The organism is Streptomyces sp. NPDC053665 (genome assembly GCF_055585285.1).
Map to the genome: position 1 here is coordinate 1,621,734 of NZ_JBVJKK010000001.1, position 57,671 is coordinate 1,679,404.

At 71.3% G+C, this 57,671-nt stretch carries 44 protein-coding genes and 1 riboswitch (2 of these 45 cut by a window edge); of the genes, 14 read left to right on the forward strand and 30 right to left on the reverse strand.

Annotation, left to right across the window (positions count from 1 at the left end):
- Window positions 1-110 carry the 5' portion of a bifunctional acetate--CoA ligase family protein/GNAT family N-acetyltransferase gene (locus ACZ6ZN_RS07095; RefSeq protein ID WP_469643731.1) on the reverse strand. 2,788 nt of this gene lie to the left of the window's left edge, so the window shows 110 of its 2,898 coding nt (coding positions 1-110); the start codon lies at window positions 108-110; the stop codon falls past the left edge of the window.
- 181 nt (window positions 111-291) lie between these two features.
- Here ACZ6ZN_RS07095 and ACZ6ZN_RS07100 point away from each other — a divergent pair, with 181 nt between their 5' ends.
- Window positions 292-573 carry an HPr family phosphocarrier protein gene (locus tag ACZ6ZN_RS07100; protein WP_029382363.1) on the forward strand — a complete coding sequence of 94 codons (282 nt, stop codon included), beginning with the start codon at window positions 292-294 and terminating at the stop codon, window positions 571-573.
- A gap of 197 nt (window positions 574-770) precedes the next feature.
- Here ACZ6ZN_RS07100 and ACZ6ZN_RS07105 read toward each other — a convergent pair whose 3' ends face one another.
- The 4 genes from ACZ6ZN_RS07105 to ACZ6ZN_RS07120 form a co-directional block, all read right to left on the reverse strand.
- Window positions 771-1,466 (reverse strand): GntR family transcriptional regulator, encoded by a 696-nt coding sequence (locus ACZ6ZN_RS07105; RefSeq protein ID WP_398109841.1) that lies wholly within the window; start codon window positions 1,464-1,466, stop codon window positions 771-773.
- A gap of 196 nt (window positions 1,467-1,662) precedes the next feature.
- A complete protein-coding gene (locus ACZ6ZN_RS07110; RefSeq protein WP_398109842.1) occupies window positions 1,663-2,451 on the reverse strand; it encodes a M23 family metallopeptidase in 789 nt (262 codons plus the stop codon).
- Window positions 2,452-2,464: 13 nt separating this feature from the next.
- A riboswitch (cyclic di-AMP (ydaO/yuaA leader) is annotated at window positions 2,465-2,629 on the reverse strand.
- A 191-nt stretch (window positions 2,630-2,820) separates the two neighbouring features.
- Window positions 2,821-4,209 carry a M16 family metallopeptidase gene (locus ACZ6ZN_RS07115; RefSeq protein ID WP_398109843.1) on the reverse strand — a complete coding sequence of 463 codons (1,389 nt, stop codon included), beginning with the start codon at window positions 4,207-4,209 and terminating at the stop codon, window positions 2,821-2,823.
- Entirely contained in the window at window positions 4,206-5,576 is a 1,371-nt protein-coding gene (locus tag ACZ6ZN_RS07120) for a M16 family metallopeptidase (RefSeq protein WP_451876933.1), read from the reverse strand. Before ACZ6ZN_RS07120 ends, ACZ6ZN_RS07115 begins: the two co-directional genes overlap by 4 nt.
- 218 nt (window positions 5,577-5,794) lie before the next feature.
- Here ACZ6ZN_RS07120 and ACZ6ZN_RS07125 point away from each other — a divergent pair, with 218 nt between their 5' ends.
- A complete protein-coding gene (locus ACZ6ZN_RS07125; protein ID WP_469643735.1) occupies window positions 5,795-8,251 on the forward strand; it encodes a DNA gyrase/topoisomerase IV subunit A in 2,457 nt (818 codons plus the stop codon).
- On the opposite strand, the gene ACZ6ZN_RS07130 is transcribed toward ACZ6ZN_RS07125, so the two are convergent.
- The gene (locus tag ACZ6ZN_RS07130; protein ID WP_469643737.1) at window positions 8,248-9,351 is read right to left on the reverse strand and encodes a CobW family GTP-binding protein; all 1,104 of its coding nucleotides are present in this window, start codon (window positions 9,349-9,351) and stop codon (window positions 8,248-8,250) included. The two genes, ACZ6ZN_RS07125 and ACZ6ZN_RS07130, sit on opposite strands and share 4 nt — an antisense overlap.
- Window positions 9,352-9,672: 321 nt before the next feature.
- Between ACZ6ZN_RS07130 and ACZ6ZN_RS07135 the strand changes: the two genes are divergently transcribed.
- Complete coding sequence (locus tag ACZ6ZN_RS07135; RefSeq protein ID WP_469643740.1) at window positions 9,673-10,227, forward strand: DUF6082 family protein; 555 nt, start codon at window positions 9,673-9,675, stop codon at window positions 10,225-10,227.
- A gap of 149 nt (window positions 10,228-10,376) precedes the next feature.
- Here the strand turns inward: ACZ6ZN_RS07135 and ACZ6ZN_RS07140 are convergent, their stop codons facing one another.
- Window positions 10,377-10,616, reverse strand: a complete 240-nt coding sequence (locus ACZ6ZN_RS07140) for a hypothetical protein (RefSeq protein WP_469643742.1) — start codon at window positions 10,614-10,616, stop codon at window positions 10,377-10,379.
- Between the two features lie 394 nt (window positions 10,617-11,010).
- Window positions 11,011-12,174 carry a citrate synthase gene (locus tag ACZ6ZN_RS07145; protein ID WP_469643745.1) on the reverse strand — a complete coding sequence of 388 codons (1,164 nt, stop codon included), beginning with the start codon at window positions 12,172-12,174 and terminating at the stop codon, window positions 11,011-11,013.
- A 110-nt stretch (window positions 12,175-12,284) separates the two neighbouring features.
- On the opposite strand from ACZ6ZN_RS07145, the gene ACZ6ZN_RS07150 reads away from it, so the two are divergent.
- From ACZ6ZN_RS07150 to ACZ6ZN_RS07165, 4 genes are all read left to right on the forward strand, one after another.
- Window positions 12,285-13,544, forward strand: coding sequence for a citrate/2-methylcitrate synthase (locus ACZ6ZN_RS07150; RefSeq protein WP_469643748.1), 1,260 nt, complete (start codon window positions 12,285-12,287; stop codon window positions 13,542-13,544).
- Window positions 13,545-13,597: 53 nt separating this feature from the next.
- Window positions 13,598-14,542 carry a sucrase ferredoxin gene (locus ACZ6ZN_RS07155; RefSeq protein ID WP_469643751.1) on the forward strand — a complete coding sequence of 315 codons (945 nt, stop codon included), beginning with the start codon at window positions 13,598-13,600 and terminating at the stop codon, window positions 14,540-14,542.
- A 131-nt stretch (window positions 14,543-14,673) separates the two neighbouring features.
- Entirely contained in the window at window positions 14,674-16,344 is a 1,671-nt protein-coding gene (locus ACZ6ZN_RS07160; RefSeq protein ID WP_469643754.1) for a sensor histidine kinase, read from the forward strand.
- Window positions 16,344-17,024 carry a response regulator gene (locus tag ACZ6ZN_RS07165; RefSeq protein WP_398109852.1) on the forward strand — a complete coding sequence of 227 codons (681 nt, stop codon included), beginning with the start codon at window positions 16,344-16,346 and terminating at the stop codon, window positions 17,022-17,024. Before ACZ6ZN_RS07160 ends, ACZ6ZN_RS07165 begins: the two co-directional genes overlap by 1 nt.
- A 133-nt stretch (window positions 17,025-17,157) precedes the next feature.
- Here ACZ6ZN_RS07165 and ACZ6ZN_RS07170 read toward each other — a convergent pair whose 3' ends face one another.
- The 3 genes from ACZ6ZN_RS07170 to ACZ6ZN_RS07180 form a co-directional block, all read right to left on the reverse strand.
- Entirely contained in the window at window positions 17,158-18,756 is a 1,599-nt protein-coding gene (locus ACZ6ZN_RS07170) for a solute symporter family protein (RefSeq protein ID WP_469643755.1), read from the reverse strand.
- Window positions 18,753-19,304, reverse strand: a complete 552-nt coding sequence (locus ACZ6ZN_RS07175) for a DUF485 domain-containing protein (protein ID WP_469644012.1) — start codon at window positions 19,302-19,304, stop codon at window positions 18,753-18,755. Before ACZ6ZN_RS07175 ends, ACZ6ZN_RS07170 begins: the two co-directional genes overlap by 4 nt.
- A 168-nt stretch (window positions 19,305-19,472) precedes the next feature.
- Window positions 19,473-21,596, reverse strand: a complete 2,124-nt coding sequence (locus tag ACZ6ZN_RS07180; protein ID WP_469643758.1) for a DNA gyrase/topoisomerase IV subunit B — start codon at window positions 21,594-21,596, stop codon at window positions 19,473-19,475.
- A 440-nt stretch (window positions 21,597-22,036) separates the two neighbouring features.
- On the opposite strand from ACZ6ZN_RS07180, the gene ACZ6ZN_RS07185 reads away from it, so the two are divergent.
- Window positions 22,037-22,267 carry a DUF7455 domain-containing protein gene (locus ACZ6ZN_RS07185; protein ID WP_398109856.1) on the forward strand — a complete coding sequence of 77 codons (231 nt, stop codon included), beginning with the start codon at window positions 22,037-22,039 and terminating at the stop codon, window positions 22,265-22,267.
- A 133-nt stretch (window positions 22,268-22,400) separates the two neighbouring features.
- Here the strand turns inward: ACZ6ZN_RS07185 and ACZ6ZN_RS07190 are convergent, their stop codons facing one another.
- From ACZ6ZN_RS07190 to ACZ6ZN_RS07220, 7 genes are all read right to left on the reverse strand, one after another.
- Entirely contained in the window at window positions 22,401-23,222 is an 822-nt protein-coding gene (locus ACZ6ZN_RS07190) for a S1 family peptidase (protein WP_469643762.1), read from the reverse strand.
- Between the two features lie 133 nt (window positions 23,223-23,355).
- Window positions 23,356-24,900 (reverse strand): RNA polymerase sigma factor, encoded by a 1,545-nt coding sequence (locus ACZ6ZN_RS07195; RefSeq protein WP_451876922.1) that lies wholly within the window; start codon window positions 24,898-24,900, stop codon window positions 23,356-23,358.
- 518 nt (window positions 24,901-25,418) lie between these two features.
- Complete coding sequence (locus ACZ6ZN_RS07200) at window positions 25,419-26,306, reverse strand: FadR/GntR family transcriptional regulator (protein WP_398109859.1); 888 nt, start codon at window positions 26,304-26,306, stop codon at window positions 25,419-25,421.
- A gap of 161 nt (window positions 26,307-26,467) precedes the next feature.
- A complete protein-coding gene (locus tag ACZ6ZN_RS07205; RefSeq protein ID WP_469643765.1) occupies window positions 26,468-28,462 on the reverse strand; it encodes an ABC transporter ATP-binding protein in 1,995 nt (664 codons plus the stop codon).
- Window positions 28,463-28,592: 130 nt separating this feature from the next.
- Window positions 28,593-29,351, reverse strand: a complete 759-nt coding sequence (locus ACZ6ZN_RS07210) for an NUDIX hydrolase (RefSeq protein ID WP_398109861.1) — start codon at window positions 29,349-29,351, stop codon at window positions 28,593-28,595.
- A 131-nt stretch (window positions 29,352-29,482) separates the two neighbouring features.
- Complete coding sequence (locus ACZ6ZN_RS07215) at window positions 29,483-31,402, reverse strand: amylo-alpha-1,6-glucosidase (RefSeq protein ID WP_469644015.1); 1,920 nt, start codon at window positions 31,400-31,402, stop codon at window positions 29,483-29,485.
- Between the two features lie 552 nt (window positions 31,403-31,954).
- Window positions 31,955-33,646 (reverse strand): DUF4192 domain-containing protein, encoded by a 1,692-nt coding sequence (locus ACZ6ZN_RS07220; protein WP_469643768.1) that lies wholly within the window; start codon window positions 33,644-33,646, stop codon window positions 31,955-31,957.
- A gap of 213 nt (window positions 33,647-33,859) precedes the next feature.
- Between ACZ6ZN_RS07220 and ACZ6ZN_RS07225 the strand changes: the two genes are divergently transcribed.
- Together ACZ6ZN_RS07225 and ACZ6ZN_RS07230 are read left to right on the forward strand one after the other, a co-directional pair.
- A complete protein-coding gene (locus ACZ6ZN_RS07225) occupies window positions 33,860-36,025 on the forward strand; it encodes a RecQ family ATP-dependent DNA helicase (RefSeq protein WP_469643771.1) in 2,166 nt (721 codons plus the stop codon).
- Between the two features lie 413 nt (window positions 36,026-36,438).
- Complete coding sequence (locus ACZ6ZN_RS07230) at window positions 36,439-37,044, forward strand: hypothetical protein (RefSeq protein WP_451876918.1); 606 nt, start codon at window positions 36,439-36,441, stop codon at window positions 37,042-37,044.
- Window positions 37,045-37,286: 242 nt separating this feature from the next.
- On the opposite strand, the gene ACZ6ZN_RS07235 is transcribed toward ACZ6ZN_RS07230, so the two are convergent.
- From ACZ6ZN_RS07235 to ACZ6ZN_RS07245, 3 genes are all read right to left on the reverse strand, one after another.
- Window positions 37,287-37,916 carry a hypothetical protein gene (locus ACZ6ZN_RS07235; RefSeq protein WP_469643774.1) on the reverse strand — a complete coding sequence of 210 codons (630 nt, stop codon included), beginning with the start codon at window positions 37,914-37,916 and terminating at the stop codon, window positions 37,287-37,289.
- A 68-nt stretch (window positions 37,917-37,984) separates the two neighbouring features.
- Complete coding sequence (locus ACZ6ZN_RS07240; RefSeq protein WP_398109866.1) at window positions 37,985-38,686, reverse strand: ribonuclease HII; 702 nt, start codon at window positions 38,684-38,686, stop codon at window positions 37,985-37,987.
- An 82-nt stretch (window positions 38,687-38,768) separates the two neighbouring features.
- Window positions 38,769-39,389 carry a TetR/AcrR family transcriptional regulator gene (locus ACZ6ZN_RS07245; RefSeq protein WP_469643777.1) on the reverse strand — a complete coding sequence of 207 codons (621 nt, stop codon included), beginning with the start codon at window positions 39,387-39,389 and terminating at the stop codon, window positions 38,769-38,771.
- Window positions 39,390-39,577: 188 nt separating this feature from the next.
- Between ACZ6ZN_RS07245 and ACZ6ZN_RS07250 the strand changes: the two genes are divergently transcribed.
- Entirely contained in the window at window positions 39,578-41,125 is a 1,548-nt protein-coding gene (locus ACZ6ZN_RS07250) for an MFS transporter (protein ID WP_469643780.1), read from the forward strand.
- A gap of 441 nt (window positions 41,126-41,566) precedes the next feature.
- On the opposite strand, the gene ACZ6ZN_RS07255 is transcribed toward ACZ6ZN_RS07250, so the two are convergent.
- The 3 genes from ACZ6ZN_RS07255 to ACZ6ZN_RS07265 form a co-directional block, all read right to left on the reverse strand.
- Entirely contained in the window at window positions 41,567-42,472 is a 906-nt protein-coding gene (locus ACZ6ZN_RS07255; protein ID WP_451876914.1) for an ADP-ribosylglycohydrolase family protein, read from the reverse strand.
- A gap of 12 nt (window positions 42,473-42,484) precedes the next feature.
- Entirely contained in the window at window positions 42,485-43,144 is a 660-nt protein-coding gene (locus ACZ6ZN_RS07260; RefSeq protein ID WP_469643782.1) for a histidine phosphatase family protein, read from the reverse strand.
- Window positions 43,145-43,317: 173 nt separating this feature from the next.
- The gene (locus tag ACZ6ZN_RS07265) at window positions 43,318-43,923 is read right to left on the reverse strand and encodes a YdbC family protein (RefSeq protein ID WP_398109871.1); all 606 of its coding nucleotides are present in this window, start codon (window positions 43,921-43,923) and stop codon (window positions 43,318-43,320) included.
- Between the two features lie 153 nt (window positions 43,924-44,076).
- On the opposite strand from ACZ6ZN_RS07265, the gene ACZ6ZN_RS07270 reads away from it, so the two are divergent.
- Window positions 44,077-44,610, forward strand: coding sequence for a TerD family protein (locus tag ACZ6ZN_RS07270; RefSeq protein ID WP_469643786.1), 534 nt, complete (start codon window positions 44,077-44,079; stop codon window positions 44,608-44,610).
- Window positions 44,611-44,780: 170 nt separating this feature from the next.
- Here ACZ6ZN_RS07270 and ACZ6ZN_RS07275 read toward each other — a convergent pair whose 3' ends face one another.
- Window positions 44,781-47,672 carry a vitamin B12-dependent ribonucleotide reductase gene (locus ACZ6ZN_RS07275; RefSeq protein ID WP_398109873.1) on the reverse strand — a complete coding sequence of 964 codons (2,892 nt, stop codon included), beginning with the start codon at window positions 47,670-47,672 and terminating at the stop codon, window positions 44,781-44,783.
- Window positions 47,673-47,836: 164 nt separating this feature from the next.
- Window positions 47,837-48,391 carry a transcriptional regulator NrdR gene (gene nrdR, locus ACZ6ZN_RS07280; protein ID WP_469643789.1) on the reverse strand — a complete coding sequence of 185 codons (555 nt, stop codon included), beginning with the start codon at window positions 48,389-48,391 and terminating at the stop codon, window positions 47,837-47,839.
- Window positions 48,392-49,011: 620 nt separating this feature from the next.
- Between nrdR and lexA the strand changes: the two genes are divergently transcribed.
- Window positions 49,012-49,791 (forward strand): transcriptional repressor LexA, encoded by a 780-nt coding sequence (gene lexA, locus ACZ6ZN_RS07285; RefSeq protein WP_333935681.1) that lies wholly within the window; start codon window positions 49,012-49,014, stop codon window positions 49,789-49,791.
- Between the two features lie 292 nt (window positions 49,792-50,083).
- Here lexA and ACZ6ZN_RS07290 read toward each other — a convergent pair whose 3' ends face one another.
- The 4 genes from ACZ6ZN_RS07290 to ACZ6ZN_RS07305 all read right to left on the reverse strand — a co-directional run bounded on the left by ACZ6ZN_RS07290 (window position 50,084) and on the right by ACZ6ZN_RS07305 (window position 57,253).
- Window positions 50,084-52,081: an ATP-dependent DNA helicase gene (locus tag ACZ6ZN_RS07290; protein ID WP_469643793.1), complete on the reverse strand. Its 1,998-nt coding sequence runs from the start codon at window positions 52,079-52,081 to the stop codon at window positions 50,084-50,086.
- A 341-nt stretch (window positions 52,082-52,422) separates the two neighbouring features.
- The gene (locus ACZ6ZN_RS07295; RefSeq protein WP_469643795.1) at window positions 52,423-53,367 is read right to left on the reverse strand and encodes a GNAT family N-acetyltransferase; all 945 of its coding nucleotides are present in this window, start codon (window positions 53,365-53,367) and stop codon (window positions 52,423-52,425) included.
- A 113-nt stretch (window positions 53,368-53,480) separates the two neighbouring features.
- On the reverse strand, window positions 53,481-55,526 hold the full coding sequence (locus ACZ6ZN_RS07300; protein ID WP_469644017.1) for an IucA/IucC family protein: 2,046 nt from the start codon (window positions 55,524-55,526) through the stop codon (window positions 53,481-53,483).
- A 287-nt stretch (window positions 55,527-55,813) separates the two neighbouring features.
- Window positions 55,814-57,253: an aminotransferase class III-fold pyridoxal phosphate-dependent enzyme gene (locus ACZ6ZN_RS07305; RefSeq protein ID WP_469644020.1), complete on the reverse strand. Its 1,440-nt coding sequence runs from the start codon at window positions 57,251-57,253 to the stop codon at window positions 55,814-55,816.
- A 345-nt stretch (window positions 57,254-57,598) separates the two neighbouring features.
- On the opposite strand from ACZ6ZN_RS07305, the gene ACZ6ZN_RS07310 reads away from it, so the two are divergent.
- Window positions 57,599-57,671: the 5' portion of a trypsin-like serine peptidase gene (locus ACZ6ZN_RS07310; RefSeq protein WP_469643798.1), read on the forward strand. It continues 1,151 nt past the right edge of the window; the window shows 73 of its 1,224 coding nt (coding positions 1-73); the start codon lies at window positions 57,599-57,601; its stop codon lies off the right edge, out of view.

Here is a 57,671-nt window from a genome sequence, read left to right on the forward strand (position 1 = left end):
TCGGCGTCATCGACGGTGATGGGCCGGATGCGTGCGGTGCCACCGTCGCGCAGCACCACGTCGGCCTCCCAGTGGGCGGGGTACTCGTGCCGGTCCGGCGAGGTCTGCATGGGCCCCAGAGTACGGCTCGCGTCCGACAGCGGCGCGGGGCAGTCTGTGGAGGGCGTCGGTCGGGTCGAGGCCGCGATCCGATCTCCGCCCCGGGGCGGTGGCACGACAGGGCCGCTCCCGGTGGGCTTCACGTGTGGGAAACTGGTCTAGACAACCCGGAACACCGAAGGGCAGCAACACATGGCTGAGCGCCGCGTCAACGTCGGCTGGGCCGAGGGCCTCCACGCCCGCCCCGCCTCCATCTTCGTCCGAGCCGCCACGGCCACAGGCGTCCCGGTGACGATCGCCAAGGCTGACGGCAACCCCGTCAACGCGGCCTCGATGCTGGCCGTCCTGGGTCTGGGCGCCCAGGGCGGCGAGGAGATCGTCCTCGCCTCCGACGCCGAGGGCGCGGACGCCGCCCTGGACCGGCTGGCCAAGCTGGTTGCCGAGGGTCTCGAGGAACTGCCCGAGACCGTCTGATGTGAGAGCGCCTCTCCGGCGCGTGCGGGGCCCATTCGGTGTCGACCGGATGGGCCCTTCGCATTTCGGGGCTGCATTTCCGTGCACGCACACGCACGGCCGCATGCGCGGGATGCCGCATTTTCAGGAACAGGGCAGCGGACATGCGGAATTCCGGCGCTCCGGAAATTCCCTGCTCTTTGTATACGGCTCTCGCGTTAAATCCGCGGGCTCGCCGTGTTGACGGGATGTTGCGAGTTCCTCACCCGCCCGGCGCGCTCCCCGGCCGAGCCGGACCGCAGGCGGTGGGCGGCGGTCGCGCGCTCGACGTGCAGGGCCGCGGCCGCCCGCGCGCGCTCGCCGTCGCCGCGCGCCACGGCGTCCACGATCGCGCCGTGCTCGTTCCACGACTCCACCGGGCCGGGCGGCGCCTCGACCGTGTACATCCAGGCGATCTTGTGCCGGAGCTGGGTGAGCACCGCGGTCAGCGCGGGGCTCCCGCAGGCCTGGGCCAGCGTCTCGTGGAACCAGCCGTCCAGGGAGCGCAGGTCGTCGCCGCCGCCCTGGCGCGCCCGCTCCCGGCCCAGCCGGACCAGGCCGCGCAGGACCTTGAGATGGGCCTCGGTGCGGCGCTGCGCGGCCCGGGCCGCACCGAGCGGCTCCAGCAGCAGCCGCATCTGCAGCAGGTCGGCGGCCTCCTGCTCGGTGGGTTCGGCGACGCAGGCGCCCGCGTGCCGTCTGGTCACCACGAAGCCCTCGGCCTCCAGGGTGCGCAGGGCCTCCCGCACGGGAACGCGGGAGACGCCGTAGCGGCGGGCCAGCAGCTCCTCGGTGAGCCGGGCCCCGCGCGCGTGGACGCCGGCGACGATGTCGTCCCGGATGGCGGTGCACACCGAGTGCGCGGGAATGCGCATGACCGACCTCCGTCTGATTCCCGGGGAAAACGCCGACGCGCGCTCCACGGCTCTTCATTGCGAGTGACTCTATGGCAATGTGCCGCACTTTCCGGCGGCGGACGGAAATCAGGGAGAAGTTTTTGGACGACGAGCCGTCCGGGACGCGAAAAGCCCCGGCCTGCGGGCCGGGGCTTTCACGGAACTCGGGGTGACGTCAGAGGTTGACGCCGTGCGAGCGGAGGTAGGCGACGGGGTCCATGTCGGAGCCGTACTCGGGGCTCGTGCGGGCCTCGAAGTGCAGGTGCGGGCCGGTGACGTTGCCGGTCGCGCCGGACAGGCCGATCTGCTGACCGGGGGTGACCTGCTGGCCGACCGAGACGCCGATGGACGACAGGTGGCCGTACTGGGTGTACGTGCCGTCGTTCATCTTGATCACGACCTGGTTGCCGTACGCGCCGCCCCAGCCGGCCTCGACGACCGTACCGGCGCCGACGGAGTGGACCGAGGTGCCGGTCGCGGCGTGGAAGTCGACGCCGGTGTGGCTGCCGGAGGACCACAGGCCACTGCTGGCCTGGTAGCTGGTCGACACGTACGAGCCGGAGATCGGGGACACGAAGGTGTTCAGGCGCTTGCGCTCGGCCTCGCGGGCGGCGCGCTCCTTGGCCTCGCGCGCCTTCTCGGCGGCTTCCTTGGCCTTCTTGGCCGCCTCGGCGGCCCGCTCGCGCGCGGCCTCCTCGGCCTTCTTCTTCGCGGCGGCCTCCTCGGCCGCCTGCTTCTGCGCGACGGCCTGGGCGTCGATCTGCTCGGCGACGGTGTCGCCCATGGTGACGACGGGGGTGAGACCGGTCTGCTCGGGAGCCGGCTCGGCGGCGAAGGCGGCCGGAGCGGCCACGGTGCCGATGACGCCGGTCGTGGCGAGAGCCGCGACGCCCGCCGCACGGGCCGTGCCGCGCTGGAGGCGGCTGGGGCGACGGTGCTTCCCGGTGGCGCGGGTGAACGCCATGAAGTGGCTGGTCCTTTCCTTCCTTCTCGCCTACCGGGTTAGCTGACGGGTTCGGAGCAGGAAGGTCTCCTACGGACCCCCTCGCGGCTCGCGCGGGCGTCCGATTCACCCCAGGGACTGCGGTTGGGTCCCCGGCTCCCCTGGCTCGCGCCGTACGGGGACTCGGCGATGACTGTCCGGTGCCGCGGGTGCGGCGCACTGCCTGACGAACAGCCCGGATGACGCTAAGCGGCGCCGCTTTCAATTCCCAAACGAAACCCGCCTTTTGTAGCGCATCCCACAGGGCAGACGGGCCTCCTCCGTACCAATTCGGGCATAAGGGAGCCCTGGTGCCTTCGATGACAACCAGGGCTCCCGCGCGCGTGTGCCCTACTCCGCGGTGACGACCGAGACTTCGCCGATGCCGAGGGCCTCGACGGGCGCCTTGATCTGCGTCGCGTCACCGACGAGCACGGTCACCAGACGGTCCACGGGGAAGGCGCTGACGACCGCCGCGGTGGCCTCCACGGTGCCGGTCGCGGCGAGCTGCCGGTACAGCGCCGCCTGGTAGTCGTCGGGCAGGTGCTGCTCGACCTGGTCGGCCAGCGTGGAGGCGACGGCCGCCGCCGTCTCGTACTTCAGCGGCGCGACGCCGACCAGGTTCTGCACGGCGACGTCCCGCTCGGCGTCGGTCAGCCCCTCGGCCGCCAGGGTGCGCAGCACGGTCCACAGGTCCTGCAGGGCGGGACCGGTGTTGGGCGTGTCCACCGAACCGCTGATGGCGAGCATCGAGGCGCCGGTGCCGTCCGGGGCGGACCGCAGGACCTGGGCGAACGCCCGCACCCCGTAGGTGTAGCCCTTCTCCTCGCGCAGCACGCGGTCCAGACGGGACGTCAGGGTGCCGCCGAGGCAGTACGTGCCGAGCACCTGGGCGGGCCAGACGCGGTCGTGCCGGTCCGGGCCGGTGCGGCCGATGAGCAGCTGCGTCTGGACGGCGCCCGGGCGGTGGACGATGACGACCCGGCCCCGGTCGTCGGCGGTGACCGGCGGCACCGGACGCGGCTCGGCACGGGAGCCGGTCCAGGCGCCCAGCGTGTCACCGAGCAGGGCGTCGAGGTCGATGCCGGTGAGGTCGCCGACGACGACGGCGGTGGCCGTGGCGGGCCGGACGTGCTTCTCGTAGAAGCCGCGTACGGCCGCGGAGTCGATCGCGGCGACGGTCTCCTCGCCGCCCTGCCGGGGCCGCGACATGCGCGAGTCCGCCGGGAACAGCTGCCGGGACAGCTCCTTGGCGGCCCGGCGCGAGGGATTGGCCAGCTCGTGCGGGATCTCGTCGAGGCGGTTGCGGACCAGCCGCTCGATCTCGCTGTCCGCGAACGCGGGCGCCCTCAGGGCGTCGGCCAGCAGACCGAGCCCCTTCTCGAGCCGGGAGGCCGGGACCTCCAGGCTGATCCGGACCCCGGGGTGGTCGGCGTGCGCGTCCAGGGTGGCGCCCGCGCGCTCCAGTTCGGCCGCGAACTCCTCGGCGGAGTGCTTGTCGGTGCCCTCGGAGAAGGCCCGCGCCATGATCGTGGCGACGCCGTCCAGGCCGGCCGGCTCGGCGTCCAGGGGCGCGTGCAGCAGCACCTCGACGGCGACGACCTGCTGGCCGGGGCGGTGGCAGCGCAGGACCGTCAGGCCGTTGCCGAGAGTGCCGCGCTCCGGGGCCGGGAAGGCCCAGGGCTTGGCCTCGCCCGCCTGCGGCCGGGGGTGGAAGTCCATCGTGGCGAGCTCGGTCACTTGGCCGCCTCCTCGTTCTCGTCGCCGGCCGCGGGTGCGGTGTCCCCGGCATCGTCGGTCTCGTCGGCGACGGGCTCGTAGACGAGCACCGCGCGGTTGTCGGGGCGCAGGCGGGCCTTGGCGACCTCCTGGACCTCCTCGGCCGTGACCTCCAGCACGCGCTGGACGGCGGTCAGGGCGAGCTGGGGGTCACCGAACAGCACGGCGTACCGGCACAGTTCGTCGGCGCGGCCCGCGACCGTGCCGAGGCGGTCCAGCCACTCGCGCTCCAACTGGGCCTGGGCGCGCTCCATCTCCTCGGCCGTGGGGCCCTCCTCGGCGAACCGGGCGAGCTCCTCGTCGATGGCGGCCTCGATCACCGGCACCTCCACGTCACCGGACGTCTTGACGTCCAGCCAGCCCAGCGAGGGCGCCCCGGCCAGCCGCAGCAGGCCGAACCCGGCCGCGACGGCCGTACGGTCGCGCCGCACCAGGCGGTTGTACAGCCGGGAGGACTCGCCGCCGCCGAGGACGGTCAGGGCCAGGTCGGCGGCGTCGCACGCGCGTGTGCCGTCGTGCGGCAGCCGGTAGGCGGCCATCAGGGCACGCGCCGGGACCTCCTCCTCGACGACCTCGCGCAGCTGCTCGCCGATGGTCTCCGGCAGGGAGCCGTCGCGCGGGGCGGGCTTGCCGTCGTGGCCGGGGATGGAGCCGAAGTACTTCTCGACCCAGGCCAGCGTCTGCTCGGGGTCGATGTCGCCGACCACGGAGAGCACGGCGTTGTTCGGCGCGTAGTAGGTGCGGAAGAACGCGCGTGCGTCCTCCAGGGTCGCCGCGTCCAGGTCGGCCATCGAGCCGATCGGGGTGTGGTGGTAGGGATGGCCCTCCGGGTAGGCGAGGGCGGTGAGCTTCTCGAAGGCGGTGCCGTAGGGGACGTTGTCGTAACGCTGGCGGCGCTCGTTCTTGACGACGTCGCGCTGGTTCTCCATCGACTCCTCGTCGAGGGCGGCCAGCAGGGAGCCCATGCGGTCGGCCTCCAGCCAGAGGGCGAGCTCCAGCTGGTGGGCGGGCATGGTCTCGAAGTAGTTGGTCCGCTCGAAGCTCGTGGTGCCGTTCAGCGAGCCGCCCGCGCCCTGGACCAGCTCGAAGTGGCCGTTGCCCTTGACCTGCGCGGACCCCTGGAACATCAAGTGCTCGAAAAGGTGAGCCAGGCCCGTACGCCCCTTGACTTCGTGGCGCGAGCCGACGTCGTACCAGAGGCACACCGCCGCGACGGGGGTCAGGTGGTCCTCGGAGAGCACCACGCGCAAGCCGTTGGCCAGGCGGTGCTCGGTCGCTGTCAGGCCTCCGGAGCCTGCCTGGGCTGTGGCCGTGTGACCCATGGGCATGTACGTCCCTTCGATCGCGGAGCGGTCTTCACAACCGCGGATTCGTGCCGGTCCTGCCACTGTATGCAAGCGCGCGAAGCCCTGGTGAAGTTCCCGGTGCCGGCCTCGTTCCGGGGGCGCGGGCGCCGCTTGCCCCGGGGCCTGGTCCCGCTTGTCAGTGCGGCGGTCCACAATGGTCCGCGTCAGATCTGGATCGCAGCAGCAAGGAGCCGGCAGCGATGGCCCGCCGCAGCACGAAGACCCCGCCGCCCGACGACTCGTACGAGGAGCGGATCCTCGACATCGACGTCGTCGACGAGATGCAGGGCTCCTTCCTCGAGTACGCGTACTCGGTCATCTACTCCCGGGCCCTGCCGGACGCCCGCGACGGTCTCAAGCCGGTGCACCGGCGCATCGTGTACCAGATGAGCGAGATGGGCCTGCGCCCCGAGCGGGGGTACGTCAAGTGCGCCCGTGTCGTCGGCGAGGTGATGGGCAAGCTGCACCCGCACGGCGACGCGTCGATCTACGACGCCCTGGTGCGCATGGCCCAGCCGTTCTCCATGCGCGTCCCCCTGGTGGACGGCCACGGCAACTTCGGCTCGCTGGGCAACGACGACCCGCCGGCCGCCATGCGGTACACCGAGTGCCGCATGGCCGAGGCGACGAGCCTGATGACGGAGTCGATCGACGAGGACACCGTCGACTTCAACCCCAACTACGACGGCCAGGAGCAGGAACCGGCCGCGCTGCCCGCCGCCTTCCCGAACCTGCTGGTCAACGGCGCCTCGGGCATCGCGGTCGGCATGGCGACGAACATGCCGCCGCACAACCTGCGCGAGGTCATCGCCGCGGCCCGCCACCTGATCAGGCACCCGAACGCGGACCTCGACGCCCTGATGAAGCACGTCCCCGGTCCGGACCTGCCCACCGGCGGCCGCATCGTCGGCCTGTCCGGCATCCGGGACGCCTACGAGAGCGGCCGGGGCACGTTCAAGATCCGCGCGACCGTGGCGGTGGAGCAGGTCACAGCCCGCCGCAAGGGCCTGATCGTCACCGAGCTGCCCTTCGCGGTCGGCCCCGAGAAGGTCATCGCCAAGATCAAGGACCTGGTCGGCTCGAAGAAGCTCCAGGGCATCGCCGACGTCAAGGACCTCACCGACCGCGAGCACGGGCTGCGCCTGGTCATCGAGATCAAGAACGGCTTCGTGCCGGAGGCGGTCCTGGAGCAGCTGTACAAGCTGACGCCGATGGAGGAGTCCTTCGGCATCAACAACGTCGCCCTGGTCGACGGCCAGCCGCTCACGCTGGGCCTGAAGGAGCTGCTGGAGGTCTACCTCGACCACCGCTTCACCGTGGTGCGGCGGCGCTCGGAGTTCCGCCGCGGCAAGAAGCGCGACCGGCTGCACCTGGTCGAGGGCCTGCTGACGGCCCTGCTGGACATCGACGAGGTCATCCGCCTGATCCGCTCCAGCGAGAACTCCGCCCAGGCCAAGCAGCGCCTGATGGAGCACTTCTCGCTGAGCGAGGTGCAGACGCAGTACATCCTCGACACGCCGCTGCGCCGGCTGACCCGGTACGACCGCATCGAGCTGGAGACGGAGAAGGACCGGCTCAACGCGGAGATCGAGGAGCTGACCCGGATCCTCGACTCGGACGCGGAGCTGCGCAAGCTGGTCTCCTCGGAACTGGCCGCGGTGGCCAAGAAGTTCGGCACCGACCGGCGCACGGTCCTGCTGGAGTCGGGCGGCGCTCCGGTCGCGGCCGTACCGCTACAGGTGGCGGACGACCCGTGCCGGGTGCTGCTGTCCTCGACGGGTCTGCTGGCCCGTACGGCCGACGCCGAGCCGTTCGCGGAGGACGCCGGCGCCAAGCGCGCCAAGCACGACGTGATCGTCTCGGCGGTACCGGCGACGGCCCGCGGCGAGATCGGCGTGGTGACCTCCTCGGGCCGGCTGCTGCGGCTGAACGTGGTCGACCTGCCGCAGCTCCCGCAGCCCCTGCCGACGCCCAACCTGGCGGGCGGCGCCCCGCTGGCGGAGTTCGTGTCGCTGGAGGGCGACGAGACGGTCGTCTGCCTGACCACCCTCGACGAGTCGTCCCCGGGCCTGGCGCTCGGCACGCAGCAGGGCGTCGTCAAGCGCGTCGTGCCGGACTACCCGTCCAACAAGGAGGAGCTGGAGGTGATCACCCTCAAGGAGGGTGACCGGATCGTCGGTGCCGTGGAGCTGCGCACCGGGGACGAGGACCTGGTGTTCATCACCGACGACGCCCAGCTGCTGCGCTTCCAGGCGTCCCAGGTCCGCCCGCAGGGACGTCCGGCCGGCGGTGTGGCCGGCATCAAGCTGGCCGAGGGGGTGAAGGTCATCTCCTTCACGGCGGTGGACCCGGCCGCGGACGCGGTCGTCTTCACGGTCGCGGGCTCGCGCGGGACGCTGGACGACTCGGTGCAGACGACGGCCAAGCTGACCCCGTTCGACCAGTACCCGCGCAAGGGCCGGGCGACCGGCGGTGTCCGCTGCCAGCGGTTCCTGAAGGGCGAGGACTGCCTGTCCCTGGCCTGGGCCGGGCCCGCCCCGGCCCGTGCCGCGCAGAAGAACGGCACCCCGGCCGCCCTGCCGGACATCGACCCCCGCCGCGACGGGTCGGGCGTGTCCCTGGCGAAGACGGTGGCCGTGGTGGCCGGACCGGTCTAGGCCGGCGGTTCCTCCGCGGGTTCCTCCCCGGCGGTGCGCACATAGCGCAGGACGCCCCACATGCCGTGCTCGTCGGCGTGTGGGGCGTCGTCCTTGCACGCCTCCAGTTCCTTGCCGAGGGCGGTGGTGTCGATGCCGGAGCCGATGAGGACGAGCTGGGTGAGGCGTTCGCCGCCGGCCGGCCAGGGCTCGGGGTAGAAGCGCAGGAACCGTCCCACGGCGTGCACGGCGTACCGGTTGCGCACGTCGTACGGCCCGAAGTCGACGTAGCCCTTGATCCGGTACAGCCCCGGGGGGCGGCTGTCGAGGAAGGCCATCAGCCGGCGGGGGTCGAGGGGCGCGGACGAGACGAACGAGACGCTGTCGTAGGCGGAGTGCAGATGCCCGGCGTGCCCGCCGGGCACGTCGTCCTCGGGGTGCTCGTCATGCTCGTGATGCTCGTCGTACTCGTGCAGGTCGTCGAAGGAGAGCTGTCCGATGCGCTCCTCGCTCGGCCGGCAGTCGAAGAGGAACTCGGGGTCGATGCGGCCGTAGGTGGCCGGAACGACGGCGGCTCCGTCGGTGAGCGACCTGACCAGCCCGAGGACGCGTTCGCCGTCGGCCGCGCGGTCGAGTTTGTTGACCACGACAAGGTCGGCCAGCGCGAGGTGCCGGTCGATGCCGGGGTGCCGGGAGCGGGTCGCGTCGAACTCGGCGGCGTCGACGACCTCGACCAGTCCGCCGTACACGATGCCGGGATGTTCGCTGGCGAGCAGCATCCGGACCAGCTCCTGCGGTTCTGCCAGGCCGCTGGCCTCGATGACGATGACGTCGATGCCGAGGGAGGGTGCCGCGAGCCGCTCCAGGTACGTGTCGAGTTCGCTCGCGTCGACCGCGCAGCACAGGCACCCGTTGCCCAGGGAGACCGTCGAGTCGCCGAGCGCCCCGGCCACGGCCATCGCGTCGATCTCCACGGCCCCGAAGTCGTTGACGATCGCGCCGATGCGGCTGCCGCCGCTGCGGTGCAGGAGGTGGTTGAGCAGAGTGGTCTTGCCCGAGCCGAGGAATCCGGCCAGGACCACGACCGGGATCTGCTGCGGTTGCGGGCTCGCCTGACGCACCGTGCGACCTCTTTCACGCCGACGCGCGCACCGGCTCACGGTGGCGACACACGCGGGGGGATGGGATACCGGTCCAGGATACGAGCCGCGCAAGTGGCGCCGAGGTGAACGATTGTTAGCAGCACGCGCTGGGCAGACGTTGGGCATGGCGCCGGTTTGTGCGACCCTCGCTTCCCTCCCTGCGCCTCCTCTCCGCCTCCCTGCCGATCAGAGCCGCTCGGCACCCTGGGAGACGGCAAGCGCCGCCCACCGCTCGCCGGTCCCCTCCCGTCGACCCGCACCCCGACGACCGGCGGACGGCCGCCTGAATCGGGGATTGACATGGCCACACAGAAATTCGGGTTCCGGGGGCTGAGGGCCACGGCCTGCGCGGGGATGGGCCTGGCGGCGGGCGCCGCTGCTGCCCTGGCCCTGCAATGGCCCGCCTTCCAGGCATTGCGCACCCGGGTCGAGCACCTGGAGCAGGCAGCGCAGTCGCAGCGCCGCACCAGCCTCGCGTACCAGCAGCGGCTGCACTGGGAGTTGCTGAGCAAGGCGATGGACGATCCGGAACTGGCCGAGGTGCTGGACGTCTACGACGGGACCGTATCGCCGCGCAGGCAGCGGCAGTTCCTGTTCGCCAACGCCCTGTACACCAACGCCCTGTGCTACTACCGCATGGGCAACATGACCCGGGAGGAGTTCTTCGGCTTCGCCCGCGGCATGCTGCAGAACCCGGTGTTCCGCGCGTACTGGTACGCCACCCGCCCGCACCGGGCGACCCTCGAGGACACGTCCGAGGAGGCCCGTCTGGGGCAGATGGTCGACGACCTCCTGACGCAACTGGAGGAGGCGGACATCGACGAGTGGTGGGTGGTCGGGGACCCACCGGACTGAAGCGCTGTCCGCACTGGGGAGAGCGCAGAAGGCCCGGCATCGTGCAATGCCGGGCCTGGGCCGGGCCATACGTGGGAGGGTTCCCTCGCCGTGATCGGGGAGCAGACGTCGTACCGGACCGACAGACGTCGAACGCGGCCCCTCTCCCGCTACGCGTCGGGGATGTCGGCCTTGGCGTGCACGAGCGTCTCGCGGGACACGACCACGATGCGCTCGTAGTCGGCCCTCGACGCGTCGGCGGGCAGCATGCCGTCGAGTTCTTCGGTGAGGTCGGTACCGATCACAGCGAACCTGCCGTCGGACAGCTCGAAGATGTCGGGGCAATTGGCGCCGGTCGTGCTTCCCCGGGCGCTGGGAGGGGTGCCGATCCGGCGGATGATGTGGCTCACTGTTCTGGCGTTTCCTTTGTGGTTCCGAGGCGTGGCGGGGCCCGTCACCCTTGATGCGTGCGGCCCTGTAGGGCCGCGGCCTCGGCAACCGGGCGACGGGAAGCGGCGGTTCGGCGGTGGTCGACCCGGTTCGCTGGACGCGCAGTAGTCAACCTTGTTGACACCTGGGGAAACGCGTCGATTTATGGGTTCGTTACCGCCCAGCCGTGTGATGCTGCGGTCGGGAAAGTGACGGCGGATGTGCGGCGCCTACCGCCGGGCGCCCTGCGAGTAGTCCCTACCGGTCCATGCCTGGCCGGCCGTACTCCGACGCCTCATGCCCGTGCGCCCCTCCTCAGCAGCCGAACCCCGGCCCTGCCCCGGTCGTTGCGGACCCCCGCCCCGGACACCCCGCTCAGGCCAGTGGCACCGGCTCCGGTGCCTCCGGGCCCACGTAGCGGGCCACCGGGCGGATGATCTTCGTGTCCTCCGCCTGCTCCAGGATGTTCGCGCTCCAGCCCACCGCCCGCGCGGCGGCGAACGTCGGGGTGAACATCTCGCGGGGCAGACCGCAGAGTTCCATCACGACACCCGCGTAGTACTCGACGTTGGTGTGCAGCTCCCGGCCGGGCTTCAGCTCCGCCAGGATCGCTTCGACGTGCCGCTCGACCTCGATCGCGAAGTCCACCCGCGGGCCGCCGAACGACCGGGCGACCTCCCGCAGCATCCGTGACCGCGGGTCCTCCGTGCGGTAGATCGCGTGCCCGAACCCCATGATGCGGTCCCCGGCCAGCACCCGCTCGCGCACCCAGGAGTCGATGCGGTCCGGGCTGCCGATCGCGTCCAGGGTGTCCAGCGCGCGGCTGGGCGCACCACCGTGCAGCGGTCCCGACAGCGCCGCGACCGCGCCCGCCAGACACGCCGCCACGTCCGCCCCGGTCGAGGCGATGACCCGGGCGGTGAACGTCGACGCGTTGAAACCGTGGTCGATGGTGGAGATCAGGTACTGCTCGATCGCCCGGGCGTGCCGTTCGTCCGGTGTTGATCCGGTCAACATGTAGAGGTAGTTGGCCGCGTAGGACAGGTCCGGCCGGGGTTCGATCGGCTCCTGCCCGTGGCCCAGCCGGTGCAGCGCGGTGAGCAGGGTGGGGACGGCCGCCGCCGCCTCCAGCGTGTTCTGCCGACGCTCCTCCTCGTCGATGTCGTACACGGGGCGGAAACCCTTCGCCGCACCCAGCAGCGACAGCGCCGTCCGCATCCCCGCGAGCGGGCCGGAACGTCCGCCCGCCGCAGCGATGGCGGGCAGCGCCGCCCGCACCTCGCCGGGCAGCGCCCGCAGAGCGGCGGTCTCGGCCGCGAAGGCCGCGCGCTGTACGGGGCCGGGCAGTTCGCCGTGGACGAGGAGGTGCCAGACGTCCTCGAATCCGCGGCTGCGGGCGAGATCGACCGCCGAGTACTGCCGGTAGTGGTAGAAACCTTCGCGCCCTCGGACGTCGCCGATGCGGGTGTCGGTGACGACGACACCGGCGAGCCCCCGGGGCGCTTCGAGAAGAGCACCTGCGGACCTGTTGACGGACATGTCTGCCTCCCTGAACTTGATCCGACTGTCCATGATTGACTGAATGCCTGTCAATATTGATTGAATCAATGTGACAGTCAATGGACCAGCGGACGGATACGGTGACCCCCATGCGCGATCAAGAGACCGCCTCACCGGGCACGGAACGGCGGCTGACCACCAAGGAGGCCGCCGAACTGCTCGGCGTGAAACCGGAGACCCTGTACGCGTACGTGAGTCGCGGGCAGCTCAGCAGCCGGCGAGCAGCCGGCGGCCGGGGCAGCACCTTCGACGCAGCGGAGGTCGAAGCGCTCGCCCGGCGCAACCGGCGGGAGAGCGCCACCGGTCCCGGATCCGGCGGAGAGCTGGGCGTACGCACCCGCATCACGCTGATCGAGGGCGACCGGTACTACTTCCGCGGCGTCGACGCGGTCGACCTGGCAGCCCGGCACACCTACGAAGAGGTCGCCGAATGGCTGTGGACCGGCCGGCTGCGCCCGGGCGTCACGTTCGACGCACCCGCGCCCGCCGTCGCCGTCGCCCGCCGCGCGGTCGAGGCCCTGCCCGAACACGCCTCCCCCGCCGACCGGTTGCGTGTCGCGACCATCGCCGCCGCCACCGCCGACCCGCTGCGCTTCGACCTGTCCGAGGACGCCGTGCTCGGCACCGCGCGCACGCTCATCCCCACCCTCGTCGCCGCCCTCCCCCCGGCCTGGCACGGACGACGGGACGACGGCCCTCTGGCCCACCGCCTGTGGACCCGGCTGTCGCACCGCGAGGACCCGGACGAGGCGTCCCTGCGGGCCCTCGACACCGCACTGGCCCTCCTCGTCGACCACGACCTGGCCGCCTCCACGCTCGCGGTGCGTGTCGCGGCCTCGGCCCGGGCCCACGCCTATGCGGCCGTCTCCGCCGGGCTCGGTGTGATCGAGGGCCCGTTGCACGGTGCGGCCAGCGGGCTGGCGCACCGGCTCCTGCACGACGTGCTCGACCGGGGCGACGCGGCACCGGTGATCGCGGACGAGCTCCGCGCCGGCCGCCGCATCCCCGGACTGGGCCACCGCCGGTATCAGGGCGAGGACCCACGCGCGCGTGCCCTGTTCGCCCTCCTGGAGCGCGTCCCGCGTGCGGAGCCCGCCCTGCTCGCCGCCCGCGACATCGTCGAGACGGCCGCCCGCCACACACCGCTGCACGCCAACGTCGACCTGGCGCTGGCCGTGCTCACCACCTCCTGCGGCATGCCCGCCAGCGCCGGCGAGACGATCTTCGCCGTGGCCCGGACGGCGGGCTGGGTCGCCCATGCGCTGGAGGAGTACGGCGAACGCCCCCTGCGCATGCGCCCGAGCGGTCTGTACGTCGGCACGAGGCCGCCGCAACCCCTGCCGGAGTAGCCAGGGGCGGGGCCGAAATGAGCTCCCGCCCAACTCAGGTTAGGCTCACCTCTGTGAGTACGTGCTCAAGCGTCTCCCGGGACTCCGACGAGCCCGTTGCGGGGACCGCGGCCATCGCGAGGACCTGGCTGTTGCTGGAACAGCCCGGCCCATGGGGTGCCAAGGCGCTCACTTCGAGCCACCTGGACCCCGTGGTGGGCCGTGCCCTGGAGGCGGCCGCCAAGGACACGGGCGTACGGATCGTGCTCATCCGCCGCCCCGGACGGCACGCGGACCGCAGGATGCCCGCCACGCGCCGGGTGTTCGCGGCCCACACCGTCCCGGGGAACGTCTGGCTGCACAGCGCCACGACCTCCGATCCGGCCCGGCTGCTCGACCTCGACCTCGCCGCCCTCGGCCGGGGCGAGCACTCCGGCTTCGACGCCGTACTCGGCGGCCGGGCCCACGAGGGCGACCCCCTCGCCCTCGTCTGCACCAACGGCAAGCGTGACCGCTGCTGCGCCCTCCTCGGCAGGCCGCTCGCCGCCGAACTGGCCTCCTCGGGGGTTCAGGGCGTCTGGGAGGTCACCCATCTGGGTGGTCACCGCTTCTCCCCGACGGCCCTGGTCCTGCCGTACGGCTACGCCTACGGCCGTGCCGAGGCCCACGCCCTCAAGGAAGTCCTGCACCGTGCTCAGGAGGGTCGCGTCGTCGTGACGGGCTGCCGGGGCAGGTCGGCCTGGGAGCGGCCCGGCCAGGCGGCCGAGCTGGCCGTGCGCCACGCAACGGGCGAGGACGCTGCGGAGGCCCTGCGCGTGGTGCGGACGGCGGGCGCGGCACCGCGCTGGGAGGTGACGGTCGCCCACGTCGACGGACGCCGCTGGCGGGTCGACGTGGCCCAGGGCGCCGCACTGCCGCCGCGTCCGGAGAGCTGCGGGGCGGCGGTCCTCGGCTCCCCCGCGCGGATGGACGTGGTGGCGGTGCGCGAGGACAGGCTGACGTCCGCCCTGGCGAGCTGACCGTCCGTGTGACCGATGCGTCCACCGTGCAGTGTGGATCCGCCGATCCGCCGAGCGTGTCCAGGTGTTGATCAAGAGATCCATGCCACACCCGTTACGGCTGGTGGACGGCCGCACGTACCGTCTTGGGTATGAGCCCCACTGCACCCGTTCGCCGCCTGCGCCTCGGCCTGCCCCGGCGGGTGTTCTCGCAGGTACTGCTGATGCAGGTGGCGATCGCCGCAGGAGTCGCGGTCCTCGCGACGGGACTGTTCCTCGCGCCGCTCGGCGACCAGCTCGACGACCAGGCGATGCGCCGCGCGCTGGCGATCGCGCAGACGACCGCGCAGCAGCCGGGGCTCGCCGAGGAGGTCCGGGACACACCGCCCACGGTGAACGGCCCGGTGCAGCAGGAGGCGGAGCGGATCCGCGAGGCCACCAAGGCCGAGTACGTCGTGGTGATGGACTGGCGGGGCGTGCGCTGGTCCCACACCGACCCGAAGCAGATCGGCGGCATCGTCTCCACCGACCCCGGCCAGGCGCTGGCCGGCCGGGAGGTCATGGAGATCGACAACGGCACCCTGGGCCGTTCCGCCCGCGGCAAGGTGCCCCTGCGCGACGGTGACGGCACCGTGGTCGGCGCGGTCTCCGTCGGCATCGCCTACGACAGCGTCCGCGCCCGGCTGATCCACGCCATCCCCGGTCTGCTCGCCTACGCCGGCGGCGCGCTGGCCGTGGGGGCGCTGGCCGCCTGGCTCATCTCCCGGCGGGTCCAGCGACAGACCAGGGACCTGGCCTTCTCGGACATCGCGGCGCTGCTGTCGGAACGCGAGGCGATGCTGCACGGCATCCGCGAGGGGGTCGTCGCCCTGGACCGCACCGGCCGTATCCGGCTCGTCAACGACGAGGGGCAGCGTCTGCTCGGCCTCGGGGACACCGTGGTCGGCCGCACCCCCGACGAGGCGCTCGGTCCGGGCCGTACGGCCGACGTGCTGGCCGGGCGGGTCACCGGCACCGATCTGCTCACCGTGCGCGGCCAGCGGGTGCTGGTCGCCAACCGCATGCCCACGGACGACGGCGGCGCCGTGGCCACCTTGCGCGACCGCACGGAGCTGGAGCAACTGGGCCGCGAACTCGACTCCACCCGCGGTCTGATCGACGCCCTGCGCGCCCAGGACCACGAACACGCCAACCGGATGCACACCCTGCTGGGGCTGCTCGAACTGGAGATGTACGACGACGCCGTCGAGTTCGTCGGCGAGGTCGTCGGCGACCACCGGGCGACCGCGGAGCAGGTGACCGGGCGCATCGAGGACCCTCTGGTCGCGGCGCTGCTGGTGGGCAAGGCGACCGTCGCGGCCGAGCGGGGCGTCGCCCTCGGGGTGTCCGACCGGACCCGGCTGCCCGACCGGCTGGTCGACCCGCAGGGGCTCGTCACCGTCGTCGGGAACCTGGTGGACAACGCCCTGGACGCCGTGGCGGGCAAGCCGCACGCGCGCGTGGAGGTCGAACTGCGCACCGAGGGCCGTACGGCGATCCTGAGGGTGCGGGACACGGGGCCGGGAATCCCGCCCGGACAACGCGAGTTGATCTTCACCGAGGGATGGTCCACGAAGAAGCCCCCGGCGCACCGGGAGCGGGGCATCGGACTGTCGCTGGTGCGCCGGCTGGCCGAGCGGCAGGGTGGCAGCGCCACGGTCGGAGAGGCACACGGCGGGGGCGCCGAGTTCACGGTCGTCCTGCCGGACGCGCTGACCGAGGCCGGCCCGGCACCGGCCCTGACCGGGACGCCGTCCCGCCCGGCCCCACAGGAGGAGTCGTGATGATCGAGGTGCTGGTCGTGGACGACGACGCCAGGGTGGCCCGGGTGAACGCCGCCTATGTGGAGAAGGTGCCCGGCTTCCACGTCGCCGGTGAGGCCCACAGCGCCGCGGACGCACTGCACCAGTTGGAGACGCTGCCGAGGCTGGATCTGGTGCTGCTGGATCACTACCTGCCCGACGAGACGGGACTGGCCGTGGTCCAGGAGATGCGCCGGCGCGGCCTGCACACCGACGTGATCATGGTGACGGCGGCCCGGGACGTCTCGACCGTCCAGGCGGCCATGCGGCACGGGGCGCTGCAGTACCTGGTCAAGCCGTTCGCCTTCGCCGGACTGCGCGCCAAGCTGGAGGCGTACGCGGAGCTGCGCCGCACGCTGGACGGTGGCGGGGAGGCGGAGCAGGCCGAGGTCGACCGCATCTTCGGGGCGCTGTCGGCCGGTTCGGAGCCCTCCCTGCCCAAGGGGCACTCCCCCACCACGGCGGAACTCGTCCGCCAGTCCCTGATGAACGCCGACGGCCCCCTGTCGGCCCAGGAGATCGCCGAACGGACCGGAGTGAGCCGGCAGACCGCCCAGCGCTATCTGAAGCTCCTGGAACGCACCGGAAGGGCCAGGCTGACCCTGAAGTACGGCGACGCTGGCCGCCCGGAACACCGTTACGTGTGGGCGACGCGCGGCTGACGCCTTGTCCGGCCGACCGGCCGACCGCCCAGGCGGTCCTGACGAGGCCCCGCCTCCGGGACCGGCTCCCGCGGGAGGGCGTCGCGGTCGCTCCTGCGCCGCCCCCCGCCCCCGCCCCCGTCGGCGGTTGCTCCTACGCCGCCCCCGCCCCCGTCAGCGACCGCACCTCGGTCTCCGCCTGCTTGGCCTCGTCCGGCACTTCCGCCGAGGTGACCGTGCCGAGCCAGCCCGCGAGGAAGCCCAACGGTATCGAGACCAGGCCCGGGTTCTGCAGCGGGAAGTACTGGAAGTCGGCGTCGGGGAACAGCGCGTCGGGGCTGCCCGAGACCACCGGGGACAGCACCACGAGGACCACCGCGGGGATCAGCCCTCCGTAGACGGCCCACACCGCGCCCCGGGTGGTGAAACCGCGCCAGAACAGAGAGTAGAGCAGCACGGGGAGGTTCGCCGACGCGGCGACGGCGAAGGCCAGGCCCACCAGGAACGCCACGTTCAGGTCCCTGGCGAGCAGCCCGAGGGCGATCGCCACCACCCCGACCCCGACGGCCGCGACACGGGCCACCGCGACCTCGCTGCGCGGCTTGCCGCCCTCGCCCTTGCGCCGCAAGGACGCGTACAGATCGTGGGCGACCGAAGCGGAGGACGCGAGCGTGATGCCGGCGACCACGGCCAGGATCGTGGCGAAGGCGACCGCGGCGACGATCGCGAACAGCACCGTGCCGCCCGTGGACCCGGCGCCACCGCCCAGGTCGAGCGCCAGCAGGGGGACCGCGGTGTTCCCGGAGGCGTTGGAGGCGCGCACCACGTCCGGTCCCAGGACGGCCGCCGCGCCGAACCCGAGCACGATCGTCATCAGGTAGAAGCCGCCGATGAGACCGATGGCCCAGACGACGGAGCGGCGCGCGGCCCGTGCGGTGGGCACGGTGTAGAAGCGGGACAGGATGTGCGGCAGCCCCGCGGTCCCCAGGACCAGGGCCAGTCCCAGGCTGATGAAGTCGAACCGGGCCGTCCAGTCCCCGCCGTAGCGCAGTCCGGGCGCGAGGAACGCCTGTCCGTGGCCGCTGCGTTCGGCCGCCGTGAGCAGCAGCAGGTCCAGGTCGCCGTGGAACCGCAGCAGGACGAGCACGGTCAGCGCGGCACTTCCGCCGAGCAGCAGCACCGTCTTGACGATCTGGATCCATGTCGTGGCCCGCATGCCGCCCAGCGACACGTAGATCACCATGAGCACGCCGACCCCGACGACGGTCCAGGACCGGGCCGCCTCGCTCGTGCCGCCCAGGAGCAGCGCCACCAGGCTGCCGGCGCCGACCATCTGCGCCACCAGGTACAGCACGGACACGGTCACGGACGACGTCCCCGCCGCGATCCGTACCGGCCGCTCCCTCATCCGCGCCGCCACCACGTCGGCGAGGGTGAAGCGCCCGCAGTTGCGGACGAGTTCGGCGACCAGGAACAGCACCACCAGCCAGGCCACGAGGAACCCGACGACGTACAGCAGTCCGTCGTAGCCGAACAGCGCGATGAGCCCGGCGACTCCCAGGAAGCTCGCCGCCGACATGTAGTCGCCCGCGATGGCGAAACCGTTTTCCATGGGCGAGAAGAGCCGCCCGCCCGCGTAGAACTCCTCCGCCGAGCCCCGCCGGTTGCGGCTCACCCAGGTGGTGATCCCCAGGGTGACCGCGACGAACACGCTGAACAGCAGCAGCGCCAGCGTCTGATGCTCACTCGTCACGAGGCTCCTCCGTTCGCCTCGCGCGTCAGCTCCTGGGTGTCCCAGCGCAGTTCGAGCGCGGCCCGGTCCCTGCGCAGCCGCGCGTGCCGCGCGTACGCCCAGGTGAGCAGGAAGGTCGTGAGGAACTGCCCGAGCCCCGCGGCCATCCCGACGTTCATCGCCCCGGCCACGGGCCGCGCCATGAGCTGCGGCGCCGTCGTCGCGGCCACGACGTATCCCACGTACCAGGTGAAGAACACCGCGCAGGCCGGGACCACGAACCTCCGGTACCGCCGTCGCACCTCCTGGAAGGCCGCGCTGCGCTGCACCTCCAGGTAGATGTCCGCAGCGGCGACGCCGGTCTCCCCCTCGCGCGCCGGCGGGGCGGCCGCCTGCGCCGGCACGTCGGCCGACTCTCCCCAGCCGCTGGCGAGGGCGTCGTACCAGGGGTCGTCGTACCTCGGTTGTCCGGCCGCCCCGGCCGGGTCCGGTTCACGACCGTGGAGTTGCTCGACCGGACTCTCCTGACCGGCCCCGACTCCGCGGGAACGATCCTTGCTTGACTGCATGGTCAAGGATGGACAGAACGGGAAGATCCCCGACTCTTCTTCCCCGCGCTCTTCACCCCATCAGGTGACGCACCCTGCCGGTGGCCGCGCGAGCCCCTTCCGCAGGCGTAACGGACCGTGGAGCCCCGGGGCCGTGAACCTCCGGCTCACGACCCCCGCCCGGTCCGGCTACGCGTCGATCCGCGACCGGTCCAGCGTCGCCGCCGAGTTGGAGATGAACTCCTTGCGCGGCGCCACGTCGTTGCCCATCAGCAGATCGAAGACCTGCTCCGCGGCCTCCAGGTCGGACAGGTTGATCCGGCGCAGGGTGCGGTGGCGCGGGTCCATGGTCGTCTCGGCCAGCTGGTCCGCGTCCATCTCGCCCAGACCCTTGTAGCGCTGGATCGAGTCCTTGTAGCGGACGCCCTTGGTCTGGAACTCCATGAGCTTGTCGCGCAGTTCCCGGTCCGAGTACGTGTAGACGTACTTGTCCTGGCCCTTCTTCGGCTGGACGATCTCGATCCGGTGCAGCGGCGGCACCGCGGCGAAGACGCGGCCCGCCTCGACCATCGGCCGCATGTAGCGGTGGAAGAGGGTCAGGAGCAGCGTGCGGATGTGGGACCCGTCGACGTCGGCGTCGGTCATCATGATGATCTTGCCGTAGCGGGCCGTGTCGATGTCGAAGGTGCGGCCCGAGCCGGCTCCTATGACCTGGATGATCGCTCCGCACTCGGCGTTCTTGAGCATGTCGGTCACGGACGACTTCTGCACGTTGAGGATCTTGCCCCGGATCGGCAGCAGCGCCTGGAACTCGGAGTTCCGCGCGAGCTTGGCGGTGCCGAGCGCGGAGTCACCCTCGACGATGAACAGCTCGCTGCGGTCCACGTCGTCGCTGCGGCAGTCGGCGAGCTTGGCGGGCAGGGACGAGGACTCCAGGGCCGTCTTGCGGCGCTGGGCGTCCTTGTGCTGCCGGGCGGCGATACGCGTACGGGCCGCGGCGACGGCCTTCTCCATCACGACACGCGCCTGCTGGGCCGCGTCCCGCTTGGTGGACGTCAGGAACGCCTTCAGTTCCTTGCTGATCACGGTGTTCACGATGCGGCGGGCCGCCGAGGTCCCGAGGACCTCCTTGGTCTGCCCCTCGAACTGGGGCTCCGCGAGGCGCACGGTGACGACCGCCGTCATCCCTTCCAGGGCGTCGTCCTTGACGATGTCGTCCTCGGCGACGCGCAGCAGCTTCTTCGACCGCAGCACCTCGTTCATCGTCGTGGCGACGGCCTGCTCGAAGCCGGCGACGTGGGTGCCGCCCTTGGGGGTGGCGATGATGTTCACGAACGACTTCAGGGTCGTGTCGTATCCCGTGCCCCACCGGAGCGCGACGTCGACGTCGAGTTCACGGGTGACCTGGGTGGGCGTCATCTGCCCGTGCTCGTCCAGGACGGGGACGGTCTCCCGGAAGGTGCCCTGGCCGGAGAAGCGCAGGACGTCGCAGATCGGCTTGTCGGAGGCCAGGTACTCGCAGAACTCGCTGATGCCGCCGTCGAAGCGGAAGGACTCCTCGCCCTTGCTGCCGCCCTCGCCGAGGCCGTACTCGTCGCGCACGACGATGGTCAGGCCGGGCACCAGGAAGGCGGTCTGGCGGGCGCGCTGGTGCAGGTTCTCCAGGGAGAGCTTGGCGTCCTTGAGGAAGATCTGGCGGTCGGCCCAGTAGCGCACGCGCGTGCCGGTGCGGGACTTCGGGATCTTCTTGGCCTTGCGCAGTCCGCTCTTCGCCTCGAACTTGGCGTCGGGGCCGTTGCCGGAGAAGGCGCCGGGGACACCGCGGCGGAAGCTGATCGCGTGGGCGTGGCCCCCGCGGTCCACCTCGACGTCCAGGCGGGCGGACAGGGCGTTCACCACGGAGGCGCCGACGCCGTGCAGGCCGCCGGAGGCGGCGTAGGAGCCGCCGCCGAACTTGCCGCCGGCGTGCAGCTTGGTCATGACGACCTCGACACCCGAGAGGCCGGTCTTGGGCTCGACGTCGACCGGGATGCCCCGGCCGTTGTCCCGGACCTCGACCGAGCCGTCGTCGTGGAGGATCACCTCGATGTGGTCGCAGAAGCCGCCCAGGGCCTCGTCGACCGAGTTGTCGATGATCTCCCAGAGGCAGTGCATCAGGCCACGGCTGTCGGTCGAGCCGATGTACATTCCGGGGCGCTTGCGCACGGCCTCGAGCCCCTCGAGGACGAGCAGGTGCCGCGCGGTGTAGTTGGAACCGTCCCGGTCTGCTCCTGCCAGCAGAGCTGTGGGCGGCACGGACGTATCGGCGGTCACGCGGTTCGCTCCTCGCTGAATTTCAGATGGGGCCCTCGTGGGTAAGGGCGCGGCTTCGTTCACCGGTGAGAGGGTACCGAGGCCTGGTAGAGCCGTTGTCACGCCACCCTCGTCGAAAACTCAGACTAGTCCACAGTCGCATGCTTGTTCGATCCCTCGATGGAGTGAAGCACACATCACGTTCCCTTCGAGGCATGAACCATTTAGGCTCCGGGCACGTCCTCATGAACAACCGGCAACCCAGCCGGGAGGACCGACCACCGATACATGCGAAGCCCCGTAAGACACAGAGACACGCAATACGGCACATTCGCCGCCAACCGGCAGCAGACAGCCGCCTCGCAAGATTTTTTCGAGGAAAAGCCACGAGCGGGAACGTTTTGGGGCTGGTTGGATGTTGACCCTGGTACGACAGCTCGTCGAGCTAGAGAAGAGGCGACGTGACTACTGTTCTGACCCCTGCGAGCCAGTTGACGGCCGCTGATCGCTGCGACCGCTGCGGCGCCCAGGCGTACGTACGCGTCGTCCTGCTCAGCGGTGGAGAGCTGCTCTTCTGCGCCCACCACGGGCGCAAGTTCGAGCCGGAACTCAAGAAGATCGCCGCTGAGATACAGGACGAGACGGAGCGGCTCACGGCCGTTCCCGCGACTGCCTCCGAAGAAGAGCGCTGACACCTCGCGTCCGACGACGAGCCAGCACGGCACAGGCCGGTGAACGGGCGGCTGCCTCTGCACCCAGAGGCAGCCGCCCGTCCTCGTCCCCCCACGGCGGTTCAGGCGCCGTGACAGGCCCTGGCGGGCCGTCTCACGACCGGTCCCAGCCCAGCGCGCGGATGATCTCCGAGACGCGCATGTAGACCCCCGGGTTGCCGGCCCGGCCGCAGCCGATCCCCCAGGACACGAGCCCGATCAGCCGCCCCTGGGCCACCAGCGGCCCTCCGCTGTCCCCCTGGCAGGCGTCCCGGCCGCCCTCCGTCTCTCCGGCGCAGAGCATCGTCCGGGCGTCGTACGTCCCGTCCACGCCCCCCGGATACGCCTCCTCGCAGACCTCGTCGGCGAGGACCCGCACCGGCGCCGCCCGCAGGCTGCTCGGGTACTCCCCGGCGCCCGAGATGTCGCCCCAGCCGTACACGGTCGCCGCGCCACCCGCCGTGTACGCGGGGTCACCGTCCGGGGCCATCTCGATGACCGACTCGCGGGGCAGCGGTTCCGCGAGGCCGAGTACGGCGAAGTCCCCGGAGTTGCTCGCGCCGTCGTACGCCGGGTTGATCCAGGTGCGCTCCACGGCGACCTCCCGGCCCGACCCGTCGGTGAGGTCCGTGCGCCCCGCTATGACCTTCAGGTCCCGCACCCGCTCCGGCGGCCCGCCGAGTGCCTCCCGGCCGAGACAGTGGGCGGCCGTGAGCACGGTGCTGGGGCCCACCAGGGCGCCTCCGCAGAACTGCCCGGCCCGTGTACCCCCGAACCGGTCACGGCTCGCCAGAGCCACCGTCCAGGGGCTCTGCGCCACGTCGACCGGGAAGCCGCCTATGACGACACGGTCGGAGGCCTCGGCGGCGCCGGCGCTCACGGGTATGACGGACAGCGTGGCTGCGAGGGCCACGGCTCGGGCAAGGCGACGACGCATACCTGCTCCTCACTCCTTGGTGCCGTTGAGACACCCAGAGTGATCCACGGCGCCGCCCCTCGCACCCGCGCGGGCGGCACGGGAAAGGCCCGGTCCCTCGCGGGGAACCGGGCCTTGTGCCGTGTGCGGACGATCAGTCGAGGTAGTCGCGCAGCACCTGGGAACGCGACGGGTGGCGCAGCTTCGACATGGTCTTCGACTCGATCTGGCGGATCCGCTCACGCGTGACGCCGTAGACCTTGCCGATCTCGTCGAGGGTCTTCGGCTGACCGTCGGTGAGACCGAACCGCATCGAGACGACGCCGGCCTCACGCTCGGAGAGCGTGTCGAGGACGGAGTGCAGCTGCTCCTGCAGAAGCGTGAAGCTGACCGCGTCGGCCGGGACGACGGCCTCGGAGTCCTCGATGAGGTCACCGAACTCGCTGTCGCCGTCCTCGCCCAGCGGGGTGTGCAGGGAGATGGGCTCGCGGCCGTACTTCTGGACCTCGATGACCTTCTCGGGGGTCATGTCGAGCTCCTTGGCCAGCTCCTCCGGGGTGGGCTCGCGGCCCAGGTCCTGGAGCATCTGACGCTGCACGCGCGCGAGCTTGTTGATGACCTCGACCATGTGCACCGGGATACGGATGGTGCGGGCCTGGTCGGCCATGGCGCGGGTGATCGCCTGCCGGATCCACCAGGTGGCGTACGTGGAGAACTTGTAGCCCTTGGTGTAGTCGAACTTCTCGACCGCGCGGATCAGACCGAGGTTGCCCTCCTGGATGAGGTCCAGGAACAGCATGCCGCGGCCGGTGTAGCGCTTGGCCAGGGAGACCACCAGGCGGAGGTTGGCCTCCAGGAGGTGGTTCTTGGCGCGGCGGCCGTCCTCGGCGATGATCTCCAGCTCGCGCTTGAGCTTCGGAGCCAGCTTGTCGGCGTTGGCCAGCTTGTCCTCGGCGAACAGGCCCGCCTCGATGCGCTTGGCGAGCTCGACCTCCTGCTCGGCGTTGAGCAGGGGCACCTTGCCGATCTGCTTGAGGTAGTCCTTGACCGGGTCGGCGGTGGCGCCGGCGGCCGCGACCTGCTGCGCCGGGGCGTCGTCCTCGTCCTCGTCGGACAGCACGAAGCCCGCGGCCTCGGTGCCCTCGGGCTCCTCGCCGGCCTTGCCGGGGGCTGCTTCCTCGAGCACCTCCTCCTCGAGGATCTCGGCGTCGTCCTTCTTGCCGCCGGTCTTCTTCGCCGCCGTCTTCTTGGCGGTCGCCTTCTTCGCGACCGTCTTCTTGGCGGTGGTGGTCTTCTTGGCGGCCGCCTTCTTCGCGGCGGGCGCCTCTTCCTCGCCGGCGGGCTCCTCGGCGGGCGCCGCCGGGGTGGCGGTGGCAGTGGCCTTCCGGGTGGTCACCGCCTTGGCCGCGACCGTCTTGGTGGCGGTGCGCTTGGCGGGGGTCTTCGCTGCGACGCTCTTTCGGGTGCGCTTGGGCTCTGCGGCACTGACCATCAGCGTCACACCCTCTTCCTCGAGGATCTGGTTGAGGCTGCGCAGTACGTTCTTCCACTGAGTGGCCGGAATCTGGTCAGCTTCGAAGGCCCGACGCACGTCATCGCCGGCGATCTGCCCCTCAGCCTTTCCCCGCTCAATGAGCGCCATGACAGAGACGGACTCGGCGATCTCCGGCGGGAGCGTACGGGATGTGCTGGCCGACACGAACAACCTCTCGGAACGTTGGAAAACGGCTTCCGGCCCCATCCACGGGGGGACAGGAGCCGACCGCCGGCTTGGGGATGGGCCGACGGTGCGGGCGGGGGCCGGGGAAGATGCACAGCGCCGTGAACGACGTCCGTATTCCCTCCGCGGCTGTCACCTCTTAGGTCATCGCGTTCTTCCCGCGAGCGTTACGCCTAATCTCCGTGGCCCGAGTCACACCCCGTAAGCGGACAAAAACGGTCAGACGCGAGCACATGAGGTCACCTACGGTACCGGCCCGGCCAGCGGCGAAGCGAAGACTCCGCAGCGCACCGGCCGGGAACGGGCGGAGCCCTCAGCGGAAGCCCACAGGGGAAGCCCCCAGGGGAAGCCGCGACGCCCGGGGCGAAGACCCCCGTACCGTCGGACCCCGCCGGATCCATGGCGATCCGGCGGGGTCCGAAGGGGGGCGGATCACCGACTGGGCACTGCCACAGGAGGGGGGTGGCACACCCGGCCGCGCCGCCCGCGGAACGAGGTCAGTGCTCGCGCGGGGCGGGCACCACCCGTTCCACCTCGGGGTGGACCGTGAGCAGTTGGCGCATCGCCGCCTCGGCGCCCGCGCCGTCACCGGCGGCGAGGGCGTCACAGATGCGGCCGTGGTGGGCGAGGGAGGCCTCGTTCGGGCGGTCACAGCCCGTGACCGGGCCGCCGGAGACCTGGAGGGCGGCGGACACGATGCCCGACAGGTGCTCGAGCATGCGGTTGCCCGCGACCTGGATGAGCATCGAGTGGAACTCGGCGTCGGCCCGGGAGAAGGTGAGCGCGTCACCCTGTGCCATCGCGTGCCCCATGATCTCGACCATGTCCGTCAGGCGCTGCTGGACGTCCTCGCGCCCGTGCCCGGCGGCGAGGCGGGCGGCGAGCGGCTCGATCGTCCAGCGCAGCTCGCTCAGCTCGCGACGCTGGTCGTCGCGCTGCGGACCGAAGGCACGCCACTCGATGATGTCCGGGTCGAGGAGGTTCCAGTCGCTCACCGGACGCACCCGCGTCCCGACGTTCGGGCGGGCACTCACCAGGCCCTTCGCCTCCAGGACGCGCAGGGACTCGCGCACGACGGTGCGGGAGACCTCGAAACGCTGGCCGATCTCCTCGGGCACCAGGGGACGGTCGGCCCCCAGGTCACCGGAGACGATCATCTGACCCAGCTGCTGGACGAGTTGGCCGTGCAGTCCGCGGCCGCGGCTGCCCGCGGCGCGCCGGCCCACGCGCCCCAGCTCGTGGTCCGCTCCGTCCCAGGCAGGCACCCCGACACGGTCGACGGCGGGCGCCTCCGCGTAGGGGTAGCGGTCGAGTTCGCCCGGGTTCGCGAGGCCGGAGTCGGCGGAGCGGGCGGCGGTCATCATGGTGTGCGCAAGGGTACTCACGCATCCTTTGTCGGCGTCGTCTCCAACTCCCTTGAGGTCTTTGGTGAAAAGCACACGAAAGGGTGATCGCTCACCCCGTCGCAATTGACGCCTTATCGGAAAGAAATGGGCGTTCTGCGGGGAGTTGTGCGCATGGCCGAACTAAGGGTCACGGACAGTCGTCATCCGAGTCTGCTGCGCAACGAGGTGAACAGGTAGGCGCAGAGCAGCGTGGCCAGCGACAACGTCAGCGCGCCACCGACCGGTTGGGAGACCATGCCGAACGCGACCTCCAGGTACCGCTCGCCCCCGAACGGCCACCGTGGAAGGAAGGCCTCCCGCAGCCGAGCGGGAAGTCCGGCCGCGGTTCGCACGGACGGGCCGGTCACGAGCTTGTGCACGACGGGCACGACGAGGAGGGGGACCGCCGCCACGGCGGCCAGCCCCGCCGAGGTGGACCGGAAGACTCCTGCCGCCAGCACCCCTGCCCAGGCGCAGCCGACCACGAGGCCGATCCACCCCGCACCGAGCGCGGCCCAGCCGGCGGGAACGCGGGCGAGTTCCGGGCCGTAGACAAGGTGGAGCACTTCGGCGTCGCAGCCGACGGTGAGCACGGCCAGCATCAGGGCGGTGATCGAGGAGACGGTCAGTTTGGCGGCCAGCAGACTCAGGCGGCGGGGGACGGTGCCGCGGTCCGCCGCGAGGGCGGGGTGCCGGAACTCGTCACCGAAGGACAGCGCGCCCAGCAGTCCCGCGCCGAGTGCCGCGGGCGGCAGGGGAAGCTCCTGCGGCCAGGCGGCGAGCAGACGCGGCTGCGGCGTGTGCCCGATCCGGGCCAGTACGACAGCGGTCACGGCGGAGACGACGAGGACGACGGCTCCGGTGAGGAAGCCGGTACCCACTCCGGCGGCACGGCGGATCTCGTAGCGCAGCGGGCGGAGGGGACTGGGCGCGGGCCGGACGGAGATGGGGGGCGGGAGAGGGGGAAGCTGGTCGAGGGTCCGGGTTCTGGGAGCGGGGGGTTGTGCGTCACTCGGCTCTGCGTCTTCCGTGGTGGGCCGGCGGTCGGGCGTCGGGCACGACGCGGGGGCCACCGCTGTCTGTTCCCTCTCGTCACCGGCGACCCGGTGAGTGCCGGCATCGTCGAGTGCGCTGCTGCCGGGAGACGCCGAAGGTGTGGGCGTGGGCGTGTGCCCGGGCGTGAGGGCCGGCAGCCCGGCAGGCGGGGGCTGAACCTCGGGACCAGTGCGATCCGGTTCGTGGCAGGGCGTCGGCCGCGCATGGTCGACTGTTCCTGCCCCTGGGCCCATGTTACCGATCTCGTCGGCCAGTTGATGCACCAAGATGCCATGACGGAAAGCGACCTCGCCGACGTCTGCGCAGCTACTGCCGTAGACGGACAGGCGGTTGCCGCCTTCGCGGACGACCTCGACGGAACGTCGCGCGGTGCGCGCCTGCTTGGCCAGCAGGGTGGCCAGACGCGCCGCATGCGGACTGCGTACGGCGACCCGGGGACGGAGCCGGGTGCGTGCGAACTCCGCGGCTTCCTGATCGGCCACGAGTCTGCCCTGTTCGAGCGTGACGACGTGATCGGCGTCCCGAGCGGCCTCCTTGGGGTCCGCTGTGGTGAACAGGACCGTTCCACCCTGGGCGGCATACGCGCGCAGCGTGGTGTGCATCCAGGTGCTCTCACGGGTCGAGAGCCCGTCGGTCGGGCCGTCCAGGACAAGGGTGTGCGGGTCGGCAAGGAGCGCACACGCCAGGCCGAGCCGACGGTCCATGCCGCGCGAGAGCGTGCCGAGGCGCTCGTCGCGCAGACTCACCAGCCCGACGGCCTCGAGGACTTCATCCGCTCGCCGGACCGGAACGCCCGCGGCCGCGCACAGCATGCGCAGATGCCCGCGGACCGTACGGGCCGGGTGCCCCGATACATCACCCAGCAGCACGCCGACCTCTCGTGAGGGGTGGGCGATCCGGTGCAGTGGCCGGCCCCGGAAGTGGGTGATGCCACGGCCTTGTTGGAGTTCGAGCATGAGTCTGAGCACCGTCGTCTTGCCGGCGCCCGGTGCTCCGAGCAGCGCGGTGACGCGGCCGGCTCGCGCCTCGAAGGAGACGTCATCGGCTGCGGGCGGAAGCTCTTTGCGGCGGTTGCTGGTCAGTCCGAAGGCCTCGATCACCCGCAGCAAGATAGCGCGCTATGTCCCCTTTTTCGGGCACCGTGCGGCCCGCGCAGGGCATGGTGGAGCGGCGGATTCGAACCGGCGCGAGCGAGTATCGCGTCGGTGTCGCGTCCGCCCGTGTCGCCGGTCAGACTTCGGGGCGCAGCATCGGGGGGTTGAGCAGCGTCGCGCCACCGGCGCGGAAGAGCTGCGCGGGGCGCCCGCCCTGGCGGGTGGTCGTCCCACCGGTCGGGACGAGGAAGCCGGGGGTGCCCGTGACCTTGCGGTGGAAGTTGCGGGGGTCCAGCGCCACGCCCCAGACCGCCTCGTACACCCGGCGCAGCTCTCCCACGGTGAACTCGGGCGGGCAGAAGGCCGTCGCCAGCGACGAGTACTCGATCTTGGAGCGCGCCCGCTCCACGCCGTCCGCGAGGATCTGCGCGTGGTCGAAGGCGAGCGGGTCGACCACATCCCCATCGCGTCCGTAACCGCCCTGCTGCAGCAGTTCCTCCACCGGTGCCCATCGCGCGTTGCTGGCGTCGCCGCCCGCCCGGGGCGCGGGCAGGTCGGGAGCGAGCGCGAGATGCGCGACGCTCACGACCCGCATCCTGGGGTCCCGCTCGGGATCGCCGTAGGTGGCGAGCTGCTCCAGATGCGCGCCGTTGTCCTGGGCGGGCGCGGACGGGTCGTGGACCCGCAGCCCGGTCTCCTCGGCGAGTTCGCGCGCAGCGGCCTGCGCCAGGTCCTCGTCGGCCCGTACGAAACCGCCGGGCAGCGCCCACCGGCCCTGGAACGGCGGTTCGCCCCTGCGTACCGCCAGCGCACAGAGGGCGTGGCGACGCACGGTCAGCACGACCAGGTCCACGGTGACGGCGAAGGGCGGAAACGCTGACGGGTCGTAGGGCATGCGGCGATCATAGTCGTCTGCCTGACGATAAACACTCCCTTCGCTGGTTCCCCCGGCCACTGATCCACTTCCGGGCCGTACCGGTTGCGCCGTCCGGTGACAGGTGCCTGCCGGCGACGGGTCTTGGCTGGTCACACCCCCAGTTGCAGTCCGTCGGCCGCCTCCTCGACCATGGCGAGACCGAGTCGGCTGACCCGCACGGAGAAAGGTGCTCCGGCCACCCGCAGTCCCGTGAAGCCGATCTCGCCCAGGGGCGCGCTGCGCATCGGCCGGAGGGTCACGGTGCCGGCCGGGGCGTCCGGGCGGATACCGGCCAGGGTGGTCAGCAGCAGGACCCCTGCCGCCGCCGGGATGGCCGCGGGCCGGCAGGCCGCCGGGTGCGGCAGAGGCGTGCTGCCCTGCATACGCTGCTCCCCCGCGTACATCTCGGGCAGGCGGTAGGCGAAGGTTTCCGCGGCAGCGAGGACGCCGTGCAGCAGCGCGTCCGCCTCCTTCTCGTACTCCGCGGCGGCCAATCCCGCCGCTGCGAGTGCTGTCTCCTGGATGCGTACGGCACCGGCGCGGTGGCCGAACGGGTTGTAGCCGGGCTCCTTGGCCCCCAGCCCGCGCAGGCCCCAGCCGGAGTCCATGGCGGGGCTTCCCAGCAGCCGGGCGAGGTTCTCCGTCTGCACCTTGTCGAGCAGGCCGGGGGCCGGCTCGCCGCGCCCCAGCAACCCGGTGTCGAGGAGGTGGACGGTGGAGGCGCCCAGACAGGGCACGGGTCTGCCGTCAGGGGTGCGGGCCGCGGCAGGCCGGCCGCCCCCTCGATCGTCGATCCAGAAGTCCCGCCGGAAGGCGGTTCGCAGGGCTAGTGCCCACTGCCGCAGTTCCTCCGCGCCCGTCCGTCCGCAGGCATCGAGGAGGTCGGCGCCGAGCAGCGCTGCTCGGTGGGCATGCGCCTGTGTCTCGCAGCGGAGGAGTCCGCCCGGGTACGGGTCGCGCAGATACACGGCGTCGCCTGCGGATCTCCGCAGCCAGTTCAGACAGCGCTCGGCTGTGGGCAGCAACTCCTCCGCCTCCTGCTCGGGGAGTCCCCAGCGGCGCGCTTCGGCGAGCAGCACGGGGAAGAGCAGCGTGGCCTCCGTCCCCGTGCAGTGCGGCGGGAGGTGCAGGCCGGCGTCCCGTCGTGGTCCCGGGATCATCCCCGCCAGCGATCCCGGGCCTGCGAGCTGGGTGCGGGCGAGGGTGCGCAGCGTGCCCCCGGCCAGGCCGGTCCCGAGCGGAAGCGCCATCCGGGCCGCCACGAGCGCGTCGGCGGGAGCGGGGCCGCACCGCCAGGGGACTCCGGCGGCGAGGTGAAGGTCGGCGGGGTGCGCGGCGTCTCGCAGCAGCAGCGCTTGCAGGTCCTCGATGCTCGTCCGGAGGAGAGTGGCCGCTCTGGGATCGTCGCCCTCTGCGCGTGCGGCGGCGAGGGGGCTCGTCGCCGCACGACCCGCGGTGCGCAGCGGCCCAGCTCCGTCCGGCCGCACCCGCAGTTCCACACTCGTGCTGCCGCCCGGGGGCAGTACGAGTTCCCACCGCAGCAACCCCGTCGAGGCGAGGGCGTCCGCGGGCGGTGGTTCGGCGGTCACGGTGGCGTTGCCTGCCGCGCAGGACCAGCGCAGACCGGAACCGTGAACGCTGGCGGGCAGTTCCGGTCCCGCCTCGCCCGAGGCGATGGCCCGCAGGTCGGCGAGGTCGGTGCCCAGCGTCACTTCGACCGGTACCGGCAGCGGCCGACTCGACGAACTGTGCAGGGTGATTCGCTCCGTGCCGTCCGCGAAGCGGGTGCGTTCGACGAACACGTCCGGGTCGGGGCCGGTCTGCGCGGTCGTGCGCAGCGTGCCGACGAACCGGGCACGGTCGGCCGCGGCCAGCCGGGCCTGTACGGGGAGAGGCTCCTGCCCGGCCACGCGGACCTCGCAGCGGGAAAGCACCCGGCGACCGGCGCGGTAGAAGCCCTCCAGACCGCGTCCGGTCAACTGACCTTCCTCCGTCGAGATGGCCAGCCCGGGCAGGGCCACGCAGATCATGACCGAGTGGGCAGGGGGCAACTCGTCAGGGCGACCCGGTCCTGCCACGGCTCCGCGCCGGGGTGGGGTGCTGACGGCAGGGCGTATCGCGGCAGCACCCATGGGGGTTGGGCGTCTCGTCCGGGTCAACGGGCTGGTCGGCGGTGGCGGGTGGCTTCCCGGGCCTCCCGGACCCGCCAGACCTCCTGTACCCCCCGGACCTCCCGTACCTCCCGAAGCAGAAGCGTCTGGTGTGATGGGGTTCTGACGGGAGGGGGACCCGGCTGGGGGGAAGTCGTCAGGGGCGGAGGAGTGCGGAGTCCGCTGTGACATCGAAAGGCTTCCTCTGCGCTTTGTGTGCCTGGATCGCGTTCCACGCCGGCGCCTGAGGGCTCCGACGGAGCAGGGGCGGAGCGGCGTCGCATCCCGTCCAGGTGTTCCGCCACTCAGGTGAACGGCGCGTGCTGCCCTGGAGTCACGCTCGTAGTCCCGACCTGTGGCTCCCGCAGCCTCGACACATGTCTTGCGCAGTCCCGGCCTGTGGCTGTCTGTCGGGTTGGCACGGGTGGGTGCTCATTCCTCGTCCTCGAGGCGGGGGCCTGCGCTCGCGCCGAGGGATCGGCCGGCATCCGTCACTGTCGGGCGCCGACCGGGCCCGAGCCCCGCCGTACCAGCCGGTGTGCGGCCGGGACGTCGGGTGTCCTGGCCACGACTGTCCGGGAGGGCGCGGCCGGGAGTGGTGTCGCGAGCGGGACGTGCCCGCCGGCGGCGTCGTACGGGCCGCTGGGCTGTCGACGACTCCTCCATGGCTGTGCCTGCTCCGAGTGACCTCTGGCCGCCGACCTGGACGCGGCCGTCCTCGCAGCGTTGGTCTCCCACGTCCTGGCGCTGATCACGAGTCCGGCTCTGATCACCTGTCTGGCTCTGATCACCTGTCTGGCCCCGATCACCCGTCTGGCCCTGATCGCTCGGCTGCGGGGACGTGCCGGTGACCGCGGCTGGCGTACGACCGGTGCGCTCCGATCGCAGGCAGCGGCGGATGGACTCGGGGTCCAGGCCTTCGTTGCAGGCCTGGTGCAGCAGGCGGGCGAAGAGGTAGTCGGGGTCCGCGCCCAGAGCCATGGCGAGGGCTTCCCGGGCTTCCAGTTCATCGCCGGCCGACCAGGCGACCCACCCGGCGAGGGTGAGGGGCGCGGCGGCGTGCTCGCCGTAGGGCCCCACGCATCGGCGGGCCAGTGTCCGCCACAGGCGCAGGGCGCAACCGGCGTCGTCGCCCTCCATCCACTCGGCCGCACGGTCGCGGGTCGAGCGGTCCTGCAGGCCCAGGACCAGTTTCGCGGCCTCGTCGCATCCCAGCAGTTCGTCGTCACGGAGGTCCGCCAGCAACGTCCCGGACACCGGCTCTGACTTGGCGAAGCGGTCGAGGGTGGCGGCTGCCAGTGCCAGCGTCTCCTCGGCCACTGCGGTCCTGCCCGCTTCGTCCAGGATCCGCGGGACCAACTCCATGCTGGCCCGGTCGAGTGCGGTCTCCTGCTCCAGGGCTGCCGCGTTCTCCCAGGGCAGCAGTCGGGCCCTCAGCTCGCGCAGGGTGCCGCGTACCTGGATGCCGGCGTACGTGGCGGCGGCAGCCAGCACGGAAGTGCCGGGCAGGCCCATGGAGGCTCCCTCGGGCGAGCAGCAGTCCGCGTTGTCACAGCAGTAGGACCAGTAGCGTCCGTCCGAGATGCACAGTGCCTCGACCACCACGGCGTCGAGGGAGCCGCACTCGGTCCGCAGCCTCTGCGCCAGAGGCTGCAGCCGCTCCATGACCTGCCGCCCGGTCTCGCCCCCGGCCGGCTCCTGGCAGAGGAAGGCGACCATCGACTCGGGGCGGTTACCCCGACGCTCGCTGCCCCTGACCAGGCCGTGGGCGAGTTGCCGTGCCGCGGAGGGCCAGTCGTCCGCGCTCTCCGGGATCCCGAGCCGGGCCCGGCCGCCGAACCGTCCGCGTCCGTCCCTGTCGTGCAGCGCGACCAGCACGATGCTGTCCTCGGGGCGGTAGCCGAGGAGGTAGGGCAGGGCGTCGGCGAGTTCGGCCGGGGTGCGCAGGGTGACCTGGTGCTCGCCGGGCCCGTCGTAGGTGGTGTCCGCTGCGGGCACGCCCGGTCCATCTCCCCGCCGCCGCTCCGGTACGCCGCTCGTGTGTCCGCCGTGCCCCACCTGCTGGGCCCCTTCGGTGATATCGCCGTTATCGGAGGATCCAGTCGCTTCGCTGTGGTTCGTCATGCGGAGACGATCTCGCGGAATGCGATCCTTCGCTTGAGCCTGTGGATAAGTCAGATCAGGGACACGTCAGCCATACTCCGGCCGTCCCGTCGCCCGTGAGGGGGTCGGGCGTACGCGCACCTGACCTGTGAGGCCCGGCACGGACCGGACGCGCACGCCCGTCGTCCCCGCCACCGGCTCGCGCTGTCAGTGTGGTCCTGTTGTATGGGACGCATGGAGCACACGAGCAACGCGGAACTCCGGGCGGCGGCCGACACGGTCCTCGCCCGTCTCGTCGGCGACCCCTCCGGCAAGGCCCGGCTGCGTGAGGACCAGTGGCGGGCGATCGAGGCGCTGGTCGCCGACAGACGCCGCGCCCTCGTCGTCCAGCGCACCGGCTGGGGCAAGTCCGCCGTGTACTTCGTGGCGACCTCACTGCTTCGGGCGCAGGGCAGCGGCCCGACCGTCATCGTGTCCCCCCTGCTCGCCCTCATGCGCAACCAGGTCGAGGCCGCGGCCCGGGCCGGCATCCATGCCCGGACGATCAACTCCGCCAACACCGAGGAGTGGGACGTCGTTCAGGACGAGATCGCAGCGGGCGAGGTGGACGTCCTGCTTGTGAGTCCCGAGCGGCTGAACAACCCGGACTTCCGGGACCAGGTGCTGCCCCGGCTCGCCGCGGCCACCGGCTTGCTCGTGGTGGACGAGGCGCACTGCATCTCCGACTGGGGGCACGACTTCCGGCCGGACTACCGCCGGCTGCGCACGATGCTCGCCGACCTCCCGGCCGGTGTGCCGGTGCTGGCGACCACCGCCACGGCCAACGCCCGCGTGACCGCCGATGTGGCGGAGCAGCTCGGCACGGGAGGCTCCTCGGACGCCCTCGTGCTCCGGGGTCCGCTGGACCGGGACAGCCTGAGCCTCCATGTGCTGCGGCTGCCCGACGCGGCTCATCGGATGGGCTGGCTCGCCGAGCATCTCGACGAACTGCCGGGTTCCGGCATCATCTACACGCTCACCGTGGCCGCGGCCGAGGAGGTCACCGCCTTCCTCCGCCAGCGCGGACACACGGTGGCCTCCTACACGGGCAAGACGGAGAACGCCGATCGCCAGCAGGCCGAGGAGGACCTGCTCGCCAACAAGGTGAAGGCGCTGGTCGCCACCTCCGCCCTCGGCATGGGCTTCGACAAGCCCGACCTGGGTTTCGTGGTGCACCTCGGCTCGCCCTCGTCCCCCATCGCCTACTACCAGCAGGTCGGACGTGCCGGTCGCGGCGTGGAGCACGCGGAGGTGCTCCTGCTGCCGGGCAAGGAGGACGAGGCGATCTGGAAGTACTTCGCGTCGCTCGCGTTCCCGTCGGAGGAGCTGGTGCGCCGTACGCTCGACCTCCTCGCGCAGGCGGAGAGGCCCCTGTCGTTGCCCGCGCTCGAACCCCTGGTGGAGCTGCGCCGCTCCCGTCTGGAGACGATGCTCAAGGTCCTCGACGTGGACGGAGCCGTCAAGCGCGTGAAGGGCGGCTGGACCGCGACCGGACAGCCGTGGACCTACGACGCGGAGCGCTACGCGTGGGTGGCGCGCCAGCGCGAGGCCGAGCAGCAGGCCATGCGTGAGTACGCGTCCACGACGGAGTGCCGGATGGAGTTCCTGCAGCGCCAGCTGGACGACGAGGGAGCCAAGCCGTGCGGGCGCTGTGACAACTGTGCGGGACCGCGCTTCACGGCGGACATGTCCGATGAGGCCCTCGACGCGGCGCGTGTGGACCTGGGCCGGGCGGGTGTGGAGGTGGAACCCCGCAAGATGTGGCCCACCGGGCTTCCGGCGATCGGCGTGGATCTCAAGGGACGCATCCCGGCCGGTGAGCAAGCCGGGGCGGGGCGGGCGCTGGGTCGCCTGTCGGACATCGGCTGGGGCAACCGGTTGCGTCCCATGTTGGCGCCCCAGGCGCCTGACGGTCCTGTGCCGGACGACGTGGCGAAGGCCGTGGTCGGCGTGCTGGCCGACTGGGCCAAGGGCCCCGGCGGCTGGGCTCCGGGCGTGCCGGACGCGCAGCCCCGGCCGGTCGGCGTCGTCACGGTGGCCTCCCGCACGCGACCCGAGCTGATCCGTTCGCTGGGAGCGCGCATCGCGGAGATCGGACGGCTGCCGCTGCTGGGCGCCGTCGAGCACACGGGCGACACCCAGCCGGTCTCCCGCAGCAACAGTGCTCAGCGTCTGAAGTCACTCGACGGCGCTCTCACCGTGCCGCCCGCCCTTGCGTCAGCCCTGGCCGACACCCCGGGCCCGGTCCTCCTGGTCGACGACTATACGGAGACCGGTTGGACCCTCGCGGTCGCGGCCCGCCTGCTCCGACGCGCCGGCGCGCAGGGGGTGTATCCCCTGGTCCTGGCAGTGCAGGGATGACGAGGCGGTGGTGCCCCCGCCGGACGGTTTCGGCCGGTGCCCGGCGCGGCCGGAGGGCTTCCCGGACATCCTTCGGCCGCACGGCACAAGCGCCGTCTCGCGCCGTCTCACACCGTCTCGCGCCGCAGGACGCGCACACCCCTGGACGCCGGCCACTCCCGTGGCGTACGAACGTATCGGGCTCGAACGCCCCATGGGTGGCCCGGAGCCACACGCGGCGGGGATATTCACCGCGCATCATCAGATAACGGTCTGCTGCCTCAATTGCTCGTTGCCGCATTCAAGTTCGACAGGAACAATTGAGGTCCGCTCCCCCACGGCTCGTCCGCCGCTCCGGCAGGGCTTCGCCGCGGTGTGCGCTCCCAGGAATCCGACCCCGCCCGCAGTGTGGGCGCGTAGCCGAAGGGAGGACCGTGACCTTCGGATTCGCTCCGGCAGCGGCGCCGACGCCCGCCGCCGCCAACCGCTTGCTCGAGCCCGCGGAATGGGCCGCCGCCGGGATCCCTCTGCTGCGCAACCCGCGCGAGGTCGTCAGCGGACTGCACGCCCGGCATCACCCCCAGCCGGCGACCGCGGTCCTCGCCGTGCTCGATCCGGACGAACGCCTGCGCGCCAGCGCCTCGTTCGTCCGCCGCCCCGCACCCGCCGACGGCTGGATGTTCCGCAACGTGCTGCTCGCCCAACTGCGCCGGATCATCCCGCACGACCTGCGCCGCCGCACGCCGGTGCGCACTGCGGTGCTGCTCTACTGCCGTGAGGGCGACGCCCGTTGGACAGCGGAGGACGGCGCCTGGATGTGGGGGCTGCGCGACGCCTGCACGCTGCACGGGCTGCGCTGCGGTGCCTACATCACGCTGACCCGTGACGGCTGGCAGGTTCTCGGCGAGGGACGTGGCGGGCGCCGCCCGCACTCGGGTTCGGAACCCGAGCCCTTCGCGACATCCGATGCGCCGCCGCCCGCACCACGTGCCGGTGGGGCCGCCTCCGAAATTCTGCGGCGCGCGGCAGCCGCGCGCTGAACGTCCGACGGGCCGCCCCGGATCCGACCGGGGCCACCTCGTCTCGCACGCACGGCTTCCCGGACCCGTCGGCGGCCGCGCCCAGAAGACAGACCGAGCGCCTGGGGCGGCCCCTGATGGACGCCCCACCGAACTGCCTGTCAGTCCGCGAGCAAACGGAACCGCCCACCCTGCGAAGCCGCTGCGGTGCCGACACAGCGGCCCTCTCCCGACGCCGGTCGGAACGAATGCCCTGCTACGGGTCAGACGCCCGCGCCGAGCACGGAGTTGATCCGCTGCGGGTCGCCGCAGACGATCAGCAGGGTCTTGGCCCGGGAGTGCGCCAGCGACAGCGCACTGACCGCCGCGGGCTCGTCACCGCCGTTGACGGCGACCACGACGACCGGGCGGGACGCGGCACGGTTCGCGATGGTCGCGTCCGTGTAGAAGACGTCGTCACCGGCATCGTGCTGGGCCCAGTAGGAGGCGTCACCGAACGACAGCTCGTGAGCGGCCCACGGATGCTGCTCACCGGTCGTGATCACGAGGACCTCGCCGGGGGCTCGACCGGAGTCCAGCAGCAGGTCCACGGCTTCCTCGGCAGCGTCGAGCGCGCCTTCGACGGAAGCGGGGATCAGCTGGATCTGCGGTCCGGCGGAAGTCGCCGGGCCGGGGACGGGGCCCGCCGGAGCGGGCTTGGCGGCCACATCACGCGGTGCGCGCTGCGCCGGCGGCGCGGGCCGGAGAGGCCCTGGACGACCGGGACGCGGCGGCGCCGCGGGACGGGGGCCGGGTACGGGGCGGGGGGTCGGCGCGATGCGGCCGCTGGCCGGAGTGGCGCGGGGACCCTGGGCACTCTCGTGAATCTGAGGCTCCTCGGGAATGAGAGGCATGAGTTGATTTTTATCAAACACTGGTACGACCCGCGTCAGCGGGTGGTGCATGCGCACGAACGAATCGGTCAGAAGTCGAAGCCGAGCTGACCCTCGATCTCCGGAACGCTTCCGTCCGCCCAGCTGCGGGCCTTCTTGAGGTGCCGCCACTGGGGCAGCGCATCAAGATACGCCCAGGACAACCGGTGGTGGGGAGTGGGACCCCGCTCCGCCAGTGCGGCCTTGTGCACGGGTGAGGGATACCCGGCGTTGTCCGCAAAACCGAAGTCTGCATGGTCGATACCCAGTTCGGCCATCATTTTGTCGCGCTGGACCTTGGCGATCACCGAGGCCGCCGCGACCGCCACGCACGACTGGTCACCCTTGATCACCGTGCGGACCCGCCACGGCGCACCGAGGTAGTCGTGCTTGCCGTCGAGAATGACCGCATCGGGACGGATGGGCAGGGCGTCCAGAGCACGCCCCGCCGCGAGGCGCAGCGCGGCAGTCATGCCGAGAGCGTCTATCTCCTCGGGGGTGGCGTGCCCCAGGGCGAACGAGGTCACCCAGGTGCGCAGTTCCTCGGCGAGCAGGGTGCGCCGCTTGATGGTGAGCAGCTTCGAGTCCGTGAGGCCCTCGGGCGGGCGGCGCAGTCCGGTGATCGCCGCGCAGACGGTGACGGGACCGGCCCACGCGCCGCGCCCCACCTCGTCGACACCCGCAATGATCTTCGCTCCGGTCGTGGCTCGAAGGGAGCGCTCGACGGTGTGGGTAGGTGGTTCGTACGGCATGGCGCACCTACATTACGCCGCTCCGATCCCCCGGCGACACCCCGGTCGGCCTCCGTCCGGCCGCAGCCCCGGCGGCAGCGCCTCAGCCGTCGGCCGGACGCAGGAGCGGAACCATCAACTGGTCGATCATCTCCTCGACTTCATGATCCTGCCATTCGCAGCCGCACATCTTGGAGCGGTACATCATCATCGCCGGAATGGCGTCGAAGACGTAGCCGTTGGCAGCCTCGGGGCGCACTTCCCCTCGCTCGATCCCTCTGTCGATGACCGCACGCAGCATCTTCAGGGTGGGCTCCACGACTCCGTCGAAGATCACAGCGTGGAAGCGTTCCGCCTGAGCCGTGTCGCATTCGTGAATCACCGAGCGCAGCGCGAAGCCGGGCCGGGAGAACATCGCGTCGCGGGCACGCAGGCACAGCACGAGGAGGTCCTCACGCACACCCCCCTCGTCCGGCGTCTCGTCGAACTGGGGCAACCCGGCGCGCAGGGCGTCGGCGACCAGGTCCTCCTTGGAGGGCCAGCGACGGTAGACCGCGGCTTTCCCGGTCTGGGCGCCGGCCGCGACGCCCTCCATCGTCAGGCCGTTCCAGCCGACCGTGCTGAGCTGCTCCAGAGCGGCGTCGAGGATCGCGCGTTCCAGTACGGCACCGCGCCGGCGGGCGGTCGTCTGAGCGGGAGCGTCCGCCCAGCTGGGGGTGACCATCTGTCTCTCCAACGAACAAGGGAAACGGGGATTTCGGGGATAGGGGACAACGCGCCGTGCGGCCACAACGGGGGACGTGCCGAACGACGACGCCGCGAGTGAACGCTTGCGTTCACTGTCGGGGACTCACTACGGTTGACGCGACAGTGAACGCGAGCGTTCACTAAGGCACTCGTGGGGGACCCATAGTGACAACCTCTCCATTGCTCCAGAAGCAGAAGCCGGGCGCGGCCCGCCGGGAAGGACGCCCCGGCATCGCACTCACGGTCATCGCGGCCTGCCAACTCATGGTGGTACTCGACGCGACGATTGTGAACATCGCGCTCCCGCACATTCAAGATGCGCTCCAGTTCAGCACCACCGACCTCACCTGGGTCGTCAGCTCCTACACGCTCACCTTCGGCGGTCTGCTGCTCCTGGGCGGCCGCGCCGGTGACATCCTGGGCCGGCGCCGGGTCTTCATGACCGGCATCCTGCTGTTCACCCTGGCCTCGCTGCTCGGCGGACTCGCCCAGGAACCCTGGCAGCTGCTGGCTGCACGGGTCCTGCAGGGTGTGGGAGGCGCGATCGCGTCGCCCACCTCGCTGGCCCTCATCACCACCACGTTCCCCGAGGGTCCGGAGCGCAACCGGGCCTTCGGTGTCTTCGCCGCGGTCTCCGCGGGCGGCGGGGCCATCGGCCTGCTCGCGGGCGGCATGCTCACCGAGTGGCTCGACTGGCGCTGGGTCCTCTTCGTCAATGTGCCGATCGGTGTGCTGATCGCCGTACTGACACCGCTCTACATCAATGAGAGCGAGCGACACACCGGCCGGTTCGACATCGCAGGTGCGGTGACCTCGACCGCCGGCATGGCGTCCCTGGTCTACGGCTTCATCCGAGCCGCGGACGAGGGGTGGCGCGACAGCCTCACCATCGGGTCCTTCGCCGCCGCCGTGGTGCTGCTGGCGGCCTTCGTGATCATCGAATCCCGGGCCAAGGAGCCGATCACTCCGCTGCGGATGTTCGCCGACCGCAACCGCTCGGGCACCTACGTGATCATGCTGAGCCTGGCCGCGGCGATGTTCGGCATGTTCTTCTACATCGTGCTGTTCGTGCAGAACGTGCTCGGATACACCCCGATCCAGGCGGGCCTCGCCTTCCTTCCGGTGACGGTCGTGATCGCGCTCGGCGCAGGGCTGTCGCAGCGCTTCCTGCCGGTGCTCGGCCCCAAGCCGTTCATGCTCGCGGGCACGGCGCTCGCCACGATCGGCCTCGCCTGGCAGGCACTGATCAGCTCGGACAGCTCGTATGTCAGCGGGGTGCTCGGCCCGATGCTGGTGTTCGGCTTCGGCATGGGCCTGAATTTCGTGACGCTGACGCTCACCGCGGTGTCCGGCGTCGCACAGCATGAGGCCGGCGCCGCCTCCGGACTGCTCAACACCATGCAGCAGGTGGGCGGTTCGCTGGGACTGTCGATCCTCACGACCGTCTTCGGTACGGCGACCAGGAATGAGGTGGAGGAGCAACTTCCGCACTTCATGGCCGAGGGCTCCGCGGAGCAGAAGGCGGAGTTCGCGACGACTCACCAGCTGCCCGCCCCATGGGGTCACGAGGTACTGGCCCAGGGCATCTCCGCGGCCTTCATACCGGCGGCCTCGATGGCCGTCCTCGCCCTGATCACCGCGGCGGTGGTGATCCGGGTGCGCAAGAGCGACCTGGAGGCGCTGTCCGGCTCCGCGGGACCGGGCATCGGCTGAGCGAAACCCGTTGCGGACCGGCTTCAGCGGCTCGCCGGCAGGTCTCACAGAGGCCCGGCGGCGACTGCCGGGCCGGTCCGCCTCCAGGGGCGGACGGCCACCTCCGTATCCGGAGACGCGCGGCACGGGCACCCGGCGGCTCCCGGCCACCGCCGCGCAGCGCACAGCCACCGCGACGGCCGCCCTGCAAGAGCGCAGAAAGAGCAACAGCACCTGCATGAACACCCCCCTGCTCTCGCGTGCGACCCTGTGCTCCACGATCGGCCCGCGGACCCCGAAGGCCCATCCAGCCGATGTCATGACAACGCACGGTCGGTCACACAGAGTTCCCGGTGCGTACGCAGAGTTTCCGGTTCGTGTGCGGGGTTTTCGGCGCGTACGCAAAGTTCCCGGTGCGTACGCAGTTCCCGGCGTGCACGCGTAAGGCCCTGAGGAGGCGGACTAAGCGTTCGCAGGCACCCAGCCGGGAAGCGCTTCGGTACGTGCCACCCACTCGGCAGGAGGCGCCCCGGCCTTCCCGGCCGCGATCACGCCGCCGACGATGGCGCACGTGGTGTCGATGTCGCCACCGGCCCGGGCGGTCGTCCAGAACCCCTGCTCGAAGTCGCCGAGGCAGCGTGCGGCCGACCAGAGGGCGAAGGGCACGGTGTCATGGGCGGTCTTCCGCCGCCCGCATCCCAGTACCGCCGCGACCGTGGCCGCGTCCCCGTAGTCGAGCATGTCCCGGGCCCGGCGCAGCCCCGCACCCACGGCGCTCTTCGGCACCAGGTCGATGACCCCGTCGAGCAGGGCCTCGGGACCCGGCGGTCCGTCCGGTGCCGCGGCGAAGGCGGCAGCAGCGGCGACGGCCATCGCCCCGACGACGGCCTCACGGTGCTGGTGGGTGGTGTAGGCGGAGATCTCCGCCTGGTGGGTCGCCTGCTCCGGGTCGTCCGCGTACCAGGCGCCCAGCGGGGCGATGCGCATGGCGGCGCCGTTGCCCCAGGACCCCTGCCCGTTGAACAGCGCGGCGGCGAGTTCGCGCCAGTCACCACCCTCCCGGACGCGTCCCAGCAAGCGGCCGACCGCGGGGCCGTAGCCCCGGTCGGCGTCATGGTGCTCTGCGAAGGACCGGGCGAGGGCGTCCTGGTCGATGCGGTGGTGGGCGGCCAGGACGGCGACGACGGAGCAGGCCATCTCCGTGTCGTCCGTCCACTGCCACGGCCCGTCCGGCACCTCGCGGCGCTTGAGGAGCGGGTAGTTCACCGGCACGAAGTACTGGGAGCCCAGGGCGTCCCCGACAGTCAGCCCGCGCAGGCCGGCCAGGGCGCGGTCCAGGCGCACGTCGAGGGAGAAGTCAGCGGTCATCGCCCTGCCACTCTATCCGGTGACTCCGTACGGTTCGGGGTCTCGCCAGCGGTCGAACGGCCGGTCGAGCACGTACTTGCCGTCGTCCCCCAGAACGAGCATCCGCACCTCCCCGTTCCCCGGATTCGACAGGGACTCGAACTCCGCCACCGTCCAGTGGAACCACCGCATGCAGAACAGCCGCATGGCCAGGCCGTGCGTGACGATCAGGACGTTCGGCGGATGCTCGGGGTCCTCGAAACTGCGGAAGAGGCTCTCCAGGAACCCCCCGACCCGGTCGTAGACGTCGGCCCCGGACTCCCCCTGGGCGAAGCGGTAGAAGAAGTGGCCGTAGGCGTCCCGGTAGGCCTTCTGCAGCCGCACGTCGTCCCGGTCCTGCCAGTTCCCCCAGTCCTGCTCGCGCAGCCGGGGCTCCTCGCGGACCCGTATGAGATCGGGGTCGAGGTGGAAGGCGCGCAGGGTCTCGTGCGTGCGGCGGTAGGGGGAGACGTAGACGCTGACGCGCTCCTTGCCGAAGATCTCGCGCAGGTGCTCGCCGGTGGCCTCGGCCTGCTCTCTGCCCCGCTCGGTCAGAGCCAGGGCGTGATCGGGTTCACGCTCGTAGACGGAGTCATCAACATTGCCCGTCGACTCGCCGTGCCGGACAAGGACGATGCGCCGTGGTCGTGCCATGCCGAAACCCTAGATCGAGTGGCGGCCCGTCGAGCACACATGCCGCACCGTTACAGCGTAGGTCACACAGCTCCCGCACCTCAGGTCACATCCACCGCCCGCGGGCCCGGCGGCACCCGCCCGCCCGCAGAAGGCGTGCTGCCGCCCCGCACAGATTCCTGGCTCACCGCGCTTCACACCGTCCAGCTCGGTTCCATGTCCACGACGGCCCCGGTGAGGGCGGCCACGTCGGCTTCGGTCTGGGCGCGCAGGGCGAGCCGCTCCACCCGCTCGGTGCGGTACTTGCCGTGCTCGGCGGCCGACCGCCACATCGACAGCACCATGTACTCGTTCCCCGGCGCCTCACCGAAGAGGCCGCGCACCATGCCCGGGGAGCCCGCCATCGCGGGGTTCCAGACCTTCTCCTGCATCAGCACGAAGTGCTCCGCCCGCTCCGCGTGGACTCGGCAGAGCGCCACCCGCAGCAGGTCGGCGTCCGTGAAGCGCGGTTCGAAGCCGGTCTTCACGTCGAAGCGGTGATCGAACAGCCTGACCCGGGCGTCCTTGAACGTGCCCGACTGCGCTGTCGCGAGCCGGTCGTGGGAGCGCGCCATGAAGGAGTCGTAGAAGGCCCGGCTCTCCCAGAAGGCGAAGATGTGCGCCACGTCGGGCCGCCCCCGGCTCCAGCCACCCCCCTGTCCCCGAAATCCCGGCTCTCCCAGAAGCCCCGCCCACTTCCGCTGCCCCCGCTCGAAACCGCGGCGGTCCACCACGGTGCAGCGAATCCACTTGACCAGCACCGCGCCATGGTAAGGCCCCGGGCGTGGCGTCGGTCACTCTCCGCCGTACCGCTCCCCCACGCACGCGCCCGCGCGCGTGGCAGGATGGACAAGCAGTCGTGAGAGCCCGGCAGTTGGGGCGAACATGCGGTCGGTGCGGGGAAGGGGACTTGGGTGGACGGGCTGAACAAGGGGCTTCGCAAGATCGAGATCGCGATGCGGTGGGACCCCAGTCCCGCGGGGCAGCCGTCCACGGACCTGGATCTGGTCGCGGCGACGTACCTGTCGGACGACCCGCACGGCGACCCGGCCTACGTCGTGCACTTCGACAGCCGCTCGCCCGACGGCACCATCTACCTCAACCGGGACAGCCAGGACGGGCAGGGCTTCGGTTACGACGAGGTCATGACGCTGGAGCTCGACCGGCTGGACGTCCACTACGCGCGCGTGGTGGTGGGAGTCGTCATCCAGCAGCGTCCCGCGGAGCGCACCTTCGTCAGCGTGATCAACCCCGGCCTGCGGATCCGTGAGGGCTACACCGTCCTGGCGGAGGACGACTTCGGCAGTGTCCTCGGAGCGACGGCCACCACGGTCGCCGAGTTCGTCCGGGACGGCTCCGGACCGTGGGAGTTCCGTTCGGGTCTGCACGGCTTCGAGGGTGACCCGGCGGAGTTCACCCGGACGATGGGAGCGGCTCACCGCCCCTGACCGAACGCACCGGACGGCCGGCCCGGCGGGGCTCGGGGACGGTTCGGACGCTGATGCGGCCGGTCGCGGCCCGTCGGCACGGGGCTCGTGACGACGAGAGGGGCACCGCCCGAAGGCGGTGCCCCTCTGTCACGCGGTCAGGCGCTTGTCATGCAATCGGACGCTCGGCGTCAGCTGCAGCCGCTGGTGGAGCCGCAACCCTCGCAGATGTAGCAGGAACCGGCGCGCTGCATCTTCGTGCCGCAGGAGAAGCACAGCGGGGCGTCGGCCTGGATGCCCAGCTGCATCTCGACCAGTTCGGCGCTGGTGTGCGCCTGCTGCGGGGCGGGCTTGGCCGCCTCCTCCGCCTTCGGCGCGGCGACTGCCTTCAGCTCCTGGGCGCGCGGCGCCGACTGGGCCAGGCCCTCGACGTCGACCTCGTCCTCGGACGGCTCGTACGAACCGGTCTCCAGGTGCCGCTGACGCTCCTCGGCGGAGTGGATGCCGAGCGCGGAGCGCGTCTCGAACGGCAGGAAGTCCAGCGCCAGGCGGCGGAAGATGTAGTCGACGATCGACTGCGCCATCCGCACGTCCGGGTCGTCCGTCATGCCGGCCGGCTCGAAGCGCATGTTGGTGAACTTCGAGACGTACGTCTCCAGCGGCACGCCGTACTGGAGGCCGACGGAGACCGCGATGGAGAAGGCGTCCATCATGCCCGCGAGGGTCGAGCCCTGCTTGGACATCTTCAGGAAGACCTCACCGAGACCGTCGTCCGGGTAGGAGTTGGCGGTCATGTAGCCCTCGGCGCCGCCGACGGTGAAGGACGTGGTGATGCCGGGACGTCCCTTCGGGAGGCGCTTGCGGACCGGGCGGTACTCGACCACCTTCTCGACCGCGGTACGGATCGTCTCCTCGGCCTTCTCGGTGATCTCCGCCTTCTCCTTCTCCTTGGTCTTGGCGGAGAGGGGCTGGCCGACCTTGCAGTTGTCGCGGTAGATCGCGAGGGCCTTGACGCCCAGCTTCCAGGCCTCGAAGTAGATCTCCTCGACCTCCTCGACGGTCGCCGTCTCCGGCATGTTGACCGTCTTGGAGATGGCGCCGGAGATCCACGGCTGGATCGCGGCCATCATGCGCACGTGGCCCATCGGGGAGATGGCCCGCTCGCCCATGGCGCAGTCGAACACCTCGTAGTGCTCCGGCTTGAGGCCGGGGGCGTCGATCACATTGCCGTTCTCGGCGATGTGGGCGACGATCGCCTCGATCTGCTCCTCGAGGTAGCCGAGGCGGCGCAGGGCCTGCGGGACGGTGCCGTTGACGATCTGCATGGAGCCGCCGCCGACGAGCTTCTTGAACTTGACCAGCGCGAGGTCGGGCTCGACACCGGTGGTGTCGCAGGACATCGCGAGACCGATCGTGCCGGTCGGGGCGAGCACGGACGCCTGCGCGTTACGGAAACCGTTCTTCTCACCCAGGCGCAGGACCTCGCCCCAGGCCTCGCTGGCGGCGGCCCACACCGGGGTGTCCAGGTCGTCCATGCGGACGGCCTTGTCGTTGGCGTCGGAGTGCTGCTTCATGACGCGCTTGTGGGCGTCGGCGTTGCGGGCGTAGCCGTCGTACGGGCCGACCACCGCGGCCAGCTCGGAGGAGCGGCGGTAGGCCGTGCCGGTCATCAGGGAGGTGATGGCGCCGGCGAGGGCGCGGCCGCCGTCGGAGTCGTAGGCGTGACCGGTGGCCATCAGCAGGGCGCCGAGGTTGGCGTAGCCGATGCCCAGCTGGCGGAACGCGCGCGTGTTCTCGCCGATCTTCTGGGTCGGGAAGTCCGCGAAGCAGATCGAGATGTCCATCGCGGTGATGACCAGCTCGACGACCTTCTGGAAGCGGTCGGCCTGGAACGACTGGTTGCCCTTGCCGTCGTCCTTGAGGAACTTCATCAGGTTCAGCGAGGCCAGGTTGCAGGACGTGTTGTCCAGGTGCATGTACTCGCTGCACGGGTTCGACGCGGTGATCCGGCCGGACTCGGGGCAGGTGTGCCAGTTGTTGATCGTGTCGTCGTACTGGATGCCGGGGTCGGCGCAGGCCCATGCGGCCTGGGCGATCTTGCGGAAGAGCGCCTTGGCGTCGACCTCCTCGATGACCTCGCCGCTCATCCGGCCGCGCAGCCCGAACTGGCCGCCCTGCTCGACCGCCTTCATGAACTCGTCGTTGACGCGGACGGAGTTGTTGGCGTTCTGGTACTGGACGGACGTGATGTCGTCGCCGCCCAGGTCCATGTCGAAGCCGGCGTCGCGCAGGACGCGGATCTTCTCCTCTTCCTTGACCTTGGTCTCGATGAAGTCCTCGATGTCGGGGTGGTCCACGTCGAGGACGACCATCTTGGCGGCGCGCCGGGTGGCGCCACCGGACTTGATCGTGCCGGCGGAGGCGTCGGCGCCGCGCATGAAGGAGACGGGGCCGGAGGCGTTGCCGCCGGAGGACAGCAGCTCCTTGGAGGAGCGGATGCGGGAGAGGTTCAGGCCGGCGCCGGAGCCGCCCTTGAAGATCATGCCCTCTTCCTTGTACCAATCGAGGATCGACTCCATGGAGTCGTCGACGGACAGGATGAAGCAGGCGGAGACCTGCTGGGGCTGCGGCGTGCCCACGTTGAACCACACGGGGCTGTTGAAGCTGAAGATCTGGTGCAGGAGGGCGTAGGCCAGCTCGTGCTCGAAGATCTCGGCGTCGGCCGGGGAGGAGAAGTACCGGTGGTCCTCTCCGGCCTTCCGGTACGTCTTCACGATGCGGTCGATCAGCTGCCTGAGGCTGGTCTCGCGCTGCGGGGTGCCCACGGCACCGCGGAAGTACTTGCTGGTGACGATGTTGACCGCGTTCACCGACCAGAAGTCGGGGAACTCCACGCCGCGCTGCTCGAAGTTGACCGAGCCGTCGCGCCAGTTGGTCATGACGACGTCACGGCGCTCCCAGGCCACCTCGTCGTAGGGGTGGACCCCGGGGGTGGTGTGGATGCGCTCGATACGCAGGCCCTTGCTCGCCTTGGCGCTCTTGGCGCGGGAACTCCGTGCCGGACCGCTCGCCGTCTCTGTCATGCCGCCTCCCTGTACGGGCGAAAACGCCCTGAAGTGCCCCGTTGTTCCCGGTGCACGGTGTTCTGTCTGATGCTGCGGGCGCCCACTCATACAGCCCGCAACAGGTCTTCACATCGCCGCCGTCCGGCCGGCCCCGGAGCTGCCTTCCGGGTCCGGCCCGCCACTCAGTCGGCGGCGCCTGCGGGCTCGGGGACCTGTTTCGTCCCTCCGCGCCCGCGGTCGTCTTCCTGGCCCCCCGCCTCGTCGCGGTCTCCGTCATCCGCGTCGGGGTGTCCCGTCTGCGCCCTGAGTTCCGCGATGGCCGCCTCGAAGTCGTCGAGCGAGTCGAAGGCTCGGTAGACGGACGCGAACCTCAGGTAGGCGACGAGATCCAGCTCCTGCAACGGGCCGAGTATGGCCAGCCCCACGTCGTGGGTGGTCAGCTCGGCACTTCCGGTGGCCCGCACCGCCTCCTCGACCCGCTGGCCGAGCTGGGCGAGCGCGTCCTCGGTGACCGGCCGCCCCTGACACGCCTTGCGCACACCGTTGATGATCTTCGTGCGGCTGAAGGGTTCGGTGACCCCCGACCGCTTGACCACCATCAGCGAGCACGTCTCCACGGTCGTGAAACGACGGGAGCAGTCAGGGCACTGTCGGCGCCTGCGGATCGACGTGCCGTCGTCGGTCGTCCGACTGTCGACCACACGGCTGTCGGGGTGCCTGCAGAAGGGGCAGTGCATGGACTCCAACCCTCCTCACAGCAGACTCAATAGCCTCGCAGGACCTCTTGCGCCCCACGAAGCAGCCCCAAGCATAGGCGATGACCTTGGGCCTGAAGACCCGGGGCACCACAACTTCTGGGCTGCTGTAGCAATCCAACCACTAGATGTAGGGATTGGCGCATACATCGAGGTCGTACGCGCGTGTCGCACGCGCGTGCCCCGGCAAGACGCTGCACGTCCGGCCGCACAGGGCCCCTCCAACCCCTTGAAGGCACCTGCGCGACCCCGGAACGCGACCCGGCCGGCGCACTTTCCGCACAGCCGTATCGCTGCGGCACATGCGGAGATAGCGTGGGCGCCGCGGGGAGGGGGCGTGGGACTCCCGCACAGATGAGGGCCGGTCCCAGGGCAGGGGAATGCCGGATGGCAGACTGGGGCAGCAGTCCACGAGGCGATCACCCCGGCGGTGAAGAGTACAGCAATGGGCCCATTTGCCCGCCGGGCGGCGCGGCCTCTAATACACCCGGACACGCGATCGCGCCCACCAATCCGCGTTTTTTCACTCGAACGTGTGTTTGGCGCAACCTTTCGAAAGCAACTACCGTTGTCCAGCAGGGAGACCATCGAGAGGGGCCGACGTGACCACCACCGCAGACAGTGCCGCCATTACTGCCCAGGACCGCTCCCAGGGCCGACTGGAGCCGGTGCATGCGATGAACGAAGCCACGAACCCTGAGGGGCACAAGCGCTCCCTGCCGGGCCGACCTCCGGGCATCCGGGCGGACAGCTCCGGACTCACCGACCGCCAGCGCCGGGTGATCGAGGTCATCCGGGACTCGGTGCAGCGGCGCGGGTACCCCCCGTCGATGCGGGAGATCGGCCAGGCCGTCGGCCTCTCCAGCACCTCGTCCGTCGCCCATCAGCTGATGGCACTGGAGCGCAAGGGCTTCCTGCGCCGCGACCCGCACCGCCCCCGCGCCTACGAAGTACGCGGCTCCGACCAGGCCGCCACCGTGCAGCCCACGGACACGGCGGGCAAGCCGGCCGCCTCGTACGTCCCGCTGGTCGGCCGTATCGCCGCGGGTGGCCCGATCCTGGCCGAGGAGTCCGTCGAGGACGTCTTCCCTCTCCCCCGCCAGCTCGTCGGCGACGGTGAGCTGTTCGTCCTCAAGGTCGTCGGCGACTCGATGATCGAGGCCGCGATCTGCGACGGCGACTGGGTCACGGTGCGCCGTCAGCCGGTCGCCGAGAACGGCGACATTGTGGCGGCCATGCTCGACGGGGAAGCCACCGTCAAGCGCTTCAAGCGCGAGGACGGCCACGTCTGGCTCCTGCCGCACAACGCGGCCTACGAGCCGATCCCCGGCGACGACGCGACCATCCTCGGCAAGGTTGTGGCCGTACTGCGCCGCGTCTGACCCAGCGCGCCGCGTCGGACGAGCCAAGCGGCTCGCCCTCAGACCGGGCCCCGGAACCCCTGCGCCGGTTCCGGGGTCCTGCGCTGTCCGGGCCCATCCGGGGGCGCTGCCACGGCCCTCAGCGCTCTCGGGGCTCGTGCCGCGGCAGGAGCAGGGTCGGCGCTTGTCGCACGCCGGTGGAGCGGCCGCGTGCCTAGTCGCCCGCGAGCCCCGTTGCCTGGGCGCGCCGTCGCCCGGGCGTCGAAGGCTGGGCCGGCCGGTCTCGCCGCAGCCGCGGACCGGCCCCCAGGGGTCAGGCGTCCTCCGCCTGCTCCGTCACCGCCTCCGCCTGCTTCGCCGCGGCGTCGATGGCCGACAGTGACCTGCGCACCTGGTTGCGGTCCGTGGTGAACCAGAAGTCCGGCAGCGACGCCTTCAGATAGCTCCCGTACCGCGCCGTCGCCAGACGCTGGTCCAGCACGGCGACCACGCCGCGGTCTCCGGACGCCCGCACCAGACGGCCGGCGCCCTGGGCCATCAGGAGCGCGGCGTGGGTCGCGGCGACGGCCATGAAACCGTTGCCGCCCGCGTCCTCGACGGCCTTCTGGCGGGCACTCATCAGCGGGTCGTCCGGACGCGGGAACGGGATCTTGTCCATGACGACCAGCTGGCAGCTGGGCCCCGGAACGTCCACGCCCTGCCACAGGGACAAGGTGCCGAACAGGCACGTCTTGGGGTCGGCCGCGAAGTTCTTGATGAGCTCGCCGAGCGTCTCCTCGCCCTGGAGCAGGATCGGGTACTCGGGGATGCGCGAACGCAGCTCCTCGGCGGCCACCTGTGCCCCGCGCATGGAAGAGAAGAGACCCAGGGTGCGGCCGCCCGCCGCCTGGATCAGTTCGGTCAGCTCGTCGAGCATGTCGGCGCGGTCGCCGTCCCGAGCGGGGCGCGCCAGGTGCTTGGCGACGTACAGGATGCCCTGCTTGCGGTAGTCGAAGGGCGAGCCGACATCGATGCCCTTCCACTTCGGGACATCGTCCCCTTCGGTGCCCTCGGCGGCCAGACCGAGGGAGGCGCCGACGCCGTTGAAGTCGCCACCCAGTTTGAGCGTCGCGGAGGTCAGGATCACCGAGCGGTCGGCGAAGAGCTTCTCCCGCAGCAGGCCCGAGACGGACATGGGGGCGACGCGCAGGGAAGCGCCGAAACGGTCGTGGCGCTCGTACCAGACGACGTCCCATTCGGAGCCGTTGGTGATCCGCTCCGCCACGTCGTGCACGCTTTCCACCGAGGCGAGAGCCTGCTTGCGGACCGCGTCCTCGTCCTGGACGGACTTGTCACGGGTCGTGCCGATCGCGGAGATGACCGTGCGGCACGCGTCGCGCAGGGCCATGAGGGCGTACCCGAGGTCCTCCGGGATCTCCTCCAGGCGGCCCGGCAGTGCCAGTTCCATCAGCCGCTCGAAGCCCTCCGCGGCGGTCTGGAGCTGATCAGCGGCCTTCTCGTTCACGAGTTTCGCGGCACGCCGCACCGCGCGGTTGACCTGTCCCGGCGTGAGTTCGCCCGTGGCCACCCCGGTGACCCGTGAGACCAGTTCGTGGGCCTCGTCGACGATGAGCACCTCGTGCTGCGGGAGCACCGGGGCGCCTTCGATGGCGTCGATCGCGAGCAGTGCGTGGTTGGTGACGACGACCTCGGCGAGCTTCGCCCGCTCCCGGGCCATCTCGGCGAAGCACTCCGCGCCGTACGCGCACTTCGATGCGCCGAGGCACTCCCTGGACGAGACCGACACCTGGGCCCAGGCCCGGTCCGAGATGCCCGGCGTGAGGTCGTCACGGTCCCCGGTCTCGGTCTCGTCGGCCCAGTCCCGCACACGCAGCAGGTCCTGGCCCAGTTTGCTAGTGGGCGCGGCCGCCTCGAACTGGTCGAAGAGGCCGTCCTCCTCGTCCTGCGGCACGCCCTCGTGCATGCGGTGCAGACACAGGTAGTTCGACCGGCCCTTGAGCATCGCGAACTCCGGGCGGCGGCGCAGCAAGGGGTGCAGCGAGTCGACCGTCCTGGGCAGGTCCCGCTCGACCAGCTGCCGCTGCAGGGCCAGGGTGGCGGTCGCGACCACCACGCGCTCCCCGTGCGCGAGCGCGGGCACCAGATAGCCCAGCGACTTGCCGGTGCCGGTGCCGGCCTGGACCAGCAGATGGGAGCCGTCGTCGATGGCTTCCTCGACGGCTTCGGCCATGGCTACCTGACCGGGGCGCTCCGTACCGCCGACGGCGGCGACGGCAGCGTGCAGGAGTTCGGGGAGTGAGGGCTTCGTCATAGCGCGACCACCCTACGGCCCGGCACTGACAAACGTCTGGTCACGATGAGGAGGGAGAGAGGGGGCAGGGTGGCGGAGGAGGTGGGGATCGGGGTGGCGAAGGAAGGCTGGAGGGCGGTGGGGATGGTGGGGGCGGGTGGCGAGCTCATGGTGGACTCCTCGGCGCGACGGAGCGGGGCAGTTCGTGAGGGAGCGCGGGTGAAAGTGCCCTTTCGGCGCCGCTCTCCTTCGCTCGAGTGGGCCGGGCAGCCGAGGCCGTAGGGCCGGATCACTTTTTGTCCGTGGCGGGAACCGCGGCAGCCGGCGCCGCGTTCAATGAGTGATGGCGCGGTGACACAGCGCTACAACACATGTCGGAGTGACCGTTCCCGGATCATGAGGGCACCGGTCTTACCCGGCAGGTCGATCTCGACCGAGAGCCGGAAACCGGCGGAGAGGAAGGCGGCGATGGAGGGGGTGTTGCGAATGTCGGGTTCCGCGATGACGCGTGCGCAGGAGGGTCGCTGCGCGAGAACGAGATTGGCCACGGCGCGGAGCAGCAGGCCGCCGAGACCGCGTCCACGGTCGGGAATCTCACCGAGAAGGAGATGCAGCCCCGTGTCGTGGGGCCGGGCCGGGTAGAACCGGGCCAGCGGATCCAGATCAGCGCGGTAGATCTCCCAGTAGCTCATCGGCCTTCCGTCCAGCACCCCGATGCACGGCACGCTGCGTCCGTCACCGGTGAGCTGGGCACGGATGTGGCCCTCGGTCACGCTCTGCGGCCCTGACAGCTCCCAGAAGGCCGCGGCGGCGGGGTCGTTCATCCAGCGGCTGATCAGCCGGAGGTCGCGTTCAAGGCGCACGGGGACGAGGTGGAACGCACCCACAGGCGTCCGGACCGGCCCCCAGCCGGCGATCCCGTCCAGGAGGTCGTCGATCGCCGGGCGGGAGGTCGCGTGGTCGGAAGGCGAGAGCCAGTGATGCGCTCCACCGGAGGACTCACCCGAGGTGGATCCGCCGAACCCTGTAGCTGCTTCCTCGATGGAGGCGAAGAACTCGTCCGGGAGACGCAGGTCCATGGTGTCCTCGCCGTGCGCGTCACCGCTGGACTCTCCATGGCCATCCGTGCGGCCATCCCTGCTCGCGTCCTCGCCGGCTTCGCCCCCCTCGCACGCATCAGGGCCGGCGTGAGGACGAAGGGTCGCAGGGCGAGTGCCGGGCTTGGCAGGGTCCCCACTGTCGGGATTGCCGTCAGCCGGGGCAGTGACGGCGAGATGGGTCTCGGCTGTCGGCTCAGCGGGAAGCACCGAGGGCTCCTCTCGGTCGGACAAGGAGGTGGTGGGGCGTTTACGGGGAGGGTCCATGGGAGGAATACCGGCGATCGACGGCGGCCGACCGAGGTCACGATCGGTTGATGTGATCAACAGTGGAGGGGGTTGGCGATGGTGACGTAGACGGACTGGGTGTCCACCGGGCCGACGAGCTCGTCCATGCCGTGCAAGCGGGTCAGCAGGTTGGCCTTGCAGCGCAGGACCGGCGAGTCGAGCAACCGGGTGGGCAGCGAGGATCGGGATCGGTCCGGGCCGGAGGCCAGGCGCTGCAGGAACCGGCGGAACGCGGCGAGCAGCAGCCATTCGTCGGCGAGTCGCTGGGAGCCGAACGCGCCGATGAGTCCGAGCACGTTGTTGATCGCCAGGTAGTACGTGAGGCGCTCGTCGGCGATGTCGTCCGGCACGAACGTGTCGCTGCGTTCCCCGATGCCGGGCAGCCGCGCGTCGAGGTCCGCGCGTCGGGACTCGCGGTAGTAGTAGCCCTGGTTGTCCCGGTAGCGGCCGCCTGCCGGCCAGCCGGCGGTGTCCAGCAGGAGCAGGGTGTTCTGCTGATGCGCCTCCAGGGCGACGCCCGCCTCACCGTCAAGCCACAGGACGGGGCGCACCACGTGCTCGAGGTAGCGCAGCAGCCACTCGGCGGCGACGGCTCCGCGGGGACGGCCGGTCCGACGGGCGAGATGTGTGACGACCCGCGCCAGGCGGGACTGCATGAGCGGTTCGGCCGCCCCCGACCGGTGTGCCCTTGGCCCCGACAGGGGTGAGCTCGGTGACACCGGGATCAGCGAAGGAGGCCCGAGCGCGGACGACATGAGCGCAGGAGGCACAAAGGAAGGTGGGACCGGCGGGTGTGGAGACAAGGAGACGAGCCCGGCGACGCAGGAGACGTCGTCGGAGGGGGTGAACGGGTTGTGGCGGATCACGACGTCGAGACCGGGCACCGGGGCGCCGTCCGGAGCGTCGACGGCCAGCCAGGCGGGGTCGCGCACGATGTCGAAGCCCGGGTGCACGGCTTGCCACTGCCGGGCGAGGCCGCTGCGGAGCAGACGGTGGACCTCGACGCCGCGGTGGAGTTCCTTGCGCAGGTTCTCTCGACGGGAGTTGGTGATGCGCAAGCCGAGCGACAGCTTGAGCATCGCCGGGGCGCCGGAGCGATAGACGGTGCGAACGGAGGAGGTGGGATGCCAGAAAGTTCCGTGCGCTCCCAAGTCGCGTAGCAGTCCGCTGTCCAGCAAGGCGGCGGTGTGGGGCCGGTGGCGAACCTCGCGGGCCTGCCAGGGGTGAAGGGGGAGCAGGGCGTACCCGTCCAGCGGCGGGAGACCGGGTCCGGCGAGGCGCGCGGTGAGTGTGGTCGCGGGCACGGGGCGACCGCGTTCGGTCCAGGAGGTGTCGGTGGCGAGGATCGAGGGGTCGACAGCCATCCAGTGCAGGGGGAAGGAGCCGTGCGACTCAGGTGAGAAGCGCCGGGTTTCGGCTTCCGTGAGGTCCTCGCGGCTCTTCGGAGCGGGGTGCAGAGGATGCCCGAGGAGGAGCGCCTGCTCCGCGGAGAGGAACAGGTCGGCGCCATCGGCCGGGTGCTCCCGGCGGTCGCGAACGAAGGTGGCGACGCCGCGTACGGAGTCGGCGACACCTGCGACGAACCCGACGCTGTCAGTGGCGGCGACACCAGTCGCAGGGCCGCGCTCAGGGAGACGGCCCTGGGCAGGGACACGGCCCGGGTCATGGTCGGGACGCTGCTCGCCGACGCAGGCTGGGGCGAGTTCGCCGGCGGTGGACTCCCGGGCGAGCAGCGCGGCGATCGTGACGGCGTCGACCGACGGGGCATGGTCGGAGGCACCGGCGAAGCGCACGGGGCCGAAGCGGTGCCAGCCCGTGGGGGACCAGTAGCGGACCGGAGCGAGCAGGGACGTGCCGCTGGAGGGAAGCGGGACGCGAAGCAGGCCGTCGGCAGGGGCGGATCGGCCGGTCTCGCGCGCCCAGCAGCGCAGCAGGTTCTCCACGGCGGCCGCGTCGGCAACGGTGTGGGGGTCCGGATCGCACAGCGGGTCGGTGCCCGGGGTGTCGCCCTCCGGACCTCCGGTCGGCTGCCTCCCCGGCCTCTGGCGAGGGACCACGGGAGGTGTCGGCACAGCCGGCATCTGCGAGGTTCCGGGGTGGGCGGGGTCCTGGTCCGGCGTCGTCGCGGGGTGACGGTCGGGCTCGGGCCCGGAGATGGCGTTCAAGGCGGATACCTCGGAGGGGGGTGCGGGACATGCGGTGGGTCGGGATGAGCATGCGGACGAGCAGGGCTACTCGACGGCAACCACGCCGGGCCGGTGAGGGCCGGCCGGTAAGCCCGGGCGGCGTGGGCCGGCGTCGAAGCGACGGGTGTGCGAAGACTCGGCGGGAGCCACGCTCGTCGCGTGACGTGTCACGCCCTGACGGATCACCCGTGGACCCGGTGTCGGCGCTGCTGTCGTGCCGCCCCGTGGACCCGGGCCACTGCCTCGACCGCGTCGGCAAGACGATCGAGTACGGCGTTCGCCTGTTCGTCGGTGATCGTCAAAGGCGGCGACAGGCGAACGCTTCTCTCCTGTCCGCAGAGACCGACGATGAGTCCGCGTCGCAGGCACTCGCGCTGGAGGTCGGCCGCCAGGGAGGAGGCGGACCGGGCTCCCCTACCCCCGGCACCGCACTCCCCCGGCGCTTCGGCGTCCGTAGGCTCCTCTCGCGACTCCTCCGCCTGCTCGGCAGCGATCAGATCTATGCCGATCAGCAGCCCTCTCCCCCGCACTCGGTGCACGATGGGCGAAGCATCGGCCAGCGGCCGGAGTCGAGCGAGCATGCGGGTGCCGAGGTGTGCGGCCCGCTCGGCGAGACCGTTCTCGCGCACGTGGGCCAGGGTGGCCGCACCAGCGGCCATGGCGAGTTGATTGCCGCGGAAGGGGGCAGTGTCGAGGGCTGGTTGCCCGCCGGAGAGGTCGTCGCGCTGGATGACGACGGTCAGCGGCAGGCTTCCGCCGATGTCCGGGGAGAGGATCATCGCGTCGGGGGTCACGCCGCTGTAGCCGACCGCCCAGAAGGCACCGGTCCGTCCGAATCCGGTGTGCGTCTCGTCGACGATGAGAGGGATGGAGCGGTCGGCTGTGAGCCGGCGGATGCGCCGCAACCAGGCACTGGGCACGGGGAGGACCCCACTCTCCCCCAGTACAGGCTCGACGATCACGCCCGCGGGGAGAGCACTGCCGGTGCTCGGGGCGTCCAGCAGGGACTCGGCCCAGTCGGCAGCGGGGTCGAGGTCCCGCCCGTCGTCGAGGCCGTGGGGGCAGTGGAGGTCCCGCACCTCGGCGAGGGAGGCGGTCGGCTGCGCGGCAGCGCGTGGGTCGTAGGGCTGGAAGGCCGCGCGCCGGTGGGCTTCGGTGAACGTCATCAGGCCGGTCCGTCCGGTCGCCGCGCGTGCCCATCGGCAGGCGGTCTCCAGTGCGTCACCGGTGGACGGGTCGCAGAACCGCACGTGCGCCCGGTGCGCCAGCCCTGGGGGGAGGGTGCGGTGGAGTTCCGTGAGGAAGGCTTCCGTGACCGGAGTGGCGAGATCGAGGGCGTTGAGGGGGGCGCCGGAATCGAGGACGGAGCGGATGGCCTCCAGGACGACCGGGTGGTTGTGCCCGAGGGCAAGCGCCCCGGCGCCGGAGGTGCAGTCGAGGTAGCGCCGGCCGTCCGCGCCTTCGATGGTCAGCCCTCGGGCCCGCACGGGCACCAGGGGCAGGGCGCGGGCGTAGGTGCGGGCGGCGGCGTCGCGGGCGGACTGACGGCGCCGGCTTCCCTCCGGCGCACGAGGGACTTCCCGTACCGCGGCGTCGAAGGCACCACCCGGTGTCGGCTTCACCTGGGCACACACCACGGCGGTCTCCTCGGACACGCGACCCTCACCAGCGGACTCCGGCACGGCTTCCCTGACCTCCCACGGCGCACGGGCACGGGGGATCGCAGACGGACAGCAGGACCCCCACCGCTACCAACCCCCGACCGCGTTCTCGGTTACGGGTTGCTTCAAGATCCTCTCCGTGACGGAACTGTTGCGGTTCCGTCGGACCTCCCCCACAGGCACCGCATAGTGTGTGGTGCCGTCCCGGACGCCGTGAGGCCGGCCTCAACTCCCCGCGAGTGGGCCGGAGATCACGCCCTGGACGACGGTTCGTCCCAGTTCGTTCACCCCAGGGGGAGTCAGATCATGCGATCCATACGGCAGTCGTCCAGCACCGGCCGAGGGGGGAGGGCGCGCCGCAGGAACTCCCCCGTGCTGG

Bases quoted from the DNA above. Each gene is read 5' to 3' on its own strand.
- ACZ6ZN_RS07300 (WP_469644017.1), bottom strand. From the start codon at position 55,526: ATGCCGGCTGTGCCGACACCTCCCGTGGTCCCTCGCCAGAGGCCGGGG.
- ACZ6ZN_RS07105 (WP_398109841.1), bottom strand. From the start codon at position 1,466: ATGCGCATTCCCGCGCACTCGGTGTGCACCGCCATCCGGGACGACATC.
- ACZ6ZN_RS07165 (WP_398109852.1), top strand. From the start codon at position 16,344: ATGATCGAGGTGCTGGTCGTGGACGACGACGCCAGGGTGGCCCGGGTG.
- ACZ6ZN_RS07190 (WP_469643762.1), bottom strand. From the start codon at position 23,222: ATGCGTCGTCGCCTTGCCCGAGCCGTGGCCCTCGCAGCCACGCTGTCC.
- ACZ6ZN_RS07150 (WP_469643748.1), top strand. From the start codon at position 12,285: ATGCGCGATCAAGAGACCGCCTCACCGGGCACGGAACGGCGGCTGACC.
- ACZ6ZN_RS07175 (WP_469644012.1), bottom strand. From the start codon at position 19,304: ATGCAGTCAAGCAAGGATCGTTCCCGCGGAGTCGGGGCCGGTCAGGAG.
- ACZ6ZN_RS07160 (WP_469643754.1), top strand. From the start codon at position 14,674: ATGAGCCCCACTGCACCCGTTCGCCGCCTGCGCCTCGGCCTGCCCCGG.
- ACZ6ZN_RS07100 (WP_029382363.1), top strand. From the start codon at position 292: ATGGCTGAGCGCCGCGTCAACGTCGGCTGGGCCGAGGGCCTCCACGCC.
- ACZ6ZN_RS07235 (WP_469643774.1), bottom strand. From the start codon at position 37,916: ATGCCTCTCATTCCCGAGGAGCCTCAGATTCACGAGAGTGCCCAGGGT.
- ACZ6ZN_RS07260 (WP_469643782.1), bottom strand. From the start codon at position 43,144: ATGGCACGACCACGGCGCATCGTCCTTGTCCGGCACGGCGAGTCGACG.
- ACZ6ZN_RS07255 (WP_451876914.1), bottom strand. From the start codon at position 42,472: ATGACCGCTGACTTCTCCCTCGACGTGCGCCTGGACCGCGCCCTGGCC.
- ACZ6ZN_RS07275 (WP_398109873.1), bottom strand. From the start codon at position 47,672: ATGACAGAGACGGCGAGCGGTCCGGCACGGAGTTCCCGCGCCAAGAGC.
- ACZ6ZN_RS07120 (WP_451876933.1), bottom strand. From the start codon at position 5,576: ATGCCCATGGGTCACACGGCCACAGCCCAGGCAGGCTCCGGAGGCCTG.
- ACZ6ZN_RS07110 (WP_398109842.1), bottom strand. From the start codon at position 2,451: ATGGCGTTCACCCGCGCCACCGGGAAGCACCGTCGCCCCAGCCGCCTC.
- ACZ6ZN_RS07125 (WP_469643735.1), top strand. From the start codon at position 5,795: ATGGCCCGCCGCAGCACGAAGACCCCGCCGCCCGACGACTCGTACGAG.
- ACZ6ZN_RS07240 (WP_398109866.1), bottom strand. From the start codon at position 38,686: ATGCCGTACGAACCACCTACCCACACCGTCGAGCGCTCCCTTCGAGCC.
- ACZ6ZN_RS07135 (WP_469643740.1), top strand. From the start codon at position 9,673: ATGGCCACACAGAAATTCGGGTTCCGGGGGCTGAGGGCCACGGCCTGC.
- ACZ6ZN_RS07145 (WP_469643745.1), bottom strand. From the start codon at position 12,174: ATGTCCGTCAACAGGTCCGCAGGTGCTCTTCTCGAAGCGCCCCGGGGG.
- ACZ6ZN_RS07225 (WP_469643771.1), top strand. From the start codon at position 33,860: ATGGAGCACACGAGCAACGCGGAACTCCGGGCGGCGGCCGACACGGTC.
- ACZ6ZN_RS07220 (WP_469643768.1), bottom strand. From the start codon at position 33,646: ATGACGAACCACAGCGAAGCGACTGGATCCTCCGATAACGGCGATATC.
- ACZ6ZN_RS07290 (WP_469643793.1), bottom strand. From the start codon at position 52,081: ATGACGAAGCCCTCACTCCCCGAACTCCTGCACGCTGCCGTCGCCGCC.
- ACZ6ZN_RS07210 (WP_398109861.1), bottom strand. From the start codon at position 29,351: ATGCCCTACGACCCGTCAGCGTTTCCGCCCTTCGCCGTCACCGTGGAC.
- ACZ6ZN_RS07245 (WP_469643777.1), bottom strand. From the start codon at position 39,389: ATGGTCACCCCCAGCTGGGCGGACGCTCCCGCTCAGACGACCGCCCGC.
- nrdR (WP_469643789.1), bottom strand. From the start codon at position 48,391: ATGCACTGCCCCTTCTGCAGGCACCCCGACAGCCGTGTGGTCGACAGT.
- ACZ6ZN_RS07215 (WP_469644015.1), bottom strand. From the start codon at position 31,402: ATGATCTGCGTGGCCCTGCCCGGGCTGGCCATCTCGACGGAGGAAGGT.